The sequence below is a fragment of the Candidatus Cloacimonas sp. genome (assembly GCA_035403355.1).
Lineage (GTDB): Bacteria > Cloacimonadota > Cloacimonadia > Cloacimonadales > Cloacimonadaceae > Cloacimonas.
Genome location: DAONFA010000004.1, coordinates 1 through 51,520, shown reverse-complemented (window position 1 = coordinate 51,520; position 51,520 = coordinate 1). Strand labels below are relative to the sequence as shown.

General features: G+C 40.1%; 42 protein-coding genes, 4 tRNA genes and 1 other RNA gene. 25 read left to right on the top strand and 22 right to left on the bottom strand.

Annotated features, from left to right (window positions below; translation table 11 throughout):
• Positions 1 to 514: 514 nt before the first annotated feature.
• The 3 genes from PLE33_02285 to PLE33_02275 are packed head-to-tail and all read right to left on the bottom strand — an operon-like array spanning position 515 to position 6,851.
• Positions 515 to 2,197, bottom strand: coding sequence for a hypothetical protein (locus tag PLE33_02285; GenBank protein HPS60073.1), 1,683 nt, complete (start codon positions 2,195 to 2,197; stop codon positions 515 to 517).
• A gap of 10 nt (positions 2,198 to 2,207) precedes the next feature.
• The gene (locus PLE33_02280; GenBank protein ID HPS60072.1) at positions 2,208 to 5,468 is read right to left on the bottom strand and encodes a choice-of-anchor J domain-containing protein; all 3,261 of its coding nucleotides are present in this window, start codon (positions 5,466 to 5,468) and stop codon (positions 2,208 to 2,210) included.
• A 15-nt stretch (positions 5,469 to 5,483) separates the two neighbouring features.
• Positions 5,484 to 6,851: a helix-turn-helix domain-containing protein gene (locus PLE33_02275; GenBank protein ID HPS60071.1), complete on the bottom strand. Its 1,368-nt coding sequence runs from the start codon at positions 6,849 to 6,851 to the stop codon at positions 5,484 to 5,486.
• Between the two features lie 456 nt (positions 6,852 to 7,307).
• Between PLE33_02275 and PLE33_02270 the strand changes: the two genes are divergently transcribed.
• The 5 genes from PLE33_02270 (at position 7,308) to PLE33_02250 (ending at position 13,085) form a co-directional block, all read left to right on the top strand.
• Positions 7,308 to 8,441, top strand: a complete 1,134-nt coding sequence (locus tag PLE33_02270; GenBank protein ID HPS60070.1) for a Fic family protein — start codon at positions 7,308 to 7,310, stop codon at positions 8,439 to 8,441.
• 265 nt (positions 8,442 to 8,706) lie between these two features.
• The gene (locus PLE33_02265; protein HPS60069.1) at positions 8,707 to 9,801 is read left to right on the top strand and encodes an AccI family restriction endonuclease; all 1,095 of its coding nucleotides are present in this window, start codon (positions 8,707 to 8,709) and stop codon (positions 9,799 to 9,801) included.
• Positions 9,795 to 11,408 carry an N-6 DNA methylase gene (locus PLE33_02260; GenBank protein ID HPS60068.1) on the top strand — a complete coding sequence of 538 codons (1,614 nt, stop codon included), beginning with the start codon at positions 9,795 to 9,797 and terminating at the stop codon, positions 11,406 to 11,408. Before PLE33_02265 ends, PLE33_02260 begins: the two co-directional genes overlap by 7 nt.
• An 83-nt stretch (positions 11,409 to 11,491) precedes the next feature.
• On the top strand, positions 11,492 to 12,433 hold the full coding sequence (locus PLE33_02255) for a polysaccharide deacetylase family protein (GenBank protein HPS60067.1): 942 nt from the start codon (positions 11,492 to 11,494) through the stop codon (positions 12,431 to 12,433).
• 1 nt (position 12,434) lies between these two features.
• A complete protein-coding gene (locus PLE33_02250) occupies positions 12,435 to 13,085 on the top strand; it encodes a class I SAM-dependent methyltransferase (protein HPS60066.1) in 651 nt (216 codons plus the stop codon).
• A 366-nt stretch (positions 13,086 to 13,451) separates the two neighbouring features.
• On the opposite strand, the gene PLE33_02245 is transcribed toward PLE33_02250, so the two are convergent.
• The 8 genes from PLE33_02245 to PLE33_02210 form a co-directional block, all read right to left on the bottom strand.
• Positions 13,452 to 14,960: a hypothetical protein gene (locus PLE33_02245; GenBank protein HPS60065.1), complete on the bottom strand. Its 1,509-nt coding sequence runs from the start codon at positions 14,958 to 14,960 to the stop codon at positions 13,452 to 13,454.
• Complete coding sequence (locus PLE33_02240) at positions 14,957 to 15,736, bottom strand: hypothetical protein (protein ID HPS60064.1); 780 nt, start codon at positions 15,734 to 15,736, stop codon at positions 14,957 to 14,959. Before PLE33_02240 ends, PLE33_02245 begins: the two co-directional genes overlap by 4 nt.
• 35 nt (positions 15,737 to 15,771) lie before the next feature.
• On the bottom strand, positions 15,772 to 16,875 hold the full coding sequence (ugpC, locus tag PLE33_02235; protein ID HPS60063.1) for a sn-glycerol-3-phosphate ABC transporter ATP-binding protein UgpC: 1,104 nt from the start codon (positions 16,873 to 16,875) through the stop codon (positions 15,772 to 15,774).
• Between the two features lie 70 nt (positions 16,876 to 16,945).
• A complete protein-coding gene (locus tag PLE33_02230) occupies positions 16,946 to 18,646 on the bottom strand; it encodes a GGDEF domain-containing protein (protein ID HPS60062.1) in 1,701 nt (566 codons plus the stop codon).
• The gene (locus tag PLE33_02225) at positions 18,627 to 18,947 is read right to left on the bottom strand and encodes a septum formation initiator family protein (GenBank protein ID HPS60061.1); all 321 of its coding nucleotides are present in this window, start codon (positions 18,945 to 18,947) and stop codon (positions 18,627 to 18,629) included. Before PLE33_02225 ends, PLE33_02230 begins: the two co-directional genes overlap by 20 nt.
• Entirely contained in the window at positions 18,947 to 20,071 is a 1,125-nt protein-coding gene (locus tag PLE33_02220; protein HPS60060.1) for a DUF362 domain-containing protein, read from the bottom strand. The genes PLE33_02225 and PLE33_02220 overlap by 1 nt, the downstream gene beginning before the upstream one ends.
• A complete protein-coding gene (locus PLE33_02215) occupies positions 20,064 to 21,236 on the bottom strand; it encodes a hypothetical protein (GenBank protein HPS60059.1) in 1,173 nt (390 codons plus the stop codon). Before PLE33_02215 ends, PLE33_02220 begins: the two co-directional genes overlap by 8 nt.
• A gap of 5 nt (positions 21,237 to 21,241) precedes the next feature.
• Complete coding sequence (locus tag PLE33_02210) at positions 21,242 to 22,516, bottom strand: adenylosuccinate synthase (GenBank protein ID HPS60058.1); 1,275 nt, start codon at positions 22,514 to 22,516, stop codon at positions 21,242 to 21,244.
• Between the two features lie 213 nt (positions 22,517 to 22,729).
• Here PLE33_02210 and PLE33_02205 point away from each other — a divergent pair, with 213 nt between their 5' ends.
• Positions 22,730 to 24,067: a DUF4139 domain-containing protein gene (locus tag PLE33_02205; GenBank protein HPS60057.1), complete on the top strand. Its 1,338-nt coding sequence runs from the start codon at positions 22,730 to 22,732 to the stop codon at positions 24,065 to 24,067.
• Between the two features lie 19 nt (positions 24,068 to 24,086).
• Positions 24,087 to 24,527, top strand: coding sequence for an Hsp20/alpha crystallin family protein (locus PLE33_02200; protein ID HPS60056.1), 441 nt, complete (start codon positions 24,087 to 24,089; stop codon positions 24,525 to 24,527).
• Positions 24,528 to 24,576: 49 nt separating this feature from the next.
• On the opposite strand, the gene dxr is transcribed toward PLE33_02200, so the two are convergent.
• From dxr to PLE33_02185, 3 genes are all read right to left on the bottom strand, one after another.
• Entirely contained in the window at positions 24,577 to 25,722 is a 1,146-nt protein-coding gene (gene dxr, locus PLE33_02195) for a 1-deoxy-D-xylulose-5-phosphate reductoisomerase (protein HPS60055.1), read from the bottom strand.
• A complete protein-coding gene (locus PLE33_02190) occupies positions 25,716 to 26,660 on the bottom strand; it encodes a hypothetical protein (GenBank protein ID HPS60054.1) in 945 nt (314 codons plus the stop codon). Before PLE33_02190 ends, dxr begins: the two co-directional genes overlap by 7 nt.
• A 49-nt stretch (positions 26,661 to 26,709) precedes the next feature.
• Positions 26,710 to 26,785: transfer RNA gene (locus PLE33_02185), tRNA-Ile, on the bottom strand.
• A gap of 780 nt (positions 26,786 to 27,565) precedes the next feature.
• On the opposite strand from PLE33_02185, the gene nadC reads away from it, so the two are divergent.
• From nadC to PLE33_02165, 4 genes are all read left to right on the top strand, one after another.
• Positions 27,566 to 28,387 carry a carboxylating nicotinate-nucleotide diphosphorylase gene (gene nadC / locus PLE33_02180; GenBank protein ID HPS60053.1) on the top strand — a complete coding sequence of 274 codons (822 nt, stop codon included), beginning with the start codon at positions 27,566 to 27,568 and terminating at the stop codon, positions 28,385 to 28,387.
• A gap of 3 nt (positions 28,388 to 28,390) precedes the next feature.
• Positions 28,391 to 29,122 carry a C4-type zinc ribbon domain-containing protein gene (locus PLE33_02175; protein ID HPS60052.1) on the top strand — a complete coding sequence of 244 codons (732 nt, stop codon included), beginning with the start codon at positions 28,391 to 28,393 and terminating at the stop codon, positions 29,120 to 29,122.
• 55 nt (positions 29,123 to 29,177) lie between these two features.
• Positions 29,178 to 29,539: RNase P RNA component class A (rnpB, locus tag PLE33_02170), an RNA gene on the top strand.
• A gap of 65 nt (positions 29,540 to 29,604) precedes the next feature.
• Positions 29,605 to 30,456: a hypothetical protein gene (locus PLE33_02165; protein ID HPS60051.1), complete on the top strand. Its 852-nt coding sequence runs from the start codon at positions 29,605 to 29,607 to the stop codon at positions 30,454 to 30,456.
• Between the two features lie 41 nt (positions 30,457 to 30,497).
• Here PLE33_02165 and PLE33_02160 read toward each other — a convergent pair whose 3' ends face one another.
• Entirely contained in the window at positions 30,498 to 31,019 is a 522-nt protein-coding gene (locus PLE33_02160; GenBank protein HPS60050.1) for an NUDIX hydrolase, read from the bottom strand.
• 179 nt (positions 31,020 to 31,198) lie between these two features.
• Here PLE33_02160 and PLE33_02155 point away from each other — a divergent pair, with 179 nt between their 5' ends.
• The 9 genes from PLE33_02155 (at position 31,199) to PLE33_02115 (ending at position 39,589) form a co-directional block, all read left to right on the top strand.
• Positions 31,199 to 32,158: a GDP-mannose 4,6-dehydratase gene (locus PLE33_02155; protein HPS60049.1), complete on the top strand. Its 960-nt coding sequence runs from the start codon at positions 31,199 to 31,201 to the stop codon at positions 32,156 to 32,158.
• Entirely contained in the window at positions 32,148 to 33,527 is a 1,380-nt protein-coding gene (locus PLE33_02150) for an SLBB domain-containing protein (protein HPS60048.1), read from the top strand. The genes PLE33_02155 and PLE33_02150 overlap by 11 nt, the downstream gene beginning before the upstream one ends.
• 10 nt (positions 33,528 to 33,537) lie before the next feature.
• Positions 33,538 to 34,644: a DegT/DnrJ/EryC1/StrS family aminotransferase gene (locus tag PLE33_02145; protein ID HPS60047.1), complete on the top strand. Its 1,107-nt coding sequence runs from the start codon at positions 33,538 to 33,540 to the stop codon at positions 34,642 to 34,644.
• Positions 34,645 to 34,655: 11 nt separating this feature from the next.
• Positions 34,656 to 35,441, top strand: coding sequence for an electron transfer flavoprotein subunit beta/FixA family protein (locus PLE33_02140; protein HPS60046.1), 786 nt, complete (start codon positions 34,656 to 34,658; stop codon positions 35,439 to 35,441).
• Complete coding sequence (lgt, locus tag PLE33_02135; GenBank protein HPS60045.1) at positions 35,438 to 36,265, top strand: prolipoprotein diacylglyceryl transferase; 828 nt, start codon at positions 35,438 to 35,440, stop codon at positions 36,263 to 36,265. The genes PLE33_02140 and lgt overlap by 4 nt, the downstream gene beginning before the upstream one ends.
• Positions 36,266 to 36,311: 46 nt before the next feature.
• On the top strand, positions 36,312 to 37,049 hold the full coding sequence (locus PLE33_02130; protein ID HPS60044.1) for a hypothetical protein: 738 nt from the start codon (positions 36,312 to 36,314) through the stop codon (positions 37,047 to 37,049).
• Entirely contained in the window at positions 37,046 to 38,341 is a 1,296-nt protein-coding gene (gene purB, locus PLE33_02125) for an adenylosuccinate lyase (protein ID HPS60043.1), read from the top strand. Before PLE33_02130 ends, purB begins: the two co-directional genes overlap by 4 nt.
• 15 nt (positions 38,342 to 38,356) lie before the next feature.
• A complete protein-coding gene (locus PLE33_02120) occupies positions 38,357 to 38,806 on the top strand; it encodes a DUF2147 domain-containing protein (protein ID HPS60042.1) in 450 nt (149 codons plus the stop codon).
• Positions 38,807 to 38,935: 129 nt separating this feature from the next.
• Positions 38,936 to 39,589: a hypothetical protein gene (locus tag PLE33_02115; protein HPS60041.1), complete on the top strand. Its 654-nt coding sequence runs from the start codon at positions 38,936 to 38,938 to the stop codon at positions 39,587 to 39,589.
• 622 nt (positions 39,590 to 40,211) lie between these two features.
• Here PLE33_02115 and PLE33_02110 read toward each other — a convergent pair.
• On the bottom strand, positions 40,212 to 40,649 hold the full coding sequence (locus tag PLE33_02110; GenBank protein ID HPS60040.1) for an Hsp20/alpha crystallin family protein: 438 nt from the start codon (positions 40,647 to 40,649) through the stop codon (positions 40,212 to 40,214).
• Between the two features lie 882 nt (positions 40,650 to 41,531).
• Here PLE33_02110 and lepA point away from each other — a divergent pair.
• The 5 genes from lepA (at position 41,532) to rmuC (ending at position 48,050) form a co-directional block, all read left to right on the top strand.
• Positions 41,532 to 43,331 (top strand): translation elongation factor 4, encoded by a 1,800-nt coding sequence (gene lepA / locus PLE33_02105; protein HPS60039.1) that lies wholly within the window; start codon positions 41,532 to 41,534, stop codon positions 43,329 to 43,331.
• A 1-nt stretch (position 43,332) separates the two neighbouring features.
• The gene (locus tag PLE33_02100; protein HPS60038.1) at positions 43,333 to 45,009 is read left to right on the top strand and encodes a POTRA domain-containing protein; all 1,677 of its coding nucleotides are present in this window, start codon (positions 43,333 to 43,335) and stop codon (positions 45,007 to 45,009) included.
• Positions 45,010 to 45,233: 224 nt separating this feature from the next.
• Positions 45,234 to 45,428 (top strand): hypothetical protein, encoded by a 195-nt coding sequence (locus PLE33_02095; GenBank protein ID HPS60037.1) that lies wholly within the window; start codon positions 45,234 to 45,236, stop codon positions 45,426 to 45,428.
• 501 nt (positions 45,429 to 45,929) lie between these two features.
• Positions 45,930 to 46,655 carry an XRE family transcriptional regulator gene (locus PLE33_02090; GenBank protein HPS60036.1) on the top strand — a complete coding sequence of 242 codons (726 nt, stop codon included), beginning with the start codon at positions 45,930 to 45,932 and terminating at the stop codon, positions 46,653 to 46,655.
• Positions 46,656 to 46,670: 15 nt separating this feature from the next.
• On the top strand, positions 46,671 to 48,050 hold the full coding sequence (gene rmuC, locus PLE33_02085; protein ID HPS60035.1) for a DNA recombination protein RmuC: 1,380 nt from the start codon (positions 46,671 to 46,673) through the stop codon (positions 48,048 to 48,050).
• 69 nt (positions 48,051 to 48,119) lie between these two features.
• Here the strand turns inward: rmuC and PLE33_02080 are convergent, their stop codons facing one another.
• The 6 genes from PLE33_02080 to PLE33_02055 all read right to left on the bottom strand — a co-directional run bounded on the left by PLE33_02080 (position 48,120) and on the right by PLE33_02055 (position 51,217).
• On the bottom strand, positions 48,120 to 48,800 hold the full coding sequence (locus tag PLE33_02080) for a thiamine diphosphokinase (GenBank protein ID HPS60034.1): 681 nt from the start codon (positions 48,798 to 48,800) through the stop codon (positions 48,120 to 48,122).
• Complete coding sequence (locus PLE33_02075; GenBank protein HPS60033.1) at positions 48,775 to 49,674, bottom strand: M23 family metallopeptidase; 900 nt, start codon at positions 49,672 to 49,674, stop codon at positions 48,775 to 48,777. Before PLE33_02075 ends, PLE33_02080 begins: the two co-directional genes overlap by 26 nt.
• Positions 49,675 to 49,740: 66 nt before the next feature.
• Positions 49,741 to 49,816, bottom strand: a tRNA-Glu gene (locus PLE33_02070).
• Between the two features lie 32 nt (positions 49,817 to 49,848).
• Positions 49,849 to 49,923 (bottom strand) — tRNA-Glu (locus PLE33_02065).
• Positions 49,924 to 49,929: 6 nt separating this feature from the next.
• Positions 49,930 to 50,004: transfer RNA gene (locus tag PLE33_02060), tRNA-Lys, on the bottom strand.
• Positions 50,005 to 51,028: 1,024 nt separating this feature from the next.
• Positions 51,029 to 51,217: a transposase gene (locus PLE33_02055; GenBank protein ID HPS60032.1), complete on the bottom strand. Its 189-nt coding sequence runs from the start codon at positions 51,215 to 51,217 to the stop codon at positions 51,029 to 51,031.
• Positions 51,218 to 51,520 lie beyond the last annotated feature (303 nt).

Sequence of the window (51,520 nt, the reverse complement as noted above, 5' to 3'; positions counted from 1 at the left end):
CGGAAAGTTGACCTCCTGGTCAACCATCAACCCGGAAAGTTGACCTCCTGGTCAACCATCAACCCGGAAAGTTGACCTCCTGGTCAATACACAAACCGGAAAGTTGACCTCCTGGTCAACCATATTAAACGACAAGGATGTCGTTTTTCCGGAAAGTTGACCTCCTGGTCAACTACACAAACCGGAAAGTTGACCTCCTGGTCAACTAACAACCCCGTAATGCTGACCTCCTGGTCAACTACACAAACCGGAAAGTTGACCTCCTGGTCAACTATGAAACGACAAGATGTCGTTTTTCCGTAATGCTGACCTCTTGGTCAACTACACAACCCCGGAAAGTTGACCTCCTGGTCAACTATGAAACGACAAGATGTCGTTTTTCCGTAATGCTGACCTCCTGGTCAACTATGAAACAACGAGATGTCGTTTTTCCGGAAGAAAAAAAAGACGGAGCTCAGCAAACTCCGCCAACACTCATTTTACATTAAGAGAGACGATTGGAACATCGTTTTCCCTATCTTGCGATTGCTTTCACCCGATAGAATTGTTTAGATTCCTGGGCTGATAACTCAAATTGCGTTTCAGCAGTGGAAGCTATTAGTTCCCAGGAACCTTCAGGGGAATCGGCAGCATAGATATCATAACCTGTAGCCCCTGAACATTCATTCCAGCTGAGAAGGCAGAGGTCATCTCCAATTTGGGTAATTTGCACTTGCGGTGGATCAGGAATTAAGGGACCCACATAAAGGTTATTGATCATAAAATCGTTATCGGCATTGGCAGTTGTAGAGCCGGCAAAAAAGGCAATTCTTTTATGTCCGGTTAAACCGTTTAAGGGAATGCAAATCCTTTCTCCCCAAGGGCTAATATCATTCAGGACATAAGGCGAACCGCTATTATTCCATTCCCGCATAATATTGGCTGTGCTCCAGGTATAGCCATCGGAAATTAAAACGGCGAAGCGATCATCAATGCCAGTTAAAGCAGGAGGAGTTCCCGTCGGTGGTTGATTGTATTTAAGAAATGCCAAATCAAAATAGAGATAATCACTATCTTCAGTAAACAGAAATTGCGGAGTGATAAGCCAGCCGTTTACATTACCCCAGATATTGATGCTGGCAGCTTTATCGGTTCCAGAAATATTCAGCCAGTCATCTTGTTCCCATAATGAGCTACCCCCCAATTGAATAGGGTCAACCAGATCACCTCCTTTTCGTAGCCAATCATCAGTTGGAGGAAATTCGCTTCCATCAAAATTCTCCGTCCAGGGGTAATTCATAATAGAAGGATCCGGTATAGTAGTAAAACTCCAGGCAGGACAGGCAATTGCGTTGCCAAAACTATTACGGGGGATAATTCTCCAATAGTAAGTAGTGCTATAATCCAAAAGAGTCGGCAGAGTATAGGTGGTGGAAGTAGTTACTTGATTATTTACTATATATGTTAAGGGATCAGTTCTATACAAAGAGACAAGGTAATCATCAGGATCACCTCCTCCGCTATTCCATTTCAAGTTTGTGGTTATCTCCACGCCGGTTGCCCCATTGGCAGGAATAGGATTAACCGCTGGATTAGGAACTGTAGTAGCAGGAGAAATAAACCAGACATTAGGTCTCTTATTTGTTCTGGTTCCGGAATCAGTAGGAAACGAACTATTGTTATATCTGTAAGCAGCTCTATTTTCACTTGCTTGGGTATAAGCAAATCTCGGGTAGGGGCTTTGAGAGGAACCGTCTCTATTTTCCCAGAGAATTTCAATTCCATTAGGATAAGAACTATTGCCATTATAGGTATATATATATGGAGTCGTCAGCTGAATAAAAACCCAGCCAGGACTTGTCCAGGAAATAGTTCCCTGATAGGCAATCGGATAATTTGAAGGATTCATATATTGTGGGCTGGAAGGATAATTTTCGTCATAGAACTCATGAATATATATTCGTTGGTCGTTAGTTATATAATTATTAAAAGTGTTTGATACCAACTGAAAGCCGATTTTGTTTATAGTTACGGTATCTACAATTCCAGAGGCAAGTAATTCGTCAGCAGTAAAAAAGAACCTGCTCCAGCTGAAGTTATAATAACCATTAAAAGGAACATTATTTTGATTACCTGTTCCCGAACCAATAATGTAGTCCCCTGCTGTTAACAGGGACAGAGAAAACAGCAGCATTGTTAGAATCAGATATTTACGCATTGGTTATTCCTTATTTGAGCATTGTGATTTTGCGGGTGTCAGTAGTTTTCCCGGTTTGCATTTTTACGAAATAAATTCCGCTACCTAAGCCGCTGCCTTTATCGTCTTTGCCGTCCCAAACAAGACAATGCTTTCCGGGAAGCAGATTATCGGAGAACAGGGTTTTAACTTTCTGCCCTTTCAGGTTATAGATATTGATATCTACTTTACCTGCTTTTGCCAGAGTGAAAGCTATTGTAGTTTTAGGATTAAACGGATTAGGGTAATTTGGCATAAGTTTGCTTTGGATAATTGGCATTTCGTTGTCGGTAACGGCATTGGGAGTAATGCCGAACCAATTTATTAAATCACTGAAGAGAGCTGAACTTTGAGCGGAATTATTCAGTTGCGATAAATCAAAGGTAAAGTAAAAAGTCCGGTAAGCCGGAGTTTCTACTGCGGTTGCGCAAACCCCATGATACAAATAAGCATGACCTCCTACGGGTCCGTCTTCAAATATAAAAGCATTCACTGCTCCGATTTCAGGATAGGAGACCGTATCTGCATACCAATCGGGAACACTGTCATAAGCAAAAATGCAATCGGGGCTATTGGCATAAACGCTGTATTCTGTGCTGATAGTTCCCACGGGGGAAGAATTTGTGCACATAATTGTGCCTTCCTGATAGCTGTAAACATCCGGACCTGCCAAACCGTTAGTTCCGCCTCCTGAACCGGTTGCTATGGATTGAGTTCTTAAATAGCCATTCAATAACAGATTCATAGGATGGAAATTAGGTGTTCCGGCTTGACTGAAAGCATAGCCATCGGAGGAGAAAAACAGATTTTTGCGGTTGTCCGGTGTTCCTGAATTTAAAAAGTCCACCAATTTCTGGGATAAATATAAAGTAGCAGGACTTGCAGTTCCAGTGTTGGCATAGGCGAAAATGGTAGAATAGACATCTGGAATTGTATATTCGGCATATTCTTCCCAGTTATAAATGTCGTAAGTAATATTGGCATTATTGAGGCGTTCTATATAGACCGGCAGCTCTGTATTTTGATAATCCTGCTTTCCGCTATAGGCAAGCAAGACCGTTGTATTTTGCGAAGGTAAGATTTTGAACTGAAAAACTTCAGTTGGAGCTTCTGCAGGTAAAGATGAGCTATTGTTGTGAATGTCTGCAGCTGCAAAATAGTAGCTAAGAGTATGTCCCGCAGGGATTAGCGGTAGGGCAAAATCATAGTTGCCATTGCCGGTTGTCACCCCTTCCAAAGTATTCCAGCCCTCGCCGAAATTGTAATCCAGAGTTACATTGGCAAGTTCAGAAAGGTCTAAGAACTTTGCCTTTAAAACAGGTGACGGATTGAAAGTATTTCCAGGAGCAGTATGGGTAATGACAGGTGCTTGTGTATCTTCTCCACTGTAAAAATGCAGGGCTAAACCATCAAAGAGTAAATTTCCTGCTGGCTCAACTCCGAGATAAGTATTATCTTGCACAATTTCCCGTAAATAACAGATGCCCATTGTGGCATCAGCGCTTTGTAAAGCAACGGTAGCGCTTTTGCCATTATCGTGAGGAACATTAGCTCCGGTTTGTCCTGTAGCCGTAGAATTATATTGCATCACTATTTCCCCGTTTTCGTGCAGGATAACCTCAAAATCCAGAAGAGTGGAAACTCCGGTTCCGGCATGAAACCTCACATTATGCCATTGAATTACACAATAGCGATTGGGTTCTTCTCCAAAGCTTTGAAAATAGATATCTCCACTGCCTTGATCACAATGCAGGTCATCCCAGAAAACAGCTATCAAACCTGGCATTTGGGTATAGCCGGGAATGGGATACATATAGTTAAACATATTTCCGTCATTGCCCCATCCGCTATCAGGATATTCTGAATACCAATTGTTTTCCGCCAACAGAATTTCTCCATTGATATCTACATAAGCGGTGGTATAGTTCAAACCGTAGAAGGGGAAACTAAAACCAAAAGGAATGGGTTCGGAAAAGTTATCATCTCCGTTAAAAGCATTCACTCCATACATAATTGTAGAAGCGCCGGTGGAACTGATATCAATCCAGTTGAAAACAGGACCGTTTTCTGCTGTGCTATCCAGATAGCGATAGCCAAAAGCATCAGGACCGCCTGTATTTACTCTTAAAATAACATTGAAGATTTGGCTGATGGTATCATTGGTGGGGTTGTTATCGCTGAGGTTAATTTGAAAAGTTCCGGTATAAACCCCTTCGTTAGCAATGCTGAAAGAAGGAAAGACAGCTTCATAAGTTGCCTCAGGTTCCAAAACAGGATTAAAATAGGAAGCCACACTATCTACAAGAACATTCTGGCTGTTATATACTTTGAAACAGACCTCCAGCTGGTCTTCCCACAATATTTGACCATTATTCTTTACTACTACTACAGGAGAAAAAGCAGAGTTCACATACTCATTGTTTTGCGGAGATAATATTGTTTGCAATGCCATATCCACTGTAGGAATGGGATGCACGATAATCTGAACAGTGTCTGTAGCTGTTAACCCGGTTATATTATCAGTAAGAGTAAAAGCAATATTTTCCGTTCCATTCCAGTTATCGCTACTGAAAGTTACAGCTAAACCTGTGGCAGAAATAGTTATATGTTCTGGAGTTTGCCAGGTAAGCTGAATATTATTGATATCCGTAGCTACTATACAGGGAGTAAAATCTACGGTTATGGTTTCACCCTGCCAGAAACTAAAACTCTCAGGCAGATTTAATTCGGGAGTTACAATTACGGGCTGACCTATTTTCACATCATCCACAATAATTCCATAAGTAACGCACTGCCATTTGAAACCGATATAAATATTCTGTCCCGCAAAAGCTGAAAGGTTATAACTTGCATATTGAAAAGCAGTTCCCAAGCCCTGTAAATTCAATATCTGAGTGCTGAAATTGCTGATGGCATTGCCGGTTGTAGAAACATAAACCTGCAAACTTTCAGTGTCATACCAGGCACGCGTGTAAAATTTAAGGGAATCACCGCTGGCAATAGATATTTGAGGAGTAATCAACCAGTCGCAATTTTGATTGGGAAAATAGTTATCGGCAAAGGCAAAACGGGTTCCGGAATGAGCGTGGCTGGCATTTTCCAAATTACGCCAAGTCATCCCATCACCGTCATCATAAGTAATCCAGCCCGCAGGAAGAGTAGTAATACCTTCAAAATCCTCATCTATATGCCATTGCCCGAAAGCTATGGCAGAACAGAAAATGAGGAGACACAGTAAAAATGATTTTTTCATTATAGACCTCTTTTTTTAGATAAAGTTAAGCTGGGGGTTTTCAATTTGGATGAACCATTCATTGTTTCCGGCAATATCTCCACCCACATCTCTATTACTTCCCCAATAAACACTCATAAATCCGCTGCTTTTATGCTTTAAAGCATTATCAATATTGCCGCCGCGGATGTTATCATTAGTTCCTAAACAGATAAGAGCAACCTTTCTACCGTCTTTTCCTCCGGTTTCAATTGCCTTGGCTAATTGATGCTGATTGCTGGCTGCGGAAAAAACGGTTATTTCATTATTGACGATTTCCACTACCGGATGCAAAATCTCCTCGCCCAAAACATAAGCGCGGTCACCGACTATTTTTCCCTGCATTGTATCCGGCTTGGGAATAATTAGAATTTCACCTCCGGGCAGGTTAATAATAGGGGACTGAAATTCACATCTGCCAAAAGAACCACATTCAGCCCAGATATTATTGATCCCGAACTGAAAAGTATCGCCTTTGGTTTCAATTTCTACATAATTCTTGTTCACGAATTTCCGGCATAAAGCGATGGTTTTATCGCTAAGCAGCTGATAATTAATATCCAAAGCATGCCAGAATTGAACTTCACTTTCAATTGCCTGTTCGGAAAGAGTATCATATAAAAGAGAAGGCATCATTGCCAAACGGATTTTCTTTTCTTTAATAATCTTGCGTCCTTTTTCCAGCATTCGGTTTCGGATATGTAATTTTTCCTCATCGGTAACCTCTATAGTTCTGGATTCTCCGTTAAGGTTCAAATAAACATCCGCTTCTTTCAGTTTTTGGTTAAAATTTTCATAGTCCGCTTGAAAAGCAATTAACGAATATTGCTCCGCTCTTGCCTGTAGCTGTTCCAAGTCCTGATATATTAAGGAAGTGTAAATTCCTCTTTTCCCTGCCTCCAGCAATAATTTTTCCACCAAAGGCAAATTGAATTTTCCCGTAGTAATTAGCAAATGCATTCCTTTCGTCAGTTTCAAAGCTTCCTCAATCAGTTTGGCGGCGATATTATTCAAATTGATATGATATTCCTGTTCCAGAATGCTGTTGATTATATTGCGGTTATCCAATATTTTTCCATTGGTTTCCAATCCAATTGCCAAATCCAGAACATAACTGCGTGCCGTGGCTCTATAATAGACCTCTTTGTTATTGTTATAGGCATCGTCTTCAAGTTTTAGTAAACCCTGAGAAAGCATTTGCGTTAAATTATAGTGCATTTTCTGCTTGCTGCAGGCAAAAAGAGTGGCAAGCTGTTGACAAGTAGCCGGTGCCTTAATCAATTCTTTCAGAATATTATATTTTAAGGGGCTGCCCATCTCTTTCAGCTGGGCTTGATTTTTGATTAGTTGAAGGTTTTGGATCATAATTTTTATCCTTCCTGAATACTATATTTTCATCAGAGACACTATCCGGTAACCCTGATATTTAGTCAAGATATTTTTGACTATAGTATGAACATAGTATTTGTGAAAAAGAACTTGACTTGGATTGATAAGATGAAAACAGTGCAAGCAGTTGTTTATCTTTACATAGCTTGTGAGTAACAAAGGATATTAGATGCTTTTAAAAAACCTGAGAAACAATGAATTGGAATGGACACCAGCATTTGGGAAACAACATAGAACATTAATTAGTAAAGTTTCCTTCACTGATAGGATTATCTTTGGGAGATTGCATTACAACAAGTTGGTGTCAACCTATCCAGGTTTTCAACGATTTTATAACGACGCAGTCAAAACAGTTATAGATTTCTGCGAGGAGTTAGAGATTGCATACCACATTAAAGCTAAGACATTGATAGAAAACCCACGAGGAATATGATGAAATTAGAAGATTTCAAATCAGGGATATATCGTAACCAGTTCCAGTATAAGAGCTTCTTGCCAAATAAGATAAACCAGGAGTGGACTTGGGATGATCCAAGGATAAATGTTATGCTGGAGAAAGCTATTCAAGCATTGGGAGAACTGAATGCTTTTTCCATAATCGTCCCTAATGTGGATTTGTTCATTAGAATGCACATTCTTAAAGAAGCCAATACCTCCAGTAGGATAGAAGGGACAAAAACAGAAATAGAGGATGTAGTAAAAGAAGCTGATGCCATTGGACCAGAAAAAAGAGATGATTGGCAGGAAGTTCGGAACTATGTTCAGGCAATGAATGTGGCAATAGAACAATTGGCAACTTTACCTCTTTCCTTGCGCTTAATAAGAAACACCCATGAGATTCTGATGAATAATGTGCGCGGGAAACATAAAACCCCGGGTCAGTTTAGAACCAGCCAAAACTGGATTGGGGGATCATCTTTGGCTGATGCAGCTTACATTCCACCTTATGTAGATGACATGCAGGATTTGCTGGATGATTTGGAGAAGTTTATACATAATGATAATATTCTGGTACCGCATCTGATTAGATGTGCTTTGCTACATTACCAGTTTGAAACCATTCACCCTTTCCAGGATGGCAATGGTCGAATCGGTCGGCTGCTCATAACCTTATATTTGGTAAGTAATAATCTTCTGCTGAAGCCCACTCTCTATCTTTCAGAATTCTTTGAGAAGCATAGAGAACAGTATTATGACGCTCTAACCCGGGTAAGAGCTTCCAATGACATTAATCACTGGGTACGGTTCTTCTTACAGGCAGTTATAGAGACATCAGTAAAGGGAAAGGAAACATTTGAGAATATCCTGAAGCTCCAAAGGAGTACAGAAAACAAGCTAATGAAACTTGGAAGGAGAGCGGAGAATGCCCGAAAGCTATTGATGCATTTGTATCAGGCACCTGTCATTACAATCAAACAAGTAGAAGACCTCCTCCATCTCAATTATGTTCCTGCCAGTCAATTGGTTAATAACCTTGTAGATATAAATATCCTGCAAGAGACAACTGGATACTCCAGGAACCGCATTTTCATATTTAGTAGCTATATTGATATCTTTAAAGAGTAGGGCATTGGACAGGATTACTCATATAAAAAAGGAGCAACCAAAATACAATATGGAATTTCATATTATATTTTTAACCAACCAAAGTATTATATGGGAATTCATATTATATTTTTAAACAGCCAAAGTATAATATGGGAATTCATACAAATTTTTAGATTGACAGAATTCACTACTTCTTTTATGAGTTTTGTATTGAGTGAATGCTTAAAAATAAGTGGATGAAAGAGATATGAGATTTTTACTTTGAAGAATAATGGAGAAATAAATGTCATATGTAGATGATGTGAAAGCAATAATAGAAAGAATACCAAACTCTTTGATTGACTTTAATGTTCCGAGAGTTAGAACTAAAGCTCCCTCTCAAGCTGCCTCTAATTTTGTTACAAACAAAGAACAGGGAGATTGGGCTGAGAGGATTATATTCAATGCAATTAATGAAACTTCTAACACTCTCATTGCCGTTAAGTATGGTAAATCTGATGATATTATTGCTGGAGATGCTGGTTTTTCAGATTTCTTCGAGACATTTCAAAACGAGCTCGACACTATTGGTAAAAGACCCGACCTATTGCTCTTTAGAAAAGAAGATTATAATGAGCAATTTGGCAAAGATATTAGTAGGTTTGAAGAGCATGTTATACATAACTATGTTAAACATGCTATAGCAGGTATTGAAATCAGATCTAGCGCCTTCTTAATAGATAAATACGACACTTATATGCAGAATAGAGTTACCGAGTGTGCAAGAGAGGCCTTAGCTGTAAGAGATTTAATTCTATCGGAATATTTAGACCTTTTATCACACAAGAGTCGATCCAAATATATAACTATCCTGGAAAGTATAACTAATGAAACTCTTAATGCTATTTCATTTAAAGTACCAGGTTGGGGATCAACCGATAGGTTAATTGAACTCAACAATCTATTCAAGAAGTTAAAGAAAAACCTTCAAGATGTTAAGAAAAGATCTTACTTAAGTATTACTCCTAAAGTAGAAGACCTCACGGTAGTAAACAAATGGATACAGAATTTTAATGTCCCTCATTACTACTTTCAGGTCTTCTTTGATAAAGTATTTGCTATTTCATTCATAGATATATTAACCTTGCTAACTGATTCTGAAAATGAAGGAGTAAAATACTTCATTGAGGGGGATGTAGCGAATCAAAATAAGAAAACTATAAAAATTAGGGCAAGATCTACTCATGTAATAGCACAAAAAGTAGATGAACCAGTTCACAAGAGCGTAAGAAAAGAGCTTACAAGAGGACAACTACTATTTTATGTCACTTTTGAAAATGGTTACGCCTATTTAGACATAGATGGGCTAAAATCAGTGTTGGGAATAAATGAATGGTAGATTCAGATCTTCATACTAACCTCACAATTGAGGAGACATACAATGGGATTGTATCAGAAGGACATCGGAAAAAATACGCCCAGTTTTTTACTCCTATAGATATTGCAGAATTTATGATATCCTGGATTCTAAGGATTAATCCTGCCACAATACTTGAACCAGCATTTGGCTTAGGTATCTTTTCAAGGCAAATATTAAGTTATAACGAGTATAAAAGCACGCCAATTATAGGATACGAAATCGACCAATTGATGTATGATTGGGCAAAAGGATTATTTTCACAATACCCAAATGTTCAGCTTATAAATGATGATTATATGTTCAATGATTGGGACAGAAAGTATGATGGGATAGTGTGCAACCCCCCCTATTTAAAATTCCATGACTACATAAATATAGATGTTGTTAACGAAGTTGAATTTCATTCTGGAGTTCATTTCAGGAAGACATCAAATCTCTATACGATGTTTTTAGTTAAATCTATAATGCAGATGACAGAAGGAGGTAGAGCGAGTTACATAGTACCAACAGAATTTTTAAATTCAGATTATGGAACAATTGTAAAAAAGTTTCTTATTGAGTCAAAGGTCCTACGGTATGTGTTTGTGGTAGATTTTAATTGCATGGCTTTTGCAAAAACACTCACGACATCAACTATCTTGCTACTGCAAAATGACACAAATACTGACACTGTAGCAATGATAAGTGTTTCTGATCCAGATGAGCTTAAAGAATACCAAACAGAGATAGACACAAACACTTACAGTTCTAATATGTTGTGTTTCCAACATAAGGATCTTGACCCCCGTGCAAAATGGTCAGTTTACTATCGTCCCCCTGCAGTAACAGTGTCCAGTAGATTAGTACCATTTATGCTATTTGCAACCGTAAAACGAGGCATAGCTACAGGAGATAATGATTACTTCACTTTTAACAGAACAAAAGCAGTAGAGAATGGAATACCGCAGTCATGCTTAATTCCTTGCATTGGCAAAGCTCAAGATGTAGTATCACAAGTATTCACGGGCGAAGATTTTAAGCAATTACTAAGCCGAGATAAAAAAGTATATCTTCTTGATGCTACTCAAGAGGCAAACTCATCCATAGATGCATACCTTAAACTGGGTTTGTCATTAGGTGTTAATAGAAAATACTTAACATCAAAAAGATCGCCGTGGTATTCTCTTGAGAATAGACCACCTTCAGACCTCTGGATTGGTGTTTTTAATAGACAAAAGCCAAGATTCGTTTTAAATGATGCTCTTGTCAGAAATCTAACTACTTTTCACTGCGTCTATTTAAACAAACTAATAGATAAAGACAGGACATTATTCATTGCATACTTATTGTCAGATGTTTCAATATTTATGCTTGAGTCATGCAAGCGGGAATATGGAAACGGGCTAAGTAAACTTGAGCCGAACGATATAAACAAATCACTTATGCCTGATATATTCGGTATGAGCGATGCAACGAAACAACATATTAATCGCTTATTTGCTAAGTACCTAACGGTGGCGAGGAATAACGAACCTGATGTGACAATCATGGAACAGATATCTAACATTATTTATGATACATTCAAAATTGTAAGGTTCAGCCAATGAGTGCAAAGTTGTTCTGTAAAATAGACAAGTGTGCTAAGCGCAATAAGTTGGAAGAGAAATTATCATAACCATTGATTGGAAAGATGATAAATTTTAAGAGGAATGCAGCAGAAAAAGTTATGAGAGAATACCCTAAGTCCATCTTCACCATTGATGTGGAGGACTATTTTAATGTAACCGAAGAAAGAGGTGAGCCGCCGGTTTCAGAATGGGATTCTTTACCGAGCATTGTAGAAAGCGGTTTTATGAAGTTGCTGGCTTTGCTGGATACTTATCAAGTGCAGGCAACCTGTTTCTTTTTGGGTTACATCGCGAAGAAGTATCCGCAATTAGTGAAAGAAGCGCAGAAAAGGGGGCATGAAATTGCCTCGCATGGGATGTATCATCGGCTCATATATAAAATGAGCAGAGAAGAATTTGCAGCCGATTTGATGCAGTCCAAAAAAATTCTGGAAGACATCAGTTCCGAGCAGGTTACAGCATTTAGAAGTCCCAGTTTTTCTTTCACGGAAGCGACACCCTGGTTTTTTGAGACCTTAGCGGAGGCAGGTTTTCGTGCCGATTCCTCTGTTTTTCCGATTAAAAGGGACTATGGTGGTTATAAAACAACGCAGAAAAAGCCCTATTGGGTAACTACCGCACAAGGAAGGATATGTGAATTTCCTATTTCCGTAGCGCCTTTTTGCGGTAAAGAAATTTGTTTTTTTGGGGGTGGTTATTTGCGTCTTTTTCCCAAAAGGGTTATTTTGGCGATGCACAAAAAGCTGGAAAAGGAAGGAATTCCCACTCTTTTTTACATTCATCCGCGAGAAATGGAGCCCCGGCATCCGCGGATTAAAATGAACAAGTTGGCGTATTTCAAAAGTTATGTAAACTTGGATACGGTGCCTGCTAAATTAAAAGCCATTCTTTCTGAGAATAAATTTATCACTTGCAGGCAATATATGGAAACCTATCCGGCGGAAAAAACTATATCCCAAGTTGTTACTTCCAGGGAAGATGCCCCAAAGGGAGAAGGAGAATAAAATGCAGGAAAACAAAACCGCCTCTTTTTTCAATGGTTATTCGGGTGATTTTAATGCCATTTACGGTAGCGGAACTGGCACTTTTCAACGCCTGATAAATAAATGGTTCAGGCAAACGATGCTCATTCGTTTTCAAAAGACAATCGCTGCCTGTAATCCCCTCGCAGGAAAATCAATACTGGATGTGGGCTGCGGACCTGGATTATATGCCATAACTTTGGCAAAGGGTTCTCCGGATTTTGTTTATGGTATAGATTTTGCCCCTGCTATGATAGAATTAGCCCAGAAAGAAGCAAAAAAAGCAGGAGTGGAGAAAATATGCCGGTTTGCAGTAGCCGATTTTACTACCCTGCCGGAAGATAAACAATATAATTACCTTATTTTAATGGGGTTTATGGATTACATCAAAAATCCTGAACCGGTTATTGATAAAGCAATGCACCTGGCAAACGAAAAAGTGCTCTTCAGTTTTCCTTCGGATAAGGGCTTTTTGGCTTGGCAACGGAAAATTCGCTATAAATTCAAATGCCCGCTTTATCTTTATAATGAAAAACAATTGCATCAGCTTTTTGCCCATATCTCTCCCTGGCAATGTAAGATAGAAAATATTGGCAGGGATTTCTTCGTTACTCTTGAGAAACAGGAAAAGTAAAATATATTGTCTGCAGGATAGTATTTATATCGGCGAACCGGAAATAACGATTAAATGTATCCTCTGATTATATAACATCTTGAAGAATACAATAGGACGACATTAGAAATCTTGGCACCGTTCATTATCGTGATTTAGGTAATTACTTTGTGGATTTTATTTAACTACTTGTTGCCTGGTCATTTCTTTAACGACTCTTTAACGATCCTTTAACGATGCTTTAACTTCGCTAAGGAGTCGTTAAAGAAGGTTTTGAGAAGCATAAAAGATTCACCTTGGCAGGGAATAATCCCCGGCAAAGAGACAGGTAAAGGTCTCATTATTTGCAAGCTAACTTATTGCCACAGAGTACAAATAGCCCCGGTATTATATTCTTAAAGATAGATAGAGAGTGCGGTTGCCGTTTAACCAGGACTGCTGCAATTCAGTTTTCAGGGTAAAGAGCTTACCCTTAAAAGTAAGTTCCGCAAAGATTCTGTCATCTTCACTGGTTGCGGTGGTAAATCCTGCAGGATTTTCTGTTTCCGGATCGGGCAGAATGAGGGTATTTAAGGTCTGCCAGGTTTTAATTCCGCTGTTAAAATCCAATTTTTTATGTTGCAAGTGCACGGAGTTTTCCCAATAAAAGCTGTTTTTGTGGAGTTCTTTTTTATCTTCATAGTGATAGCGAAAGAGTAAAGCGAGGGATAGTTTGGGATGGATATTGCTTTCAATTTTGCAGCGTAGGCGATAATGGGCAGGAAGAGTAGATATATAGCTGCTATCTAATGTGGTTACAATTTCTCTGTCTAAGCGGGTCAGCTGTAAATTAATAATATTCTTAGCTGGCTTCAAAGTTAGATACAGAATAGTGCGGGAATTCCAGGTAGGGCTTTTAAGGGCGTTATTTTTACGGATTAGGGCATAACGCATTCCGCATAAAACATTTTTCTGCAGCAAATAATCCAGTTCCCAGTCAATTTCCTGATTTTCTCCCTGGCTGCTTAAGAGACAAGGTTTTGCGGAGTAAGCAGGAATTTGTTTTCCCTGCCAATAGGAATAGCGTATTTCCTGGGAAATATTATTGTAGCGGAATTCAGCGGTGGTCTGGAAAACCGTCTTGTCTTTAAGCAACGAAGTTTCGGCGGTTAATGTATAGTTTTTTCCGGCAGTTTTAGCTGCGATGGAGTAGCCATTCAGGTTTTTTGCCAGCAGAGTATCGGCAAAATCTCTATTGTAATTTTGCCTGTAAAATAAAGCAGCGAAATTGCTGTTTTTATAGCGATATTCAATTCCTGAAGCAAGAATATTTTCCTGCACGCAAGGTTTAGCGGCTGGAACCGTTTTAGCCAGGGATTTTATTTTTCCTTCTTGAATAACTGCCTTGCGGTTTTGTCCTGAAGCTATGAAAAAGGTGGAAAGATTATGAAACCGCCAAATTGCTGCTGTGCCTAAAGGAGAAAAAGTTACAGGATGAGCTGCCCGCTGAATTGTAAACAGGGATTCGTCTCTGCTTTTTTTGAAGATAGTTCCCAAGGCAAAAGCAGGACGATAGGAACCGAAATGAATTTCAGAAAAATTATTTCGGGAAGGCAGGCAGGAAAGCTGAAAATTGGTATAAAGCTCCGATTTATTATATTGATACAAGTTCAAATTGAAGCGCAGGTTATTTTGCCGCAATTGGAAATCGGAAAAGCTGTTTATATCCGTATCTTGATAGATAGTCCGGCTGTTGCAACCTAAATTATATATGCCTGTTTCCAGTTCCGCATAGAATTGATTTAACCAGTTATCCTGCAGGTTTTCGGTTTCCAGTTCGGGAATTTCTTCTATTTGAGAAAATAAGGGGTAACAGCAAAGCAAAAATAAGATAAGAAAACAGCCAAAGACCTTCACCAGGCATAACCCAAATCCACAAGATGCGTTAAACCAAGTTCCGTATGAGTTCTAACAGCATACATCAAATTCCAGTTTCCGGTTAGCACTTTTAGCCCCAGTCCAAAACGAGCCGGAGCACTTTGCCAGGAACATTGAATAAGGATAGGTTTGGCAACGGCGAAGGAAGATGCCAAGGCATAACAATCCTTCTCTTCCGGCAAAAAGCTATAAGCAGAAGCAATAGTAGTATTTTCAGCGGCGGTTACTGCTGCGGATAGCGTTAATGCTTTATTAGATGAACTAATATCGTTACAACGGATTTCCCCGGCAAAGTTCTTTTCCTTGTAGGCAATGGCAAAATCGCTTTTCCAGGTAAACCAAACCTGGTCTTCTATTTTTTCGTATAGCAAATGTTGGGTAGCGCCAATACTGAAAGCAGAAAAGGATGCACTAAGAGCTAAATATTCATCCTGCCAGCGATAATCGGGATGAGCAAGATAATCAATTCCCGTAGCTATCAGCAAGGGTTTAATTGGAAAAGCACTATGCAAACCATAAACACTAATATCTTTTACGCCAAAGGGTTGATGCCAGCTAAAGCAGATTCCGCTTTTGCCAATTACCGGAGAAAGAGAAAAATCGGCAGGAGAAACGGAGAGAATGGTAATTCCGGACAGGGCATTGGCAGAGGCAGAATTTTCGGTTGTAATGCAAGAAAGGAAAGAGCAGCGGCAAAGCAGGGTAAAAATAAGGAGGCGAAGATAAATACTCTGTTTTACTGCTTTGCGCCTCATAGCTTTTATATTGTAACTAAAGAGCAGTTAAGGGCTTAATATAAGTTTGTTTCGCTCTTCGGATCAAAGAAATGTGCCTTAGCCATATCAACCGTAATGCTTAAGTCCTGTCCCATTTTAGGCAATTCTTTGGGATCAAAGCGAGCCGTATATTCGTTGTGCTCAGTAGTTAAAACAACATGATATTCGTTGCCCAAGGGCTCTACAAAATCCACTTTGGTAGTGAACTTTTGAGGAGATTCAGCCATAGCATCAAAGCGGGAATCATAAATATCCTCAGGTCTGATGCCCATAATAATGTTCTTTTCTATATAGTTCTTCAGCGTTTCTGCCTGGCTGGAAGTAAGCTGCAATTGATAATCTCCGCAGTTAAAATATACAGAGCTATTACTAATAACCAGTTTACCTTGGGTTAAATTGATGGCTGGACTGCCAATGAAACCGGCAACAAACATATTTGCCGGATTATTATAGATATTTAAGGGAGTATCTATTTGCTGAATTACCCCATCTTTCATAACTACAATGCGGTCTGCCATAGTCATCGCTTCCACTTGATCGTGAGTAACATAAATCATAGTATTACCTAAGGAATGATGCAATTTAACTATTTCTGCCCGCATTGCTACCCGTAATTTGGCATCCAGATTGGAAAGGGGTTCATCAAATAAAAAGACCTTAGGATTGCGAACAATAGCTCTACCCAGGGCAACACGCTGTCTTTGACCTCCGGAAAGCTGACCCGGTTTTCTTTTCAGCATAGCTTCTATACCCAATAGTTTAGCTGATTCGGTAACAATCCTTTTGATATCTGTTTTAGGAAAATGACGCATTTTAAGGGCAAAAGCCATATTATCAAAAACTGTCATATGCGGATAGAGAGCGTAATTCTGAAAAACCATAGCAATGTCTCTATCTTTGGGGGGAACATTATTAACCAGGGTATTACCGATATAAATTTCGCCGGAAGAGACCTCTTCCAAACCCGCGATCATTCTTAAAATAGTGGTTTTTCCGCAACCGGAAGGACCCACAAGAACTACAAATTCTTTATCTTCCGCAGTAAAAGTTGCATCTTTAACTGCATGAACACTATTGTCATAATACTTATTCAGGTTTATTACGGTTATTTTTGCCATTCTAACTCCTTACGGTTTCCTTAAAGTAGATAACAGGGATATATGTCAAGAGAGAAATTATTGCTATTCTCTAACAGTTATTTTCCGGAACTTTGCTTTTGGATTGATAAAGCTCAACTTTATTGCGTCCTGTAGTTTTGGCTACATAACATGCCTCGTCGGCACGGGCAATACATTTTGCCAGGTTTTTAGTTTGACTGGAAGGATGAAAGTCACAGGCAATACCGATGCTGATGGTAAAAGTGATAATTTGATTTTGATAGGTGAAAGAAGAGGTCTCAATTTTTTTGCGCAATTCTTCCATCAGGGAAGAGCTGAGTTTCTGATCGGCATCAAAGAGAACAACTAAAAATTCGTCACCCCCATAACGCACAATAACATCGCTTTTACGAAATTCGGAAGTGAGAATCCGAGCCAGCTCTTTTAAAACATAGTCCCCTGCCAAATGACCGTAGTTATCATTCACGAGCTTGAAGAAATCAATATCAATCATACTGAAACAGACAGGAACATTGTGTCGGGCAGCCAAAACAACCATTTGAAAGAGATTGCCTTCCAGATAGCGTCTGTTGCGTAAACCGGTTAAACTGTCTGTTAAAGACAGTTCTCCTACTTTCTCATAGAGTTCTTCAATTTTATAGAAATTTGCCTGTAAGCTTTCAATGTAAGCATTATTTTGCAGCGATGCCTGATTGCTGAGTTCTTTGATGCGGACTTCCAAATAGGGGATAGCTTTGAAATAATGAGAAGGATCAAGATGCTCTCGCATAAAATGGGAAAGATTGAGTAAAGAATCCCAGCTTTTATGCAAAAAGTAATTGGAATACTGGTAATCCTGAATGGAATCCTTAAAGTTGGAAAGAACACCGCAATTATAGTATCCGGCAAAAAAATACAGGGTATGCAGTTGTTGAATGTTCAATACTGCAGCCGGATATTTAATTAAAATGCGTTGATATTCTATCTTTTCTGCGGCGGGCACCAAGCGCTCTTCCAAGGAAAATAGTTCATACAATACCATTGCACTATTCAATGATTTCTGTTCGGCTAAAGAGTTATAAATCCGTAGCAGCAAGGTCTTTTTGATGATGTTTTGTTTATGCCACTTGGTAGTAATCAGCCAACGGATAATAAAATTAACGGCGCTATCATTGCTATCCCGTTGAAAAGTATCCAAAATCAGATTCAGCTGCGTCTCTAAAAGCTCTGCGGGTTTATTCTGATGGAAGAAGATATTGATTTTGGAAAGCTGCAGCAGAGACCATAATTCCAGGCAATTGCTGTTTATAAATGGTTCCAGTTCTTCCAGCAACTCTTCCGCATTGGCAAAATCACCGTTTTCAGTTATAAGATATAACAGCTGCAGACGGTTGAAAAGATTTTCCCTTTCGCTGCCGTTATCTTGTTGTTCATTCATCAGTTTATGAATGTAAGGATAATAAGGGGAATCTTGGGTAACGGGAAAATGACTGAGAAAACTGAGAAAGATATAAAAATCGCTTTCCTTTTCCGGCTTCGGCAGCAGCAGGAAATCCAGCAAATACTCTATAATCAAGCCGGAAAATTCGCAGAAAAGGGGATTATCCAAATTACCGGAACAGGCAGGAATAACCATATCCACTATCTTTTCTATTATTTTCAAGCGGGAATCAATATCCGCTGAACTTAAGCGGTGGACTGCTTCCTTCAGCTTATTTCGTAAATCCTGTTCTACACTTGTGAACAGCGATATACTGTAAATATGAGTTTGGTTATTTGGTTGTTGCATCATCTTTTGCCGGAACAAAACGGAAAACGGTTTCATCTGGTTTAGTAAGCCCAAAGTTTTCTCGTGCTGCTTTTTCAGCTGCTTCGGGGTCTGTTTTTAAGCGTTCATTTTCTTGTGCTAAGCTGTCATTTTGAGCTTTGAGAATTGTGGTTTCTTTCTCCAGTTGTTCCACCCTGTTTTTCAATTTCCAGGTTTTCAGAAAGCTGCTATTGGCTAAAAACAAAATCCAGATAAGCAAAAGCGCTATTATTGCCCAAAAGGAAAATCGCAGAAAAGGACTGAGCTTTTTAGATTTGGATTTCATCACACACCTAACCTTGCCAGTAATGACTTTTTGATGTCTATTGCCTGATAGGGACAGAGTTCGTGACAGCACAGGCATTTAATACACCGTTCTTTATGGATAACAGGAATATCTTCACCCTGGCGGGAAATTGCTTTTACCGGACAACTTTTTACGCAAATTCCGCAGCGCCGGCAGCGTTCACTAACCTCGGGATAGAAATAATACACCTTGCGAAATGCTTTACGAGCTATATCCGGAACATATTTAAGCGCCTTCTGGGTTATTTTTACGCTTTTGATATCGGCATCAGGAATTCTATAATTACGAAACGAAGTAGGAATCTCTATCCGGGAAGGGATTATGCCATCCATAACTAAAGCGGGACTTAAATAGGGAACATCTTTCAGCTGAAAACCCATAATGCGGGCTGCAGTATAATCTAAGGCAGGAATTGAAGGAGAACCGAAAAGAAGCCCGAAATGATGTGGCTTGCCAGCTGAAGGTCCTGTTCCGTCCATACCTGTAATGCCGTCTATAATGCTATAAGTTATCCGGTTACCAATTAAGGCATACAAAGAAACAAGCATATTGGCGAAACTATTGGTATCAGGATACAAACGGTGGTATTCGCTTTTCACCAATCCCGGCACAAAGCCGAAAAGGTTTTTTAGGGCTCCGGTGAAAGCAGTCAATTGATGGGTCTTATATTTACCTACATTGATAACGAGCCCACATTGAAAGAGTGCCTCACTAACCTTTATGGGCAGACCCTTATAGTTTAGTTCCTTAAAGCCCGCAGTGGAGAAGTTTATAACCTTAAGGTGATATTTTTCCGCCAGAGCGGCAAATCCGCAGGTCTGCCAGACAGTTTCAAAGCCCATAGAACCGCCAGGACTATCGCCAAACCAGATTTCTTTATTCCTGTCCTGAAAATAGCGGATAATTGCTTCTAAAACAATGGGATGGGTAGTTACGGCTCTTTCGGGAGAATAAGCTCCCAAGGCATTTGGTTTAATTAATACTCTTTTACAGCGTGTTATTTTTTGGCTTTTTATCTTTAAGAAGAAATCGGCAACAGCTTCTTCTATTACCGGCAAATCGTAACTGTCAATTTTGCGGATTTCTACTACCGGTCTATTCATTGAGAGGGTATTCCTTATTACGGAAGATGCTGCTTAGGTATAAACTGAGGGAGAGGTTTATCTGGGTTTTCTTTACATCGCCCATAATAACCTGCATCAAGGCAAAATTCAAAGTGCCGTTTTTATGCCTGTAACTTAAGCCCGCGGTTACAGAATGTTGTGCGTTATCTTCAATAAAAACTGCCGTTGGAACAGAATTCCAGGCATTAATGGTATCAGGATTAACAGTATTTTGCCCCAAATGAATCATTCCGCTGTAAACATTGGAAGAAAAGAGATAGCCCAAACGGTAAGTAGTTTTGCCTTTTATTTTTTCAAAGCCGGCTTTAAGGGTATAGTGGTCGTCAAAATCATCACAAATTTCGCTGGTTTGTTCCCATTCAGCTTCAGCTGCAAAAGTATAGTCCGATTTATTAATTCCAATTCCACCCGTCAGCCAGAGAGGCATTAGAAAATCGTAATTGGCATATTTCAAATTCCAGTTAAATTTGGTTTCGGGCATCATACTGAAACCGATATTGGCAGGACCAAGCTGATAGATAATTCCGGGTTGAAGACGCAAACAGTATTTTGATTTCCTGATGCGTTCATAAGTTCGCAAATAGATAGGGTCATCTATATAGTGGAGCTGATTGTGCAAATCCAAACCCAAATGCAGAGGTCCGGAATGTAAAGCAATCAGAGCTGTTGCCTGATGAAGAGAATAGGTAGGAAACCGTTGAATAATATCTGCTCCCTGATTGATAAAAAAGGAGAAATCCTCCAGCGTGATGGATTTGGGGACATTATAGAGCATTCCGAAGGTAAATTTATCGTCCACAGGAATGCTAACACCCATTAGACCAATGGGAATGGAAGAAGTGTAATTGGCATACAGGGGATAGCCGTATGCCTCCAGAGAGGGCTTAATATTCAATTCAACAAATACTTGTGAGGAATCCGGTACAACGGATGCAGGGTTTAGAAGCGCATTATCAATATCTCCCCGAAAGGAAACACCCGTATAACCTCTTCCGGCAGCTGTCGTTCCTATATAATTGCGGCTGAACGAATCATAAAAAGGATTGCTGAATTGCGGAAGAGGAAGTGATAAAGTATCTGCCTGGGCAAATAAAATACCGGCTAAAAGGCACGATACAATAATCAAGAGATAGCGGTGAAACATCTTTTTTACCTCTTTTTTGCCTTAACTTTTATAGTTTGTTCTCTATCTCTGCCAACCGAAATAAGAGAAATCGGGGTATGCAGATAGTTCTCTATGGCTTCAGTATATAACCGTGCCTCCAAAGGTAATTTCTGCACCTCTTTACAGTTACTGATATCAGCGTCCCAACCTGATAATGTTTCATAAACAGGTTTACAAAGGAGCATCTGGGTATTATTCAAATCCATTGAACGGTGAATTTTCCCTTGGTATTGATAACCTGTGCAAATTTTCAGTTGTTCTATCCCTGTAAGCACATCCAGACAAGTGAGCACTGCATTATCCAAAGCATTTATGCGAGCTGAATATCTTCCTGCCACAGCATCAAACCAGCCAATTCTTCTTGGCCTTCCAGTTGTGGAACCATATTCATTTCCCGTTTTCCGAATGTAATCTGCCGTGTCATCAAAAAATTCGGATGGGAAAGGACCAATTCCTACCCTTGTAGTATAAGCTTTATAAACGCCAATTACTGTATCCAGTTTCCTGGCTGAAAAGCCGGTTCCAATACCTACTGCATCTGTCATCACCCGGGAAGAAGTAACATAAGGATAGGTGCCGAAAGTTAAATCCAGCAAAGTTCCCTGTGCCCCTTCAAAAAGGATATTTTTTCCCGGTTGGGAAGCAATTTTATGCAGCATAGCTTCTACATCGCCAACATATTTTTTCAAGAATTTCCAGTAGTCCAGTAATTCTTCCACCTGTGCATCCAGAGCCAGTTTAGTAATGCCAATATGATGATAGCTATACAAATTCTTAATATTGGATTTTAAACTATTGGTGTTTGCAATGTCAGCCATTCTAATACCATATCTGGCAGTGAGATCACTGTATGCAGGACCAATTCCTTTTTGGGTAGTGCCAATTTTAACCCCGCGACCTCTGGTTTCATTTTTCAGTTCTATTTGTTTGTGGATAGGTAATACTACACCTGCCCGAAAGTCAATAACCAAACGGTTTTTAAAACTGATGCCGGCTTTTTCCAGTTGTTTAATTTCTGCAATAACTGCCGCCGGGTCAATTAACACCCCGGCTCCGATAAGACATTTGGTTTCAGGATATAAAATTCCCGAAGGGATTGTATGCAATACATATTTATTATTATTGGTTACGATTGTATGACCAGCATTGCTGCCACCTTGAAAACGAACTACAAAATCTGCATCAGAAGCAAGGTAATCTACTATTTTTGCCTTTCCTTCATCTCCCCACATAGCTCCTAAAACTAATACTGCGGTCATTATTATCTCCTTATATAATTAAAACTCCCTAATCATTATTTCTATTTCTGTCAATCTATTTCTTCGGGTGGGCAGGTTAAAGGGAGAAGTGAAAAGGTGGATAAGTAAAACCTGCAACGGGCATAGAGGATAAAAAATAACGATATAATCCTTGACATAAAGTCCGAAATAATTAGCTTGTAAAGTAGGATTCAAATTTTATAAGGAGATAGAATGAAAAACATCCTCATACTGATAACCTTAATGTTGTTCTTGTTGCCTTTAATGGCAGAGGACTGGTTAACCATCTACAACGATGATCTTTCTTTAGTTCGTTCCCGTTTTGAACTGGAGCTGAATGATGGACGCCAGGAAATCAACTATAGTGATATTACCAGCCGTCTTGAACCGGCTTCAGTAATTGTTACCGGTGGTGGAATTCGTGTTGCCGAACAGAATTATGAATATGATTTAGCCGGAAAGTGGCAGATTATGGCTAAGTATATAGACCGGGAAGTGTTAGCTATTACCACCGACCAATCCAAATTAAACGGTATTCTCAAGTTTTATCAGGACGGCAGCATTGGCATCATTGAAAAAGGAACTGACCGTTTATTAGTAATTTCCGAAGACGAAATCCAGTGGCTGCAACTGGCTGAACTACCGGAGAATTTTTACACTAAACCGACTTTACATTGGAGTATCATTGCTCCTAAAAAAGCAAAATATCCGGTGCAAATGACTTATTTAACCGGTGGTTTCAGTTGGAATGTAACTTATAATACCGTTTGGGACGAAAAATCATTACTTTTCAATTCCTGGGTAACTATCAATAATACTTCCGGCAGAGCATTTAGCGATGTAAATTTAAAGCTGATAGCCGGAGATGTAAATCGGGTTTATAATGCTTATTATAATAATATCCGGGGCGGTCGGATTGCTTACGACGCCTCAATGGCAAAAGAACAGACAGCTCCCACCTTTGAAGAAAAGGCCTTTCACGATTTCCATTTATATACTTTAGACCAGAAGGTCTCCTTTGCCAATAATCAAACCAAACAGCTGGAATTGTATCCTCCAACAAACATTAAGGCATACTCCGAGTACGAATATCCCATTTATGGTGACGGAGTAAAAAGTATGATAAAATTCAAAAATACTAAGGAAAACGGTGCCGGAATGCCACTTCCCAAAGGTATTATCAAGGTTTATAAACAAGATAGCGACGGCAATCTGGAATTTATCGGCGAAGACAGCATAGAACATACTTCCAAAAATGAAGAAATCTCCATCAACACCGGAACTGCTTTTGACCTGGTTGCCTCCACTCGTTTAAAAGAACAAACACAAGTTACCAAATCTATCACGGAACGCCTTATCCAGATTACCTTAAAGAATAATTCTGCGGATAAAAAGACCATTAAAGTAACTCACCAGCTTTCTCCTAATACCCGCATTATAGATGCGGACTATAAATACATCCAGGATAAAAACGATAAAGTTACTTTCAGCATTGATATTGCTCGCGATCAGGAATTGGTGTGGACTTTCAGAGAACGCAGCGAGTATTAAACCTAAACGGAGTTTTACTATGCGCGAAAGAATTTTTTCCAACATTGTTGGAATTCAAAGAGAAATGCTTAAATTGCTGGGAGAGGTCTCTTCTTTAACTAATAGCCCCTTAGCCATTGAAGACGCCATAGACGATGTTTGGCATCCCAAATGCGATGTCTTTCAAACAGACACAGAATGGATTGTAATCGCCGAATTGGCAGGAGTGGAAAAGGATGAGATAAGTGTTTCTATTTCTCCTGAATATCTCAGGATAAGCGGAACCCGCAGTTTCCCCAATTCCAATATGACCGTTTGTTACTATAATATGGAGATTGAAACCGGCAAGTTTGACCGTAAAATATTTTTCCCGGACTTGAGTATTGATAAAGAGACACCCAAAATAAGCTATATCAACGGAATTTTAAGGATTGCTTTTAACCTGGCACCTGTGGTAGAAAGAATTATACCCGTGCAGTAACCCCCAACTTTTGTTTATCTGCTCTGTTTGTTGCCGGTTGCTTGCTTTCCTATTTTACATACTGCAGAACTTTTTGGCAGGTCTGAGTATTGATGTGCAGAATAGTATCCAGATCGGGGTTCGGGATAGGTTCCTGTTCGTCTAAAGCTTTTTTTACCAAATCCGTCATTTGCAAATAGGTTATTTTATTTTGCAGAAAGAGATAGGAGACAGCTTCTACTGCTGCATTGATTACAGTGGGATAAATTCCTTCTGCCTGGGCTGCTTCCAAACCCAAATAATATAAGGGATAGCGTTTGGGCTCAATTTCTCTAAAAGTTAAAGGTGGCAGGGAAAGTAAATCCGTTTTAACAAGTTGCGATTTAACTCTTTTACGCCTGGAAATTGCATATAAAATAGGTAACTTCATATCCGGCTTACTCATCTGAGCTAAAAAAGAGCCATCAACAAATTCCACCAGGGAATGGATTATGGATTGGGGATGGATTACCGCTTTAATTTTGGAATAAGGTTGTTTGAACAACCAATGCGTTTCCATTGTTTCCAATGCTTTATTGAACATTGTAGCTGAATCCAGAGTAACTTTTGCGCCCATAGTCCAGTTTGGATTTTGTAGCGCTTGTGCCGGTGTTATATTGTTGAATTCTTCCAAAGGCAGGTTGCGGAAAATACCTCCGGAAGCGGTTAAATGCAAAAAGCGGATTTTGCCTGCAGGGTGTTTTCCAATTGCCTGAGACAGAGCACTAAGTTCACTGTCCACAGGCAAAATTGGCTTGTTGGAAAGCATTTTGGTTAATATGTGACCCCCCATAACGAGGGATTCTTTATTTGCCAATGCCAAGTATTTGTTACGCTGCAAAATGGCATAACTATAACGCAATCCGGCAGAACCGGCAATAGCATTCAGGGCAAGATCATAATTTTCTTCTTCAAGTGCTTTCAGTAGTTCCGTTTCGCCAAAATAGATTTTTATTGTGGGATTTTCACTTTTCAGCTTTGCCTGCAGCGCCTTATCCTCAATTCCGGTGAAAAAAAGCGTAGGAATATGATACCGATAAGCCGAATGCAACAAAGAAGTGTAATTTTTATGTGCCGAAGCTAAAACAACAGGATTTTTTTGTTCTTCCACCACTGCCAAAGTGGACATTCCAATGGAACCGGTTGCTCCTAAAAGAGCTATTGATTTTTTTACCATTGGTAGGAAGCGGAAACCCTTTGCGAATAGCCCAAATCATCCTCCGAACCGTTACGAAAGGCATAATTTAAGCCCAAACACTTATAGGAAACGGCAATTCCAGCAGTGAAGCAATCTACATCATAGCCGGCAAGCAAGCGTAAATTAGATATTGGCTGAACTGCAATTCCAGCGTGAAAATCAGCACTCAAATCACCGGCTTCAACAGTTGCCTCCCTGTTTTCCAGCAAAATTTCACTGCGCCAGGCAAGATGCACCGGAATCTTCTTTATGGGAGTAAAATTATAACCTAATTCCAAATCCAGATTGGGAATAACCGTTTCATATTCTCCCCCTTCCCAAAGAACTTGAGTGCTGAAAAAATCTCTCAGATTCATCCCTAAGCGTGCCTTATTACTTATCTGCCAAAGCATACCCAGGTCAGCACCAAAAGCATAACCGCTATTTTCAGCCAAAGTTCTGTATGCCAGTTTAGGTGAAATTCCTAAAGACAATGTTTTGCCAACCTTTCTGGCAATACCGGCAGAAAGAATGAAATCCTGATTGCTAACGGTTTTCCAAACAATAGGGCGGTTTTCGTTACTTAAACTGTCATTCGGGTTTTCCAGTTTGGTTAATTTTATTTTATCTATAGCTAAATGATTGAGGGTGAAAGAGGTCTTAGTATTGGAACCGAGAATTATACTCAGTTGATTTTGTGCCATCAAACCTTCAAAATGCTCACAACGCATAAGCTCCATTCCATTTTCAGGAATAATGGATAACAAAGCAGGATTCCACCAACCGGCAGAAAAATTGTTTTCATAAGTGAGCCCTGTAGCACCCATTGCAGAAGAGAGAACTCCGGGGCTAAGAGCAAAAATTTCTCCCGCATATTTTGTGGCAGTAAGGGGTATAGTTATCAGCAATAAGCAGATAACCAGCATTTGGATTTTCATTTTTTTAACTACCTCTTTTCTGTCTTTAGCTAAAGAAACGGGAGAAAAATGGTGGGCCCAGAGGGATTCGAACCCCCGACCAACCGGTTATGAGCCGGTAGCTCTACCAGCTGAGCTATAGGCCCCCTAAAATTTCTTTAGAAGGTAAACAATCTATAAGCCAGAATTTCGTCAAGGCAAAAATATCAAGCAAGCTGATATTTCCTCCGATTCCTCCATTTTTATTACAGTTAGTATAGGGTAGTGAGGAAAAATCCGGAGGGTTGACCTCCTGGTCAACCCCCTTTTAAGCTTTTATTCCGGAGGGTTGACCTCCTGGTCAACCCCCTTTTAAGCTTTTTTTCCGGAGGGTTGACCTCCTGGCCAACCCCGAAATTTTTCCGGTAACATTCCAATATGACTCCCGTATCGTTCTCGTATCGCGATATGGGAACGATACGGGAATCTCATCAGCCGCATAACGCAAAAAAACAGGAATTGATAAACAAATATCATGGGATGGAAAAAAATAATTGCTGGGGATAGTTTTTTATCGCTTGCTGGGGTTGTTGTTCTATACTGTGTGGATATTGGGTGATTGATTGTTGGGTTGGAAGGGGCGATAATTCTGTTTTAACTCACAATTTTTCGGTTTGGAGACCGGTAGTAAAGCGGTTGTAAGCGTAAAAATGTATGGAATGTAGTTTCATTGAAGGCAGGTGAAAATTGTAAGTCAAAACTCCCGGCGGTTACGATATTTTTTCTTGACAGTTAGCAGGTTGCAAGAATATAGGTTTTAGAAGAAAGAGGAAATTATATATGTGTTATCCAAATAAGCAGATAGACGAATTAAACGGAAATGAAATAAATAATCATAAAAAAGCATTTGCAAACCGCAAATGCTTTTTTTTTGCTTCGGAGGTTGAATGTTTATTGATGAATTGATTCGTAGAGGTCTGGAAGAGGACATAGGCACAGGAGATATAACTACCCGCTATCTTGATTTGGAACCGCAAGTTAGCGTTGCTTATATTATTTCTAAAGCGGAAGGTGTTTTAGCAGGGGTGGATATTGCTCGCCTCGTTTTTCGGATGGTAGATTCCGAGCTGAAAACTACTTTATACAGTAAAGACGGGGACAAAGTGAAACCGCAGGAAGAAATTATGCGTCTGGAAGGTCGTCCTGCTTCCATTTTACAAGGGGAAAGAACTGCTTTAAACTTTATGCAACGGCTTTCCGGAATTGCCACTAAGACGGCAGAATTTGTTTCTCTGATTGAAGGAACGGGAGTAAAACTTTTGGATACCAGAAAAACAACTCCCCTTTTACGGTCTCTGGAAAAATATGCAGTGCGCATTGGAGGTGGCTACAATCATCGTTTTGGTCTATTTGATATGGTGCTGCTGAAAGAAAATCATATTCGCGCCTGCGGTTCAATTACCGAAGCAGTAAACAGGATTAGAAAACATAATACCAGCTATAAAATTGAGGTGGAAGTTACTAATTTAAAAGAAGTTGATGAAGCTGCCAAAGCGAAAGTGGATAGAGTTATGCTGGATAATATGACTCCGGAACAGATTCGTAAAGCAGTAAAGAAATATAAAGACATTCTGGAATTTGAGGTCTCGGGAGGCATTAATGAAGAAAATATTCGTGCTTATGCCGAAACGGGAGTGCAATTTATCTCTTCCGGAGCCCTCACTCATTCTTATAAGTCACTGGATATCAGTTTGTTATTTAAGGAGTAAACGATGGAAGAACAACTGAAAACTTTAGCTAAAATGCAAACCCTGGATGATGAAATTGGCCGCTATCGGGTTTTGCAAAAGGAATTACCCAAACAACTTAACGAGATTATAGAAAGCGTGGAACAGGCAACTGCCAACCTTCTTGCAGTGGAAACAGAAAGAGCAGAAATAAATAAACAACAACGCACGATAGAAATGGACATCAGACAGATGCAAGAACAAAGTAAAAAATATGGCAACCAGCTGGCGGAAATTAAAAACAATAAAGAATATAAGGCACTAAACAGCGAAATTGCCTATATTAAAGACAAAATTTCAGACCAGGAATCTACACTTCTGGAATTGATGGAACAGGAAAATGAAGTAAAAGAAAGAATCGCTATTGCTAAAACGGAACTGGAAAAAGCGGAAAAACTTAAAAAAGAAAAAGAAAAGGATTTACGAGAACAAATCGCTTCTCTGGAATCTAAAATTGAAGAAGTTCGCACTCAAAGAAATGAGCTGGCAAGAACTTTACCCGTGCAAATCGTTAAACACTATGGAAATATGATTAAGCATAAAAACAATCAGGCAGTTGCTTACAATCGTAATGGTTCCTGTGGTGTCTGCGGTTTTGTGATTCGTCAGCAAATGAGAATTGAACTGCAGTTGCGCCGCAAAATTATCTACTGCGAAAATTGCGGACGGATTTTGATGAACCGCTTTGAGGATAATTCGGAAGAGACCTCTAACTAAGCTGAAATTGGAATTGCCAATTTGTTTTTTAGCGGGTCTGAATTATATTATCTTTAGGGAAGATTGGATGTTCGCTGCCCAAAAAAGCAGAGGAAAGTCCGGACACCAAAGGGCAGGATACTTCCTAACGGGAAGCTGCAGTAATGCAGAGCAAGCTCCACAGAAATAAACCGCCATTTTTGTTTTTCAGAAATGGCAAGGGTGAAATGGCGGTGTAAGAGACCACCGGTATCTTTGGTGACAAAGATAGCCAGGAATGCCTTATCCGGTGCAATGCCAAATAGGAAAGCTATGATGTTGCCCGCATCGCTTTCGGGTAGGCAGCTAAAGCTGTTTTGTGAAGAACAGCTCAGATGGATGAACATCACTTTCGGGAAACCGCAAGAACAGAATCCGGCTTATAAATCTTCCCCACTTTTTATAAAACATAACTGCCGTTGGGTTGACACAAACATCAACCTTACGATGGATAAGAGGTATAAATGCTGAAAAAGCTGATTATTATTCTCATTCTGGTAACTGCTATTGCTCTTTTTGCTTTGGCACATAGACCCCCAAAAGAATTTGTGCTGCAAACCGATGTCCTGAATGAAGCATCAGGCATAGATTTTGGTATCCAAAACAAACAGGTGCTATGGAGTCATAACGATTCCGGTAATAAAGCTGAAATTTATGCTCTGAATACAGAGGGACAATTGCTTTCAACCCTTAGCTTAAAAGGCGTGCAAAATCGCGATTGGGAAGATATCGCTGTTGCTAAAGACCCTTTAAGTGATATAAGCTACATCTATATTGCCGATATTGGCGATAATAATGCCAAATATAATTCTGTCTATGTTTACCGCCTTAGAGAACCACAGCTGACAGGTAAAGACGAAATTCTGCAGAGCAGCGAATTTAAAACGATTGAAATAAATTACGAAGATGGACCTCGCGATGCAGAAGCCATCTTTCTGGAACCCGAAACCGGGGATATTTATATTATCAGTAAAAGGGAAGAACAGGTAGGACTTTATCGCATTGCCTATCCTTTCAATTTCAAGGATAAAAATATCGCCAGACGAATTACTTCTTTGCCTCTTACCTGGGTTACCGCCGCAGACCTGAGTAGTAACGGAAAACAGCTATTGGTGAAGACCTATACCGGAATTTTCAAATATAAAACAAAACTGGACGCTCAAAAGAATATTACCCTTAGTAAAGAAGCTAAAACTATGCCCTATCTTACAGAGCCACAAGGAGAAGCTCTCTGTTGGGATGCAAAAAACAAAAGCTATTACACCCTTTCCGAATCTGCCAGAGGAATTACTCAAACCCTATATTACTACAAATAAGGCAGTTCTTTCTTACCCTTCAGCCCTCCTGGCTTCTTTTCTTATAGCTTGGTTTCTTTGGCTATAAATTCCCTGTGCGCATCAAAAGCAATAACAGGCAAATTATTTAAGGAAAAGAATTTTGCCTCTGCAGCATCGTCTCCGGCTTGTAGTTTGCCACCAATAGCTTTAACCCTGAATCCTATGCTGAGAACTCTTTCATAGATTGGACTTGTGCCGTAAAACCAACCTGTGGAATGCATAATTTTACCTTTCAGTCCAGTTTCTTCTTCCAGTTCCTGTAAGGCGTTTTCTTCAGGTGTGAGGTTAATTTCCATATAACCGCTTGGTAAAGCCCAAAAGCCGGCTTTGGGTTTTAGGCGGCGTTTTACTAACAGCAATTCGTTGTTTTCGTTAAAAAGCACGATTGCCACAGCGGGAATAGGATTTTTGTAATAAATCCAATTGCAGGCAGGACAGTGAGGACGGAGCTTATTTTCATTATCCTTTTTCAGCTCCAGTAAATGTCCGCACTGCAGGCAGTAATTTACATTCTTGTAGTTTGCAGCAGTAAGGTTACTCATAAAACCAAATATTCAAGCGTGTTTTCTTTTGTCAAGTTTTACCATTCGTTATTTCTTTTCCTATTGTGTCAGTTAAGCATTCATTTTCACTTTCTCATTGACAAAATTGCCAGCTGAAAACCTTATGCCTGAAAGTTCTACATTCGTTTTAGGACAGGACTTTAGATGCTGGAGAAATTATGAAAATTCTGATTACAGGCGGAGCTGGATTTATCGGTTCCCACTTAGCGGAAAAGCTATTGAATGAAGGCAATGAAATCTATGTGATAGACAACCTTTCCACGGGTCGTCTGGAAAATATAGAGTCCTTTAAAGATAAACCTAACTTTCACTTAACGATTGGCAGTGTGCTAAATCGTGAACTTATGGAAATGCTAATCAGCAAAGTTGAACAAGTGTATCATTTAGCTGCAGCCGTAGGGGTGAAATACATTATTGAAAATCCTCTTTTATCTCTGAAAACGAATATTATGGGAACGGACAATGTATTGGAGCTTTGTAACAAATATAAAGCCAAGGCACTAATCGCTTCCACCAGCGAAATTTACGGCAAAAGTGAACAGGTTCCTTTTTCGGAAATGGATGATCGTTTAATGGGCTCAACTCATATCAGCCGTTGGGGTTATGGTTCAAGTAAAGCAATAGATGAATTTTTGGCTCTGGCATTTTATCGGGAAAAGAAACTGCCGGTAGTTATAGTGCGTTGTTTTAATACTGTAGGTCCCAGGCAGACAGGACAATATGGAATGGTTTTGCCCAAGTTTATTAAAGCAGCTCTTTTAGACCAGCCCCTGGTTATTTACGGTAATGGAGAACAGACCCGTTGTTTTGCTGATGTTTCTGATGTTATTGAGGCATTTACCAAACTGATGAATACTCCTGAATGTGCCGGAGAAATATTCAATGTAGGAACCACGGAATCCATTTCTATAACTGATTTGGCAAAAAAGGTTAAGGAGATGTGCCATAGTAAATCCCGCATTGAATATATGAGCTATGCCGATGCTTTTGAAGAGGGCTTTGAAGATATGATGCACAGGCAACCGGATTTAACCAAAATTAATAATTTCATCGGTTGGGAACCAAAACTGAAGCTGAACGATATCATTACCCGGATGATTGAATACTATGAAAAATAGGTTATTGCTGATTATCTTCTTGAGCGTAACAATTCTTTCCGCTCTGGAAATTCCTGCCCAGGAAGAAGCAATTCCTATCTCTGTAAGCTTAACGGGCTATGTAGAAAACCCCGGTGTTTATCAAATAACACCCTTAAACCGGTTATCCGATCTTTTACTGCTAAATAAAACTGCGGCTTTGGAACAAACGAAGGTCTTGCTGGAAAAGCCGGTTGAAGTTCCCAAACCTGCTGAATTATTAAGTCCTCCCAGTCCTGAAAAAGAAATAGAAGATGTTGACCGCTACGAAAAAAATCGGGGCTTACGCAATATCCAGATAACGCGGGCGGGTAAAACGGTAACTTATGATTTGCTGAAGTTTTATCGCTTGGGCGATATCAGTCAAAACCCTCTGCTGAAAGATGGTGATGTTGTTTTTGTGCCTGCCATCAAAAATTTTATATCCATTGGCGGAGGAATAAATCTACCCGGGGAAATGGAATTTGTGGAAGGCGACCAGCTGATAACGATAATTAACCTGGCTCTTGGCTTTACTTTTGATGCCGATATATCCAAGGTTCAGCTCTATCGCTATCAAGCCAACAGGATTGATTATGATGTTTTGAATTACGATCTGAAAGCAAATCCTGCTCTTTTTGATATACTTTTAAAGGCAGATGACCGCATTCTCATATCCTGCAATTCAGAAATTAGAACCCGACAAAGAATTAAGATTTACGGGCAGATAAAATACCCCGGAGAATATGTTATAGATGCGAATACTACTTTGTATGAAGTATTACAGCAAGCAGGCGGATTAACCAAAAGAGGCGATCTTAAAAGATTGGTCTATTACAACGAAAATGTTAATGCCGATCCCGATCCCTATCTGGAACTGTTAATGCAAAGAAGTATGAGTGAGATGACTCCCTTGGAATATTCCTATTTGCGTAATAACCTGATGCAACTGAAAGGAAAATACAGCATAGACCCTCTGAAGATGATGAATAGCGAAGGCAAAGAGGCAAATCCTTATTTATTTGACGGCGACCGGATTTATGTTCCGGAACAAATTGATATGGTTTGGGTTAGCGGTCAGGTGAAAAACCCCGGGATGATTTCCTGGGTGGAAGGAAAGGACTGGGATTATTATATTCAGGCAGCCGGGGGTTATACCAATAATCGGAAAGCGGGAAAAGGCAGAATAATTCGTTCCAACAGCGGTAATTGGGTTAAGCCCGGGAAAAATGTAGCCATCCGAGCCGGTGATACTATTTTTGTTCCTGCTCAAACAGACAGGTCTATGTGGACAGATGTGAAAGATATTGTAACCCTTACCTCTTCCGTTGTTACCATCATCCTCGGGGTAAGAACTTTTACCAGAAATTAAAGGAGAAAGAATGAAAGTTCCAATGCTGGATTTGCAGGCGCAATACGAACCTTTGATGCCGGAAATTAGAAAAGCGCTGGATAGGGTTTTTGCTGAACACCAATATATTATGGGTCCCCAAGTGAAGGAATTTGAAGAGAAGATGGCACATTACCTCGGTATAAAAAATGCCATCGGTTGTGCTTCCGGAACCGATGCTCTGGTTTTAGCCATTAAAGCTTTAGGGATTGGAGAAGGCGATGAAGTAATAACTACTCCCTTCAGTTTTTTTGCCACTGCTTCTTCTATCTGGCGCAATAATGCCACGCCTGTTTTTGTGGATATCAACCCTCGCACTTTCAATCTTGATCCTGCCAATCTGGAAAAGGCAATCACGGAAAAAACCAGGGCAATATTGCCGGTTCATCTTTTCGGTCAATGTGCCGATATGGATTCCATTATGGCTATTGCTCGTAAATATAATTTGTATGTTATTGAAGATAATGCTCAAGGAATTGGCTGCACCTGGAACGGAAAAATGAGTTGTTCTTTTGGAGATATTGGAACTTTATCTTTTTTCCCTTCCAAGAATTTAGGGGCAATGGGTGATGCCGGAATGTGTTTAACCAATAATGATGATTATGCTGCTAAATTGCGTCAATTGCGAGTGCATGGCGAAAATCCCAAATACTATCATCAATGGGTTGGTTTGAACAGTCGTTTGGATACTTTACAGGCAGCTGTTTTAAGTGTGAAACTGGATTATCTTGATTCCTGGAGTAAAGGCAGGCGTGCAAATGCCGCTTTTTACAATGAACGCTTGCAAAATGTTCCCGGAATGCGCCTTCCCTATATAGACCCCAAAGCAGTCAGCATTTATAATCAATATACTCTCATTTGTGAAAAAAGAGAGGAACTGATGGCATACTTAAAAGAAAAGGGTATCGGTTGTGCTATCTATTATCCGCTGCCTTTGCATCTCCAGAAATGTTTCAGTTCGCTTGGTTACAAAAAAGGTGATATGCCTGTAGCGGAAGAAATGGCTGAAAAAGTTCTTTCTCTGCCTATTTATCCGGAACTTACAGAGGAACAGAAAGAATATATAGGTAAAACCATAACCGATTTTTATGGCAATTAAAGGAAAGAAAAATGCACTTTATAGTTTGTGTTAAACAGGTTCCCAATACCACCGAAATTAAAATTGACCCCAAAACCAATACTCTCATTCGGGAAGGCGTGGAAAGCATTTTAAATCCCTTTGACGCCTATGCCGTGGAAGAAGCGGTGCGCTTAAAAGAAAAATATGGAGGCAGCGTTACTGCCATCAGTATGGGTCCCAATCAGTGTGAAACAACCTTACGCGAGACCGTTTCCTTAGGAGTGGATAATATTATCCTGTTATCGGACAGGCGTTTTGCCGGAGCCGATACTTATGCTACCAGTTTAACTTTGGCAGCAGCGATTAAAAAAATCGGGGATTATACTTTGATTTTAACCGGGCAGCAAGCAATTGATGGAGATACAGCTCAAGTAGGACCAGGCATTGCAGCTCATTTAAATATTCCGCAGACCTGTTTTGTGCGTAAAATTGAATCCTTTACTGAACAACAGGCAGTAGTAGAACGCTTGCTGGAAGATGGTTTTGACCGTGTTTCAATGCAGCTTCCTGCTTTAATTTCCGTAGTAAAGGAAATAAATGTTCCCCGGTTACCTTCTTTACGCGGAAAACGCAATGCCAAAATAGTTCCGCTTACGGTTTGGAATTGTGACGACTTGGGTTTAAACGAAAAAGAAACTGGACTGAACGGTTCGCCAACGCAGGTTTTGAATATATTTTCTCCTCAACACGAAAAGCAGGTGGAGAAATTTGAAGGCAACAGCGATGAGGCAGTGGAACTTATCGTGCAGCGTTTATCGGAATTAACCCGCAGATGATTAAATTTCCTGAAATAAACCCTGATATTGTTAGTTTTAGCATTGGAGGGTTAAATCTGCATATTCGCTGGTATGGTTTTTTTTATGTGCTTAGTTTTATTCTTGCCTTCATTTTGTATAAGCCCTTCTTAAAGAAGAGAAACATCCAGCTGAAAAAAGAGGAGTATGAATCCATCATTTTCTATGAAATGCTGGGTGTTGTTTTAGGCGGGCGTTTGGGCTATGTGCTTTTTTACAATCTGAGTTACTATATTGCTCATCCGTTAATGATTTTTGCTGTCTGGGAAGGGGGAATGAGTTTTCATGGAGGCGCTTTAGGGGTAATTATTGCCTCCTTAATCTATTGTCATAAGCACAAATTGAATTTCTATGCCTTTGCTGATGTCTCTATTCCTATTGTAGCCATAGGTTTAGGATTGGGAAGATTAGGTAATTTCATCAATGGTGAATTATGGGGAAAGCACACAAATTTGCCCTGGGGAATGATTTTTCCCGGCGCAGATAATTTACCTCGCCATCCTACTCAGCTTTATGAAATGTTTCTGGAAGGCATTGTAATGTTTTTTATTACCTTTTATCTGCTAAAAAAGCTGAAAAAGGAAGGGCTGGTATTCTGGAGTTTTATTGGTTTATATGGAGTTTTCAGGTTTTTAATAGAATTTGTGCGCGAACCCGATAATATTGATTTTTATACCAATTTTGGTTATATTTTCGGTTTTATGAGTATTGGTCAGTTCCTCAGTTTAATTATGATTATTGCAGCTATCTGGGGTTTTTACAAACTCAATACTCACCCCAAAAAGACACCCAATCCTCATCTTTAATTTGCTTTCCATCCGGTTTTGAACGATAATATTATTGAGGTTTATAATGAAGAAAGCATTAATAGCTGTTCTAATTATCACTGCCATTATCATTTCTGCGTGTGCAGCACCCAAGGGTAAAAGCGAAGAAGAAAAACTGCGGCAACAGCTTAAAAAGTGGGAAAATTTTGATAGCCAAGGGATAGCAGAGGTCTCTTATAAAGGTTTGGCTATCCGTAAAATGTTCAGCGCTGCCAAAAGGGGCAGTGAAATCCGCTTTGATCTTATAGATGGCGGGCTTTTAGGTTCGGCGGCAGAGCCCTTACTAACAATCTACATTGGCAATTATGTTGCCGTAAAATCCCCGTTTCTACCGATGCTTGAGCTTTTGGATTTCTCTTCTGCCATACCGGAAGAGAGTTTAAGTTTATCTGCCAATGCCGATTCTCTGGTTTCTGTTTACGGAGAAAGAATTATTAAAGATAAGAAGCTGCAGCTGAAAGGAGTTACCATCAATTTCAATAAGGATTACCTTTTGGATAATGTTTCGGATTCCCTATCCGCAACTGAACTGAAAGCATTATACAGCAGCAAGGGAGACCTTTCAGAATTGCTTATTAAAAGCCAGGATAATATTTCTCTGCGCCTAAGCTTTGATAAAATTGAATACATTCAACCTCAAATAAGACCTTTGCCGAAAGCGGAACTGCCCTTCTCGGAAAATGCCTTAAAAGAACTGAATAATTTAAATCTGGAATCGCTGCTGAAGGATTTTCTGCAATATAAAAAAGAGGGGCAAAAATGATTCCGCGCTACAGTAAACCCGAAATGGAAAGAATCTGGACTTTGGAAAACCGCTATGAATGCTGGCTGGAAGTAGAACTTGCCGCTGCCAGAGCAATGTTTGAAAAAGGTATTATTCCTCAAGAGGATTGGGAAGCAATTAATGCTAAAGCCGATTTTGACAGCAACCGCATTGACGAACTGGAACTAATAACAAAACACGATGTTATCGCTTTTTTAACCAATGTAGGGGAAAATATCGGTTCTGCATCCCGTTGGCTGCATTTTGGGATGACTTCTTCCGATGTTTTAGATACCGCCACCGGCATGCAATTAAAAAGCAGCGGGGAGCTTATTTTAACGGAATTAAGTCGCTTGGCGGAAATTCTGAAACTGAAAGCCAGGCAGTATAAAAATACTATCTGTATGGGTCGTTCGCACGGAATTCATGCAGAACCCACTTCTTTCGGCTTAAAGTTTGCTCTTTGGTTTACAGAAGTTGAGCGTAACATAAAGCGCTTGAACGAAGCAATAGAAGAAGTTAGCGTCGGCAAATTTTCCGGTGCAGTAGGTAATTTTGCCCATTTAAGCCCGGAAATTGAAGAACTGGCATGCAAGTATCTGGATTTGCATCCGGCGAAGGTCTCCACGCAAGTTGTTCAGCGCGATAGTTATGCTTTTTTTCTTTCCGTTTTAGCTCTAATTGCTTCCGGCATAGAAAAAATTGCCTTGGAAATAAGACATTTGCAAAGAACCGAAGTGCAGGAAGTGGAAGAGAATTTTTCCAAAGGGCAAAAAGGTTCTTCTGCGATGCCTCATAAGCGCAATCCTATCGTTAGTGAACAGCTTTGCGGCTTAGCAAGAATTTTGCGTTCCAATGCTTTAGTCGCTATGGAAAATAATGCCTTATGGCATGAACGCGATATTTCCCATTCCAGTGTGGAGCGGATTATTTTGCCTGATTCCTGCATTTTGATTCACTATATGCTGGATAAAACCTGTTCCCTGATAGAAAATCTGGTGGTTTATCCTGAAAATATGCAAAAAAACCTGGGTCTAACCAAAGGGCTTGTTTTTTCTCAAGCGTTGCTTTTGCATCTTGTCCAAAGCGGTTTAACCCGGGAAAATGCTTATTCCCTGGTGCAGCGGGAAGCAATGAAATCCCGGGAAACGGATAGTAGTTTTTTGGATAATGTTTTGGCAAATAAGGAAATAACATCTGCCCTTGCGGAAAGCGAAATTCGGGATATATTTTCTTATGAACGCTATCTTCGGAATGTGGATTTTATTTACCGGCGATGCGGAATTTTATAGCCAGGGAGCTTTAAAATGAAGAAATATGTTATTCTCGGAGTGGGTCTGGCTTTATGCCTTCCAACTTTGCTTTTTTGCAAAGAGGATAGCAACCGCCTAATCGGCTATTGGCTAACCGGTGATAAATCAATGAAAATAGAGATTTATGAAAACGGAGACAGCACATTCGCCGGCAAAATTATTTGGCTGAAAGAACCCAATACTACAAACGGCAAGCCCCCAAAGGACATTAAAAATCCTGATGAAAAACTGCGGGAGCGACCTTTGCTGGACTTGGTTATTTTAACCGGACTTGTTCAGGATGGCAGCACCAAATACAAATCCGGCAAATTCTATGAACCCAATAGCGGAAAGACCTATTCCGCTAATGTAGAATTAGTTAACAATAATACTATCACTATCCGTTATTTTATCGGTGTGCCGACTTTAGGCAGAACGGATACCTGGACACGCAGTTCCCGTTAATTTTTGGGCAGGGAAAGTGATTTGCTTACCGCCAATGCTGCATAATTTGAAGTATTACCGAAAAGTTTTGACAGAATGCTGTCATAGCTGGAAAGAAATAAATCATCATCGCTAAAAAAAGGAGTTAAAATGAAAAGAGCTTATTTATTAATCCCCTTTGCCATTGTTATGATGCTGCTTGCCTCTTGTGCCACAACCGGTTCAGAGCAGGCAACCAAACTGGTTACCAAATATGATATTGCCCTTACGAAAGTTAGTAGAGGCGGAGATGAAACTACGCGTAGTAAAGCTCCCGTGGCTGATACCACTTTGGCAGATAAATTGCGCTATCATTACGACGATGAATTTATGCATACTATCTGGTATGCCTCGGAAAATGGCTTTGAATTAACCCTCTACAATGCCTCTAATAAAAATATTACTCTGGATTGGGAAAAGGGACTGTATATGGATTACGACAACATTGGTCATCGCCTGTTGATTTCCAGCACCTCTGATTCTGAAAAAGATAAGCCCCAGTCACCCAGCACAATAGCTCCCAGAAATAATCTCACGGAAACCATCTTTTCTGCCGACCATACCAATCCTTCCACTCTTTTAAGCGTTTATGTGCGCACTCCTCTTTTGCCCACTGAATACAAAAAGGCAGTTAGATTCAACGGCAAAGAATTGAAAATCCTGCTGCCGGTGACCGTTGACAATACCACCTACAATTATGAATTTACTTTTAAAGTAATTGGAGTTCGCCAGGTAGAGGCAAAAAGCAATTCCCTGTTCGGATAGCTATTAAACCCTTTTTCCCTATTGAAAAACAGCTGAGCTTTCCTGTTGAAGCGGGAATCCGAATGGAGGTTAGCCCTCTCGCCGCTTTTTCTATAAAGTTAGCAGAGCATTTCTGAGCTGATGTTTCCCCGGTCTTTCCTGCACAAGCGAAATTCAGGCAATCGGGAAATGATTACTGGATAAGCAAAGGGGAAACCGCATCAGCTAATTATTCCACTGCTTATTAGTATTTGTTACTGCGAAGTTCCTTTCGAGAACCACTCTTTTATGTATCATTAAAAATTGCTTAACGCTTCTTTAACAAAGTTAAGGCATCGTTAAAGGATCGTTAAAGCAGCGTTAAAGCAGCGTTAAACAAATGATTAAGGAACAAGTAATTGCATCTTTCGGATTAAAGTGCTAAGCGGGAAGGGGTAACTGCCAAAATAACCGTTCTCTACCTACGCACATTTTTGGCAGTGAGAACTTATCAAGTTTGTTTCATACAGATTGCGTAAATATAAATGAAAAAGGGGTGAAGAACATAAGCGATGCAGGAAAATTGATGTTCTTTAGAACCTGTTCATAAAAAAAGGATTGCGCCGCGATTGACGCAATCCTGTAGTTTTTTTGCCATAGTTCTTTATTCTATGGTGATTTCTTTTTTGGGAGAGGGTTCCTTTTTCGGAATCGTAAGTTTCAGCACCCCATCTTCCATCTTAGCTGAGATTTTGCTGACCTCAACATTTTCAGGAAGCAAGAGGTTACGGCGATAGCTGCCACTGTATCTTTCACAGCGGTAAACTGTGCCCTTGGTCTCTTCTTTGGTTACATCCTTACTGGCTTCAATCATTAGTTGATTGTCATGCATACTGATTTTGACATCGTCTTTCGTAAATCCGGGCAGATTTGCCAGAATTTGGTAATCTTTATCATGCTCCATAATATCAATTGCCATCGCCCGGAAATTATCTTCCTCTCCTTCTTCTTCGTAAAAACGATTGAAGAATTCGTCGAATAAGCTGAGCATATTGCTCATCGGTCTCAATTCGTTTGTTTTGCGATATGGTACGACTTTCATTTTGAACCTCCTGTTCATTTTATCGTTCACTATATATTATAATCCGGGTTTTAAAAAAAGCAAGAAAAAAATTAGCAGTCAAAGTAGATGAGTGCTAATTTCGTTTTGGGGAAAGGAAAAGAGAGGTTTTTTAGCCACCGAGGACACCGAAAAAATTGATACCACTGAGGACACTGAGGACACTGAGGACACTGAGGACACTGAGATTTGATTTTTACAAAGAGGAAAAGAGGAAAAGAGAAAAAGAGAAAAAGAGATTGTGGATGGCAATATAAAATGATACGAGTTGGCAAGCGAAAAGTGATACACTTGAAAAAAAAAAGGAAAACAAACTCTTTGCTCTCCGCCCTCTGCTAAAAGCCCCTTAGGGCGACACAAAAATAGCGATGGAGGCGTAAGCCCCTCGTAAAAACGCAGAAAAATGAACCTTTTGGCTCATTGCTCTCCGCCCTCTGCTAAAAGCCCCTTAGGGCGACACAAAAATAGCGATGGTGGCGTAAGCCCCTCGTAAAAACGCAGAAAAATAAACCTTTTGGCTCTTTGCTCTCCGCCCTCCGCTCTCCGCCCTCCGCTCTCCGCCCTCCGCTCTCTGCTAAGTTTCCGGTTCCCTAAGGGGCTACCCTTAAAACTTGCTCAACCTGCTAAACCTTATTTTCTTTATATGTCTTTTCTATATACTGATTTGGCAAAAAACCAGATGGTTCAAAATAAATCTTCACTCTTAGGATATGTTTGCATCTACAGCTTCGGGCTTGGGAAACAGGATGTTCTAAAATGTTCTAAAAAAGGATAATTGACAAAAAGGCAAGGCAGGTATTTTTGGAATCCAGTTTTCCGTTGCCCGGAGATGCTGTTTAATTTGATACAAATTAAGGAAATAGAATGAAAGAAGAGTTTATCCGCAATTTCTGCATTGTGGCACATATTGATCATGGAAAATCCACTTTGGCAGATAGATTTTTGGAAGAAACACATATTATCGGAAAAGGGACCGAGGTCTCTCAGGTTTTGGATAGTATGGATTTGGAACGCGAAAAAGGCATCACGATTAAAAGCCATGCCGTCCGGATGGTGCATAACTATCAGGATCAGAATTATGTTTTGAACTTGATTGATACTCCCGGCCATGTGGATTTTTCTTATGAGGTCTCAAGGGCTTTGGCATCCTGTGAAGGAGCAGTTCTATTAGTGGATGCATCTCAAGGAATTGAAGCCCAAACAATGAGCAACCTTTATTTGGCTTTGGATAATAACCTGGAAATTCTTCCCGTAATTAATAAAATTGATTTACCCAAAGCAGATATTGAAGGCACGGAAAATGATTTATGCGAAATCTTAGGTTGCCTGCCGGAAGAAATAATCAAAGTTAGCGCCAAAACCGGTGAGGGAGTAAAAGACCTTTTAGATGCTGTCGTCATCCGTTTACCTGCACCCCGGGGTAATCCTGAAACCGCTCCCCGAGCACTGATTTTTGATTCCTATTTTGATATGTATAGAGGAGTGGTGGTCTTAGTGCGTATTTTTGAGGGGAAATTACAAAAAGGTGATAAAATAAAGCTCTTTTCCACGGCAAGGGAATATGAAATTGAAGAAATCGGCTATTTGGGCTTAAAATTCTCTCCGCAAAATGAACTTACCTGTGGCGAAGCCGGTTACATTATTGCCAATATCAAAGAGGTCTCCGATGCCAGAGTTGGAGATACAATTACTTTAGCCAAAGGCGGTTGTGAAAATCCGCTTCCTGGTTTCCGAGAGCCCAAACCAATGGTCTATAGCAGTATTTTTCCTATCAATGGAGAGGACTATGAAAATTTGGTGGAATCCATTGCCAAGCTGAAATTGAACGATGCCTCGCTGATTTATGAAAAGGAAAGTTCTGCCGCTTTGGGTTATGGTTTTCGTTGCGGTTTTTTGGGAATGCTGCATTTGGAAATTGTGAAAGAGCGTCTGCTGCGTGAATATAATCTTCCCATTATGGCTACCACCCCCAGTGTGCGGTTTTTAATAAAACTGAAAAGCGGAGAGGAACTGCAGGTGAATAATCCTATTGATTTTCCCGATCCCAGCATAATTGAAAGCATTATGGAACCCTTTATGGATGCGGAAATAATTTTGCCTACAGATTATATTGGCAATGTGCTGAAATTGGTTCAGGAACGCAGAGGAGTTCAAAAAGATATTCAGTATATAGATGAAAAAAGGGTTGCCCTGCATTATGAATTGCCGTTAATTGAAATTATCTTTGATTTTTATGATAAACTGAAAACGGTTAGCCGGGGTTATGCCTCTTTGGATTATACTTTTAAGGATTACAGAGAAGCAAATGTAGTGAAAGTAGATATCCTGATTAACGGAGAAAAGGTTGATGCAATGAGCTTTATCTGCCATCAGGATAAAGCATACAACTGGGGAAAAAGTGTAACCGAAACCCTGGCTGAAGTTATTCCGAAACATCTTTTCAAGATTGCTTTACAAGCAGCCATTGGAGGCAAAATAATTGCCCGCAGCACTATTAATCCCGTGCGGAAAGATGTTTTGGCAAAATGCTACGGAGGCGATGTTTCCCGCAAAAGAAAGCTGCTGGAAAAACAAAAAGAAGGCAAAAAAAAGATGAAGGAAATTGGTTCGGTCTCAGTTCCCCAAGAGGCATTTCTGGCAGTTCTGAAAGCAGATAGAGAATAAGGTGGCTCGCTTAAATCACAAAAGTTTCCTTCTGCTTATTCCCGGATGGTTATTCTTACTGCCTGCTTTAGCTATAACTATAGGCACTATCAGCTTTACAGGTATTTCGGGAATTGAAGAAACGGAATTGCTGAAAGCCAGCGGTCTGCATACAGGACAGGAATTCAATGCGGAACTTATTGCCAATGCTACAGCTAACTTATATAAGTTTTTACAGGATGAAGGCAGATACTTTGTTATTATTTCTTCGCCGGAACTAATTCCAGATGAAACCGGAACTATTTCCCTGCTCTTTAAGATGCAGGAAAAAGCACCTTCCGATGAAGTTTACTTACACTTTCAAGGAATGCGGTATTTTAGTAATGCTAAACTTTTTCAGCTGTTGCTTCTTTCTCCGGAACAAAAATACCGCCTGAATCAGCTTGCCAAAATTATGCAACAAACCCTTTCGCTATATAACAACAGGGGCTATCTCTTTGCCAAAATTCAGCTGGATTCTTTAGTTTTGGAAGAGACACTAACTGCTTATATTGGCATTGATGAAGGTAAACCCCTCCGGGTAAAAAACTATATCTTCAAGGGTAATAAAGTAACCAAAGATAGAACCCTGCTGCAACTTTCTGGCTTGGAAAATATAGAAATAATCACTCCCGAGGTCTTAACCCAGGCGGAAGAAAACATCAGCCGCAAAAGTTATATCCGCACCTGCAATGTAGAACCAATTAACGAAAATACCTTGCTGATAAATATTGAAGAAAGCAAAATGACTTATCTGGAAGGTGTTTTAGGAATGAATCGCCTGAATGAAGAACTGAAATTTTCAGGGCAAATCCGTTTGCAGTTCTTAAACTTATGGGGAACAGACAGGGCTATTCTGCTTTTCTGGAAACAGATTCCCTCTTCCAATAGCGAACTTTCCCTGTCCTATCACGAATCTGGTATTTCCGGAATTCCTGTTGCCGGAGATATTGAACTTTATAGAGCTCAACAGGATTCTACCTGGATTCAAACCCGCGGGGGATTGAAAATCTACTATCAAATGCTGAAACACAGTTTGGGCATTGAACTGGCAACTGAATCCTTAACTCCCGGTTCCCGTCGTCCTGCCATTATAAATAAAGAAAAAGCACAAAGCGTTGGCGCTTTCTGGAATTACAGTAACTATGCGGGAGGTGTAAATCCCTATAAGGGTATGGATATGCAATTACTCTATCGCTTAACCGGAAGCAATCTGACAAAACATTTATATGGAGCTACCGAAGCAGGATTTAAAGGTTATATTCCGTTCAGCAACCGCTTTGTTGGTTTTTTGGGAATGGAAATCAGAAACCTGGAAAACAGAAATGCGGAACTTTGGCAACAATATAAGATGGGTGGCTACGGAACTTTGCGTGGCTATTATGAAGACGAATTAAGCTCCTACCGTTTGGCATGGATAAATTATGAATTGCGTTATCGGCTAAGCCCCGATTCGCGTATCTACCTGCTTTTTGATCAGGGCTTGTTAGGCAGAGAGAAAAATAAATTAAAATCTGATATCTTTGGTTTGGGCTGCGGAATGAAAATTAATACTCGCTTGGGAATTCTGGGTTTGGAATATGCCCTGGGCTATAGAGATAAACGCTTTGCTAATCTGGGTTCAGGGATGATTCACCTGGGCTTGGATGCTGCATTCTAAAAAAATTACTTGCCAAGATTTTAGTATCCTAAAATGATGTCCCCAATAACTAAGTATATAGATGTGACTAAGGACTGTGCGAAGGATAGAAAAGCTTTTAAAGCTTTATAAAACCTTCGATAGAACCGGCAAATTTTTTTATGTATTGCCAAAACAAAACACACACTAAAAAAAACAAAAAAAAACCTAAGTACCCGAAAGGGAATTTGCTTATGGAGGAAACAATGAAGAAAGTTCTCTTAATCACTTTGCTCGCTATGTTGCTGATCAGCACATTGGTTACTGGCTGCAAAAAGAAAGCAGAACCCCAGACAGAGGAAAATACAGTAGAAGAAACTGCTCCTGTGGTAACTGATACTGTTACAACCCCTGCACAGGGTCAAACTCCTGCAACTACTCCTGCCCCTGCAGGCAAGTAGTAATCAGCTAAAAACAATAGCGCAGTCCTTGAAAAAACGGGTGTCCACGGATACCCGTTTTTTGTTATAGGGAGATTTATTTTAGCCACCGAAGCCACCGAAAACACCGAAAAGATAGAAGCACGCAGATTACGCAGATTACGCAGATTTATTTTTAGCCACCGAAAACACCGAAACCACCGAAAAGATTGAAGCACGCAGATTACGCAGATTATGCAGATTTATTTGAAGAGTTATTATTACTTAGAGTAGAGCTTGATGGGCAAAGAACAGAATGCCCGTTCCGCAGAATATACAAAAGAACTTACCTTCTAAAAATGATAATAGGCAATTGAGGATGAACCGGTTTCCATCTTCCATCTCGCTATCTCGCTATTTCGCCATCTCGCTATTTCGCCAACCCGCAATTTAACTTGACAGATTTAGTGGCACTAATAATTATGGTTTCAGATGTTAAAAACACTTTATTCTAAGTGTGGCTAATATCTGAAGGAGTTAGTTATGATTGGAGAACGACTTAAACAAATAAGGCAGGCATTAGGTCTTAAGCAGATAGATTTGGCAAAGGTCTTAAAGTTAAATCCTTCTGCTATTTCTCAAATGGAAAGTGGACGCACCAATCCTTCTTTGGAAACGCTGGAGGAATTGAGTGTGAATTATAATGTGAATTTACATTGGTTAATAACCGGGGCAGGGAAAATGTTTAATACTGCTAATGGAGCAATTTCTCAGGATGTCGGTTCCTGGGATAATTTTCAGAAACTCTTAAATGACCGTTTGGAAGAGATTCTGCAGGCACGTTTAGACCTGTTGGATTCCGATACAGTAGAAATTCCTGTCAGCGGAGAAATTGCAGCCGGTTTGCCGATGGAAAATTACGGTGCCATTCTGGATGTGGTAACGGTGCGCCGTTCTTTGATTAATGGTTCTTTAAATAATTATGTGGCTTTAAGAGTGAACGGACGCAGTATGGAACCTGATATTAGAAATCAGGATGTAGTGTTAATTCGTTATTCTAATGAATGGCGTGAACTGGAAGGTAAGATTTGTGCAGTGCGCATTGATGGAGGTATAACACTTAAAAGATTGCTTTTGGATGATGCTAAAAGAACGGTGGTTTTAATTCCGATAAATGAAAATTACCAACCGATTATAGTTGACCCTGACAGTCACACCGATGTTACTTTAATTGGTTCAATGTATTTTTTGCTTAGATTTTTGCCTTAGGGAGGAAGCGGGAAAATGACCATAGTTTATCTTTTAATTGCTTTGGCAATAGGACTTTCCGTGCTCAATACCGTTATTCTTCTTTCTTTGCGTCATCAAAGAACAGGGGAAGACAGTTTAAGAGAATTGAAAGGTGCCTTTGAAACCTTTGAACGCTATAACCGTGAAGAAATGAGCAGTTTACGAACTGAACTTTTAAGAATTAGTGCCGAAAACCGAAAGGAGCTCAGTGATTCTATTATAGCTCAAAATGAGGTTTTAATAAAGCAAAGCACTGCCAGCAGGGAAGAACTGAATAATTCCTTTAATACCTTAAAACAACAGCTTAATAACGATTCTGCCACAAACAGAGAGGAACTGAAAAAAGCCCTGAATGACCTTTCTGAAAACTTCAGCCGCAGAATGACAGACCTGATAAATACACAACAACAGGAAGCAGAAACATCGCGTAAAAACCTGGAAACAAAAATGGAACAGATTCGTCAAAATAACGAAACCAAACTTGAGCAAATGCGTCAAACGGTGGACGAAAAACTGCACGAAACCCTGGAAAAGCGTTTGGGGGAAAGTTTTAAGCAGGTTAGTGAGCGTTTGGAACTGGTGCATAAAAGTATGGGCGAAATGCAAAATTTGGCAAATGGAGTAGGTGACCTGAAAAAGGTGCTTTCCAGTGTTAAACCGAGAGGAGTTTTGGGAGAAATCCAATTAGCTAATTTATTGGAAGATATACTTACTCCAGAACAGTATGAAAGGAATTTCCGTCCCAATAAAAACCGTGACGAAAAGGTGGAATTTGCCATTCGCCTGCCGGGGAGTTCAGAAAAGCAAAGTTATGTATATCTGCCAATTGACTCCAAGTTTCCGATTGAAGATTATCATAGAATTATCAATGCTTATGAAGAAGGCAATTTAACGGAAGTGGAAAATTCCCGTAAAAGTATGATTCAAAGGATAAAGAGTTGCGCTAAGGACATCCGGGATAAATATATCAATCCACCTGTTACTACAGATTTTGCTATGCTCTTTTTACCTTTTGAGGGTCTTTACGCAGAGGTCTTACGCAATGTGGGACTTTTTGAATCTATTATGCGGGATTATCATATAATTATTTGCGGTCCCACCACTACTGCAGCAGTAATAAACAGTTTACAGGTTGGCTTTCGCACTTTGGCAATTCAGAAAAAGACCTCCGAGGTCTGGAAAATCCTTGCCTCCATCAAAAATGAATTTGGTAAATTTGGAATTATTTTAGACCAAACCCAGAAGAAACTGCAGGAGGCATCAAATAACATTGAAAAAGCAAGTTTCCGCAGCAGGCAAATTGAAAAGCGTTTGGATAAAGTGCAGGAATTACCTGTGGAAGAAGCAGAAATAGAACAAATACTGGATGTTTGAGTAGCGGAAGAAAATGGTTGCTGACAAGGATGTCAGCCCTCAGAAAAACCAAGGTTGCTGACAGGGATGTCAGCCCTCCAGAACTGCCAGGCAAATTCCTTCTGTTTTCAGGATTTCGGCTTTAGCCGCAGTGATAATATTACTTATTCCCCGGGATTGATAATCCCTTATTATCAAGCTATCCAAAGGATATTTCAGGTTTTGAGACCGGGAAAAGACAATCCTTTCCGATAGCGGAATAAGGGATAGCAGCTTTCCTTGGCAATTGTTAAATTCAATGTTATCCGGTAAAATAAAAATGGACTGGTTTTCACTTTCAATCCGATAGGGAACAGGGTAGGGAATTTTTTCGCCTGCAGGGCTTTTTATTTTCAACAAGTTTATGGCAATTGCTAAAGCGTGGTCAAAACGACCTTGCATATCGTTGCAAATGATTATTTCACTATAACATTCCTGCTGTAAACACCACTCCAGTGCCAGTTCCGTATCGGTTTCGTTTTTTTCGGTGGGATGCCGATGGAAAGGGATATGGCAATATTTTTCCAGCATTTCGGGCTCTATAGAATCCAGGTCTCCAATCAGGATATAAGGATTTAAGCCCAATTCATCAATCTGGTCAATTCCTTTGTCCACAGCGATTAAATGGTCTGTTTTTTGGATATTTTTATAGCGGGAAACAATATCTTTAGGGGCGTGATTAGTAAAAATATAGGCGCGTGTTTTTTCAGCGCAAAGCATAGAGGGGCTCATCTATGCGATTTAAATAGGCAACAGGATTCATTTTTACATCGTTGTTATGCACTTCATAGTGCAAGTGCGGTCCTGTAGAAATTCCCGAACTACCCATTAAACCAATAATTTGACCCTTGATAACTTGATCGCCGGAACGCACCAGATAGCTGTATAGATGGCCATAAAGTGTCTCATAACCATTTCCGTGCTTGATTATTATTCTTTTACCATAACTGGTTTCATAATCCGTAGTTGTAACTGTTCCGGCGGCAGTAGCATAAACAGGAGTTCCCGGTTCATTAGCGATATCCAAACCATAGTGGAACTCAATTTCATTGCGAATAGGATGAACTCGTAAGCCCCAGCCGTCAGAAATCCTGCCGAAAGCAGGATAAATGGAAGGGATATAATCGGCGACATTTTCCCCTGCAGGTAAAACCGGAACAGCATTTTCGGGTTCTGAAATTAACACCAGAATTGCAGCCATTTTTGTTTCCAGGTCTTCCATCCGATTGCGTAAAGCAGGTTCAAAAACATATACCTTCTTTTCTCCCTGCTTAAAATTCAAAACAGGGTAATTTTCCGCTCCCTCATTCACCTTTATTTGCAAATTATCTAATCTTTTATAAATGGAATCCACGGTAGCGGCATAAAAATCAAGCTTGGCGCGTAACTCCTTATTTTCCGTTTCCAAACGCTTCAGCGAGGCATTGCGCTGAGCGTTACTGTTTGCGATAGTAAACATAAGGATAGTGGAAATAAGCAAGAATGCCAGGAAAACAATTAACAAAATCAAGGCATAACGCGGCAGTGTGAAGCTATGTTTAACTCCATCCATTCCAACTTGATAGCTGATTTTCATTTTTCCTTTGCCGATAAACTCGTTATCCATTTGCATCCTGTTCTCTTCTGTGTTTTATTATTTATATTGCAAAATACGAACCAATATGTAGATATTTGGCATCCCGTAGGGGAATCGAACCCCTGTTGCATGACTGAGAATCACGAGTCCTAGGCCACTAGACGAACGGGACAGCAATTGGATCATTAATTTTAACCTGTAAAATGGCGACCCCTAGGGGAATTGAACCCCTCTTGCAAGAATGAAAATCTTGAGTCCTAACCAATAGACGAAGGGGTCGCAAAATGGTGATCCAGGTTGGACTCGAACCAACGACTCTCTGCTTAAAAGGCAGATACTCTTCCGCTGAGTTACTGGACCATTTTTGTGCATATCTTTTAAGCTAAAAATTTGGAGGCAGGTTATCTGTCAAGGAAAATCATTTTCATCCCTTCAGAGCCCTCTATTTTTTGCGATATGCTGAGGATGAGATTCCCGTATCGTGCCCATATTGCGATACGGGAAAGATATGGGAATCATATCGGAGAGTTATTGAGAGCATTTCGGGTTTTTTCAGGTTTAAACTTTCCGCCGGTTACGATGTTATGTAGCCGGAGCTCGCTGAAGCTCCGTATTTTTCTTTCCGGAAGAACGACATCTTGTCGTTCATAACCCTCCACCGGTTACGATGTTGTGTAGCCGGAGCTCGCTGAAGCTCCGCACTTTTTATTCTGGAAGAACCCCATCTTGTCGTTCATAACCCTCCGAGGAGCTTACGCCTACATTGTGGATGGCAATAAAAAATGGTACGAGTTGGCACACGAAAAGTGATACACTTGAAAAAAATGGGAAAACAAACTCTTCGCTTTTTACTCAATGCTTGTATGCCCCTAAGGGCGACATCGCAATGTTTACCTCCTGGTCAACCCCTTCTTGTGCTTGAACGACGAGGACGTCGTTCTTCCGAATAAAAAAGCCCCTAAGGGCGACATCGCAATGTTTACCTCCTGGTCAACCCCTTCTTGTGCTTGAACGACGAGGACGTCGTTCTTCCGAATAAAAAAGCCCCTAAGGGCGACATCGCAATGTTTACCTCCTGGTCAACCCCTTCTTGTGCTTGAACGACGAGGACGTCGTTCTTCCGAATAAAAAAGCCCCTTAGGGCGACACAAAAATAGCGATGGGTGCGTAAGCCCCTCGTAAAATGCGGAAAATATATCTCTTCGCCCTCCGCCCTCTGCCCAAAAGCCCCTTAGGGCGACACTAAAATAGCGATGGGCGCGTAAGCCCCTCGTAAAAATGCAGAAAAAATATCTCTTCGCCCTCTGCCCAAAAGCCCCTTAGGGCGACACAAAAATAGCGATGGGTGCGTAAGCCCCTCGTAAAATGAAGCATAACCATCCTGCTAATGAAAATCCAATTTTGTTTTTTCCCGGAACCTTTTACTGGAATTTGCTTCTAACTTTTCCATAAATTTAACCAGACATAGTTCTTTAGGAGCCAGGCAAAGAATATGGATATGGTCTTCAATTCCACCAATGGCAAGAGGTAAGCCCTTTAAATTTATAAATAAACCATAGATATAGGCATGCATATCTTCAGCAAGTGGTTTTTTTAGCTAGGTCTTACGATTTTTGGTAGAAAACACGATATGAACAGCCAAATGACAAAAGGATGCAGGCATTTTTTTCTCCTTGATATTATTTATTTATAACTACGAGGGGCTTACGCCACCATCGCTATTTTTGTGTCGCCCTAAGGGGCTTGAGGGAACCGGAAAAGTGAAAAAAAATACTCTGTGTTTACTTTTCCCGAGGGGCTTACGCCACCATCGCTATCAATGTGTCGCCCTAAGGGGCTCAGGCTGTTGACAAAGCCCCTATTTTGAAGAACCTAA

What these genes read in the sequence shown, in the direction of transcription:
- PLE33_02270 (HPS60070.1), top strand. Translation starts at nt 7,308, where the DNA reads ATGAAATTAGAAGATTTCAAATCAGGGATATATCGTAACCAGTTCCAG.
- PLE33_02175 (HPS60052.1), top strand. Translation starts at nt 28,391, where the DNA reads ATGGAAGAACAACTGAAAACTTTAGCTAAAATGCAAACCCTGGATGAT.
- ugpC (HPS60063.1), bottom strand. Translation starts at nt 16,875, where the DNA reads ATGGCAAAAATAACCGTAATAAACCTGAATAAGTATTATGACAATAGT.
- PLE33_02265 (HPS60069.1), top strand. Translation starts at nt 8,707, where the DNA reads ATGTCATATGTAGATGATGTGAAAGCAATAATAGAAAGAATACCAAAC.
- PLE33_02255 (HPS60067.1), top strand. Translation starts at nt 11,492, where the DNA reads ATGATAAATTTTAAGAGGAATGCAGCAGAAAAAGTTATGAGAGAATAC.
- PLE33_02275 (HPS60071.1), bottom strand. Translation starts at nt 6,851, where the DNA reads ATGATCCAAAACCTTCAACTAATCAAAAATCAAGCCCAGCTGAAAGAG.
- PLE33_02260 (HPS60068.1), top strand. Translation starts at nt 9,795, where the DNA reads ATGGTAGATTCAGATCTTCATACTAACCTCACAATTGAGGAGACATAC.
- PLE33_02250 (HPS60066.1), top strand. Translation starts at nt 12,435, where the DNA reads ATGCAGGAAAACAAAACCGCCTCTTTTTTCAATGGTTATTCGGGTGAT.
- rmuC (HPS60035.1), top strand. Translation starts at nt 46,671, where the DNA reads ATGACCATAGTTTATCTTTTAATTGCTTTGGCAATAGGACTTTCCGTG.
- PLE33_02230 (HPS60062.1), bottom strand. Translation starts at nt 18,646, where the DNA reads ATGATGCAACAACCAAATAACCAAACTCATATTTACAGTATATCGCTG.
- PLE33_02160 (HPS60050.1), bottom strand. Translation starts at nt 31,019, where the DNA reads ATGAGTAACCTTACTGCTGCAAACTACAAGAATGTAAATTACTGCCTG.
- PLE33_02115 (HPS60041.1), top strand. Translation starts at nt 38,936, where the DNA reads ATGAAAAGAGCTTATTTATTAATCCCCTTTGCCATTGTTATGATGCTG.
- PLE33_02075 (HPS60033.1), bottom strand. Translation starts at nt 49,674, where the DNA reads ATGGATAACGAGTTTATCGGCAAAGGAAAAATGAAAATCAGCTATCAA.
- PLE33_02130 (HPS60044.1), top strand. Translation starts at nt 36,312, where the DNA reads ATGAAGAAAGCATTAATAGCTGTTCTAATTATCACTGCCATTATCATT.
- lepA (HPS60039.1), top strand. Translation starts at nt 41,532, where the DNA reads ATGAAAGAAGAGTTTATCCGCAATTTCTGCATTGTGGCACATATTGAT.
- nadC (HPS60053.1), top strand. Translation starts at nt 27,566, where the DNA reads ATGTTTATTGATGAATTGATTCGTAGAGGTCTGGAAGAGGACATAGGC.
- lgt (HPS60045.1), top strand. Translation starts at nt 35,438, where the DNA reads ATGATTAAATTTCCTGAAATAAACCCTGATATTGTTAGTTTTAGCATT.
- PLE33_02225 (HPS60061.1), bottom strand. Translation starts at nt 18,947, where the DNA reads ATGAAATCCAAATCTAAAAAGCTCAGTCCTTTTCTGCGATTTTCCTTT.
- PLE33_02215 (HPS60059.1), bottom strand. Translation starts at nt 21,236, where the DNA reads ATGTTTCACCGCTATCTCTTGATTATTGTATCGTGCCTTTTAGCCGGT.
- PLE33_02110 (HPS60040.1), bottom strand. Translation starts at nt 40,649, where the DNA reads ATGAAAGTCGTACCATATCGCAAAACAAACGAATTGAGACCGATGAGC.
- PLE33_02145 (HPS60047.1), top strand. Translation starts at nt 33,538, where the DNA reads ATGAAAGTTCCAATGCTGGATTTGCAGGCGCAATACGAACCTTTGATG.
- PLE33_02155 (HPS60049.1), top strand. Translation starts at nt 31,199, where the DNA reads ATGAAAATTCTGATTACAGGCGGAGCTGGATTTATCGGTTCCCACTTA.
- PLE33_02220 (HPS60060.1), bottom strand. Translation starts at nt 20,071, where the DNA reads ATGAATAGACCGGTAGTAGAAATCCGCAAAATTGACAGTTACGATTTG.
- PLE33_02095 (HPS60037.1), top strand. Translation starts at nt 45,234, where the DNA reads ATGAAGAAAGTTCTCTTAATCACTTTGCTCGCTATGTTGCTGATCAGC.
- purB (HPS60043.1), top strand. Translation starts at nt 37,046, where the DNA reads ATGATTCCGCGCTACAGTAAACCCGAAATGGAAAGAATCTGGACTTTG.
- PLE33_02210 (HPS60058.1), bottom strand. Translation starts at nt 22,516, where the DNA reads ATGACCGCAGTATTAGTTTTAGGAGCTATGTGGGGAGATGAAGGAAAG.
- PLE33_02120 (HPS60042.1), top strand. Translation starts at nt 38,357, where the DNA reads ATGAAGAAATATGTTATTCTCGGAGTGGGTCTGGCTTTATGCCTTCCA.
- PLE33_02090 (HPS60036.1), top strand. Translation starts at nt 45,930, where the DNA reads ATGATTGGAGAACGACTTAAACAAATAAGGCAGGCATTAGGTCTTAAG.
- PLE33_02140 (HPS60046.1), top strand. Translation starts at nt 34,656, where the DNA reads ATGCACTTTATAGTTTGTGTTAAACAGGTTCCCAATACCACCGAAATT.
- PLE33_02240 (HPS60064.1), bottom strand. Translation starts at nt 15,736, where the DNA reads ATGAGGCGCAAAGCAGTAAAACAGAGTATTTATCTTCGCCTCCTTATT.
- PLE33_02200 (HPS60056.1), top strand. Translation starts at nt 24,087, where the DNA reads ATGCGCGAAAGAATTTTTTCCAACATTGTTGGAATTCAAAGAGAAATG.
- PLE33_02285 (HPS60073.1), bottom strand. Translation starts at nt 2,197, where the DNA reads ATGCGTAAATATCTGATTCTAACAATGCTGCTGTTTTCTCTGTCCCTG.
- PLE33_02150 (HPS60048.1), top strand. Translation starts at nt 32,148, where the DNA reads ATGAAAAATAGGTTATTGCTGATTATCTTCTTGAGCGTAACAATTCTT.
- PLE33_02055 (HPS60032.1), bottom strand. Translation starts at nt 51,217, where the DNA reads ATGCATGCCTATATCTATGGTTTATTTATAAATTTAAAGGGCTTACCT.
- PLE33_02280 (HPS60072.1), bottom strand. Translation starts at nt 5,468, where the DNA reads ATGAAAAAATCATTTTTACTGTGTCTCCTCATTTTCTGTTCTGCCATA.
- PLE33_02080 (HPS60034.1), bottom strand. Translation starts at nt 48,800, where the DNA reads ATGAGCCCCTCTATGCTTTGCGCTGAAAAAACACGCGCCTATATTTTT.
- PLE33_02190 (HPS60054.1), bottom strand. Translation starts at nt 26,660, where the DNA reads ATGAAAATCCAAATGCTGGTTATCTGCTTATTGCTGATAACTATACCC.
- dxr (HPS60055.1), bottom strand. Translation starts at nt 25,722, where the DNA reads ATGGTAAAAAAATCAATAGCTCTTTTAGGAGCAACCGGTTCCATTGGA.
- PLE33_02165 (HPS60051.1), top strand. Translation starts at nt 29,605, where the DNA reads ATGCTGAAAAAGCTGATTATTATTCTCATTCTGGTAACTGCTATTGCT.
- PLE33_02205 (HPS60057.1), top strand. Translation starts at nt 22,730, where the DNA reads ATGAAAAACATCCTCATACTGATAACCTTAATGTTGTTCTTGTTGCCT.